The sequence below is a fragment of the Natrononativus sp. DTA114 genome, assembly GCF_059736515.1.
In genome coordinates this window covers 1-56,504 of sequence record NZ_JCASSN010000004.1, presented here as the reverse complement: position 1 = coordinate 56,504, position 56,504 = coordinate 1, and the positions used below count along the sequence as shown (strand labels likewise).

The window sequence follows — 56,504 nt, the reverse complement described above, 5'->3', positions numbered from 1 at the left end:
TCGGTGACGGACTGCGCGACGCGCTCGATCCACACGAAAACGCTGAACGGAGGTTCTAACGATGGCTGATGATCCACTACTCACGGTCGAAAATCTGACGACAGAGTTCGCAACGAGTGATGGCGGTATCCGAGCGATCGAAGACGTGAACTTCACGCTCGAGCGCGGGGAAACGTTCGGCATCGTCGGTGAAAGCGGGTCGGGAAAGAGCGTCACCGCCCACTCGATCATGCAGTTGCTCGATGACAATGGACGAATCGCCTCCGGATCGGTACGGCTCAATGGCACCGAACTCACGACGATGTCCGACACGGAATTGCAGTCGGTCCGCGGCTCGGATATCGCAATGGTGTTCCAGGACCCGATGACCTCGCTGACCCCGGTGTTGACCGTCGGGACCCAACTCATCGAAACGCTTCGCCATCATCGAGACCTGAGCAAATCCGAGGCGAAAAAAACCGGGATCTCGCTCCTCGAGCAGGTCCGCTTGCCGGACCCCGAAGCAGCGTTCGACGCCTATCCACACGAACTCTCCGGCGGCCAACGCCAGCGGGTCCTAATCGCGATCGCCATCTCCTGTGAACCCGATGTGTTGATCGCTGACGAACCGACGACGGCCCTCGACGTCACGATCGAAGCACAGATCCTCGACTTACTGGAGGAGCTACGGGAGACGCACGATCTGAGCGTCGTCCTGATCACCCACGACCTCGGCGTCGTCGCCGAATCCGCTGACAGAGTGGGTGTGATGTACGCCGGCCGAATCGTCGAGTTCGGCCCGACCGACCGACTATTCACGCAGCCTCGTCATCCGTATACCGCCGGCCTCCTCCAGTCGATGCCACGACTCTCCGAGCGAACCCCGACAATTCTCGAGGGAAGCGTCCCCCAGCCGGGTTCGCGACCGAACGGCTGTAACTTCGCCCCTCGCTGTGCGTACGCCACTGATGCCTGTTACGACGGCGATCCACCACTCGAGCCCACTGACGAATCAGCTACGCAGTACAGCGCGTGCGTTCGAACCGACGAAATCGGCATACTCGATCCACTCCCGGAGCCGGGAACGACGGACGGTTCCACCGCCGAAACCGGAAACACCCTGCTCGAAATCGACGACGTTAGAAAGGAGTTCGACACGTCATCGTCGTTTCTCGATCGCGTCCTGCCGAAGGGAACGCCGCCCGTTCAGGCCGTCGACGGCGTCAGTCTCTCGCTTCACGAGGGTGAAACCGTCGGTCTCGTCGGCGAAAGCGGCTCCGGAAAAACCACCCTCGGGCGACTCTGTATCACTCTCGAGGAGTTAACCGACGGCGAAATCTACGTCGATGACGTTCCGCTGTCGGAAACGCCGGATCAGGAACTGCGCCAGCGAATTCAGTTCGTCTTCCAAGACCCCAGTTCGTCACTCAACCCACGCCAACGGATCGGCCGTATCCTCGAGTACGCCGTTCGGAAACACGCGATGCTCGAGGGCGATGAAACCGTCACGGATCGAGTCATCTCGCTGCTCGAGGAAGTCGGTCTCGACAATGACACCCGCCACAGCTATCCACACGAACTGTCCGGCGGCCAAAAACAGCGAGTGGGAATCGCCCGCGCGTTGGCCGTCGATCCGGACGTTTTGATCGCGGACGAGCCGACCAGCGCCCTCGACGTGAGCGTGCAGGGTCAGATTCTCGCCCTGCTCGAGCGCATCAAAGCCCGTCGCGGACTCTCGATGCTGTTCATCAGCCACGATCTATCCGTGATCAGACAAGTGTCCGATCGGGTTGCGGTACTGTACCTCGGGCGGATCGTCGAAACCGGCGATGCCGAAGCGTTGTTCGAAGACCCCAAACATCCCTACACGGAAGCGCTCTTGAGTGCGATACCGGACCCTGATCCACGACGCTCGAGCAGCCGGATCATTCTCGAAGGCGAGATTCCCGATCCGAAATATCCACCGAAGGGGTGTAACTTCGTCACCCGGTGTCCCGAAGCAATGCCAGAGTGCCACGAGCGCGATCCCAAACTCGCTGCAGTTGAGGAAAACGCAACTGAATCTGACGCCGTCCGACAGGCAGCCTGCCTTCTCCACTCGGATCGGACCCGAAACGAGGTCGGGCAACTCACATCCAATTGACGCTGGTGCGAGATTTTCCACTTCGAGCACCCCTCGTTTCCGCTCTAGACTCCGACTATGCCGCATTTCTACGCTGAGTTCGGAAGACCGTATTTTCAAAGCGATATAGAAACGGTGGAAAGATCAGATCAATAATAAGGGATAGACACCGTAGTCGTTTACAGGGATAACAGGAGAAAGCCCACGGCTTCAGCCGTGTGGAGGATGTCAAGCCGCCTCAGGTCCGGCCCACTCCTCGATGAAGAGATCGACCGTAATCTTGGCCGCCCCGAGGATCACGGGGCCGATGAACAGGCCGATGGCACCGAAGACGGCGACGCCACCGAAGATGCCGACGACGATGACGGCGGCGCTGAGGGCTCCGCTCTTTCCGATGATCGCCGGTCGAAGGTACATATCCGAGGCGCTGACGAGTGAGCCGTAGCCCACCAACAGAAGCGCCGCCAGCGGCCGGCCGACGGCGACGAGATAGATCGACACCGGGAGCCAGACGCCGAAGGCACCGATCAGCGGGAGCAACGCGAGCACGAACGTTGCCACCGTCAGAAAGACGACGCCCGGCACGCCGAGCACCCACAGCCCGAGTCCGAGCAACACCGCCTGGATGGCCGAGACGAGGACGTTCCCGACGACCGACGCCCACATCAGCCGGTCGAGTTCGGCGACCAGCTCGCCCGTGGCGTCGTCGCTGATGGGAACGACGGTCCGGAGCCAACCGACGAGGCGCTCGCCGTCACGAAGCAGCCCAAAGAGGACGAACAGCGTCACCGTGAGCCCGAACGCGATCGCGGGGATGCCGCCGACGATCTCGAGCGTGCCGGTCACGAGCCCGTGCAGTCCGTCGTCGATCCGCGCCTGGTTCGCCTCGTAGACGGCGATCGCGTCGGCGAACTCGAGGTCGTAACCGAAGCCAGCAAGCTGTTGCTGGAACGCGATCGGATTCAACCCCTGTTGCTGGACGGTCGTCGCGAGCTCTGCGGCCTGCCTGATCGCGATGATAACGATGTAGAGCACCGGCAAAATGACGACGAGCAGTGACGCACTCACGAGCGACAGCGCAGACGCCGTCGGGCTTAGCACCCGCTCGAGTGACAGTTGCAGCGGCGCAAGGACGTACGCAAGGACGATTGCGAGCAAGATGTACTGCAGGTACGGGAGGATGAGAAGCACCGCGAGGAGGGTACTTGCCAGTGCGAGGACGGCGAGTGCAGACTGTTCGGTGAGCCCCTGAGTCGATCCGGCCATGCCGTACCTGTTTCGCGCCATCGGCAAAGAGCGTATCCCGTTGCCGGCTACCCAGGAGTTAACTCGTGGGCTTGCCCGTGGACTTCTGCCTCGAATCCGTACCGACAACCAACACATTCCTCCCAAGATCACGATATGTTCCATCGAACGACGACCCCCTACTCTCTTTCCTAACAGCACAACAGCCGTGAATGCCTCCGATTCCAGAAGTTATAAGCAGTGGATATGCATATGTCCAGATATGACGGAATGTTGGTGAATATGACGACTCCGTCGGAACACGGTTTGCAGGGAACACACATGGACGACTCACCGAACGACGATACGAAGCAGTCGAATAGTAACAAAACGCAGTCGCGTCGCTCCCTTCTGTTGGGGCTGTCGGGTGCCCTGACAGGCGGCCTCCTCGTCGGCGGGCGGCCCGCGACGGCAGACGAAGCGGTGTGTCCAACCGGGACTACACGTGACTCGTTTCAGATTCAGCGCGATACGGCATACGAGACGACAGTTTTCGTCAACGAAGCGGCGCTCGTCGGCCCGACGGTCGTCGTCATCGGTGGGATCCACGGCAACGAACCGGCCGGCGCGATCGGCGCTCACCACGTGAACGAGTGGGAGTTCAACTGTGGTAGACTGATCGTGATTCCGGAGGCCAACGCCGTCGCCCTCGAGCAGGGTACCCGGAACAGTCCAGCGGGAGACCTCAACCGCCAGTTCCCCCCGGGCGAGACCCCACACACCGCGCTCGCACGCGAGCTGTGGGACGTGATCGTCGGTTTCGATCCCGACGTCGTGATCGATCTCCACACCTCGCGTGGGATCTGGCAATCAGACGAAGAACCCGGTGGCTACGGCCAGGCGATTTTCACCACCCAGGTCGAACCCGCCCCCGACGCCGCCCGACAGACGACCGACTACCTGAACGATCAGTACGTCGATGCGTCCTACCCCGACAGCTATCAGTTCAGGTCCACCGCGTCGATCTCCGGCGACCGGCCGCTGTTGGTCCACAAAGTCGCCGCGGAACTCGAGATTCCGGGCTACATCACGGAAGCAACGCGCTACAACACACCACTCGAAACGCGAGTTACGTGGACGAAAGCCATGGCGGCGAGGCTGCTGGCTGAACACGGGATCGACGCCCAGTACGAGCGTTGACATGAACTGCTATGAATACCGTGAGATGCCGTCCCCGAACCAGAAGGGGAAGTGAACCAGCGGTGGTTCGCACGGCGATGATATGGTATTCGATGGGGCCTCATTGACCGGGCCACAGCCCTATACGAGGAGTTCCCCCGGTGTGTCGCCGGTTCCCTCTGAGTGCGGGTTGGAACCTCGAACGCCACACCCAGCGGAAATCCGATGGTCGGATTCCACGTCCTTCAGGGCGTGAACCGCCTCGGGGTCAAGCCCCGAGGCTTCTTCCCGTGGTTTAATCAGATACTCCCACCTGACCACCGTCAAGAGCATCACAGCACGGGAGATGTGGGAACAGCACGAATCGTTCTTGGAGAGCTACTTGTGGGGTGGTGGGTTCTGGGAAAAGTCGTACTACGTTGGGACGGCAGGTACAGTGTCGAGCGAGACGATTGAACAGTATATTGAGCGAACGGAACACGTTTAGCGGGACTTACGGCCTTCACCCTCGGGGCTTGACCCCGAGGCACTCGGCCTGCTTTTTCTGTAGAGGAGGTCAATACACAGCAGTCGCTTCGTCTTCGAGTTCGGTTTCCGCCGAGTTCCGATGACTGGACACCCAGGTGCTCAGGGTCACCGACACCCCAGTCAGGAGGCCGATCCGCATCCCGAGTTGCTTCCCGCCAACCACACTGGCGACGGCAGTCGCAACGATAAACGCAACGAGACCACTCAGGAGACTGTCTTTCAGAGCCATAATTTCACTATTTCAGGTAGGAGCAAAGGACTATCGGCTGAGAACCAGCCATATACCTTGCAAACGGTGGTCGTGATTTCTCGGGAGTGACGGGTCTAGATGACTCTCCCCTCAGAGTCGGTCACGTCGTTGCTGACAATAGTCGGGTAGTCGTGGAGTCTCTGCAAGATACAGAGCGCGAATGCACCACGAGATTTCGCTCGGTTTGTGAAGCCTGTAGTCGTTCAGTACGGCTGAAATTTTGGTGATGAAGTCGTGGTGTATACCAAGTGAACTACTCCGCCCTACCGCGCTCGGGCCTACCCGACCCTCGCTTGTTGAGGACAGAGCTTCCTGTTTCTGTGTCGGAACTTGCAGGAACAAGTCCCACAGCGTCCACGAGAGCGCCGCTCTCGTGCGGCCCGGCAGAACCTCCGGTTCTGCGGACGGTTCCAGACTCCACAGGCGATTTCCCTTTACAGGTGGTTCGGAGTGTCCCACTCCTACCGAATCGACACCCGATCACAACCGACGATGCACGCTTTTTGTTGCGTTTGAACAACGCCAGAAGCGTGGTGAGCATCTACTATCCTCTTCAACCGCCGGGGCAGTAAGGATGCCGATTCACACGAAAACACGACGTGCAGGCTCTGTATCCCCTCCCTGCTCGAGTCTCTCGGTGGTTGGCAACCACTATATAAACTGTTTGCAGTTGAACAACTGGATTCACTGACGAAGATTCCCTCTATTCGCCATATAATTCCACCGTCGTGTACTAAGTAATTTGCCGTGGTGAGTAATCAGTGCGCTTGATCGCAGGCGGCCTCAGGCGTCGGTCAACGGCGGAACAAAAGTGAGACATAATGGCATCAGAACTCGAAGGAACCAACAGAGCGGCAACGCAGCGCATTTGGGAAATTATCGAAAATGACGACCTCGATACGCTCGACGAAGTGCTGGCCGAGGACGTCGTCCTGCGCCAGCCCGGTGAAGAGGAGATTCGCGGGATCGACGGGTACAAAGAATCCATCCAGAGGTACAAAAAGGCGTTTCCCGATATGACCGTCGATGTGCACGATATGTTCGTCGACGATGACGTCGTCATCACCCACTTTACCTTGAGCGGCACGCACGAGGGAGATCTCAAAGAGATCGAAGCGACCGGCAACACCGTTGAGAGCTCCGGGATGACCATCAACCGGTTCGAGGACGGGAAGGCGGTCGAGGACATCAACTACTGGGATAATCTCGACTTCTTACAGCAGCTCGGCGTGATGGAGCAGCCGACTGGCTGAAAGCTCACTCTCTCCACTTCAACCCACTCGTCCAATCCCGTGCGATTATCCATCACTCGAGCCACCTCGAAGCCCAGTTCCGGACACCACGGTCGAACTCTTCGAGCAGAGCGATCACTGTCTACCATTCGAACCGCGTGAGCGATTCAATAGGTGGTGAGCCAGTTCATCAACTCACTGTGAGCGATACGCAACTCTACTGACCATCTGATTCAGCACCAACCGCTTGAAAAACGAGGACGGTTTGTTGCATCAATCCTCTGTATTCAGCAGCAGATCTTGGCAGAAACTCGGTAGTTCGAACAGGTTCTGCTGAATAGAAGGCGCGAATGTTGCACGAGCCGGCTCGAAACGGATCACGTCTATCAACAACAGCAACGATAAATACTGGATAGGTGTCCTATCAGTCACTGTGGGAGAATCAGAGCAGGTAACGGACTCACCAACGACGATCGACAGCGGAAGGGCAAAGATCCGAGCTATCAGTGTCGCCATCGGACTCACTATCCTGGCGCTGGTCCTCTCGGCCGTCGTTGGCGTCCTCTTTGCCGTTCCGCTATTTGCGATGGGGTTCGATATCGAAAGCACGGTCGTCCTCGTCACCCTCCTCCTTGGGGGGCAGATTGGTTTCTTCGCCGCTGGGTATCTGTACGTCCGCCGCTACGGACTCGCGGTTCGTATTGCCCGAATCGACCGACGTGACCTTTCATATGCCGCTAGCGGAACGATTGTGGCACTCATATTCGCAACCGTTGCGAGCGTCGTGCTGGACTCACTCGGTTTCACACCCGAGTCCACCCTTGAAGGGTTCGTTACGGCCGATCCACTGGTTCTCATTTGGCTCGCTCTTTTGTCGATCATCGTGGTGGCGCCGGCCGAGGAGTACCTGTTTCGTGGCGTGATCCAAGGCCGGCTCAAAAATACATTCGAGCCAGCGAGTGCAATCCTCGTTGCGAGTTTGCTGTTCGGATCGATGCACTTCGGGAATTGGGTTGGGTCGCTTGGTACCGTCGTCGGTTGGGCGATGCTCATCACTGGTGTTGGTGTCATCATGGGTATCCTCTACGAACGAACGAACAACCTCACTGTTCCGATCATCGCCCACGCGGTGTACAATTTCTTCCTCTTCACTGTTGGCTACTTGCTACTGTAAGTGACTCTGTCGCATGTATTGAAATCCTATTATTCAGAATGGAGTCACAACAGGACTGCTTGGGCTAATCCGAGGAAGACGAAAAAGCCCAGCACATCAGTCGCCGTAGTGATGAAGATCGTCGCAGACGTGGCCGGATCGTATCCCACCCGGTCGAGCAACAGCGGCGTAATGGCACCGAAAAAGCCCGCGATCACGAGATTTGCGACCATCGAAATGCCAATGACGGCCCCGAGTAAGAGGCCGAACTCACCGAACGAAAAGGCGATAGCGATCACGGCGACGAGCACACCGGTAATCGTTCCATTGACGGCACCGGCAACGACTTCGTTGAAGATGACACGCTTGCCGGTGTTGAGTGACACCTCACCGAGTGAAATCCCACGAACCGTGACCGCCATCGCCTGTGTGCCAGCATTTCCACCCATCCCGGCGACGACCGGCATGTATGCTGCCAAGATGGCGACGGCAGCGATGGTTGCCTCGAACAGCCCAACGACCGCTGCAGCCATAAACGCCGTTCCGAGGTTGAGGATCAACCACTTATACCGTCGCCGTACCTTCGTTCCCGGACCGTCGAGAACACTCTCTTCTTCAGCGACGCCAGTGAACTCGTAGAGCGTTTCACCTCGCGCCTCTTCGAGCAGCCGCAACAAGTCCTCGGCGTGGATCACTCCGAGGATGTCTTCCTCTTCATCGAGTACGGCAACGGAACGCTCGCGGTTTTGCTTGAATACCTCAAGAACCTCCTCGTCATCGCGATCGTACCGAACATGCGGTGTCTCCTGGATGTAGTCGCTGATCGTCTCGGTTTCAGGATCGGCCACGGACAGCGCTGCTCCAGGGAGTTCGCCTTGTAATTCTCCATCTTCAGTAACGAAAATCGTCGGAACCTGTCCCGTTCTCTGTTCGAACCGACGAACGCGTTCGATCACTTGCGGGAAGTCCCGCGTTTCATCGACAGTGACGTAATCGAGGCTCATCACCCCGGCTGCACTTTCAGGGTCAAACGAGAGTAAGAAGTCGATTTTCTCGCGACGCTGGCTATCGAGCGTTGCGAGCAGCGCCGCACGTGTCTCTTCGTCAGTGTACCCGAGAACGTCCGTCACCTCGTCCGGATCAAGCCGGTCGATAAACCTCTCCATCTCCGACCGACTCATGTTAGTTACGAGGTGTTCTTTCACGTCTTCGGTAAGTGAGAAGAACACGTTCCGCCACTCGTTCCGTGGTAAATCGGTAAACGGATCCGATGGCTCCGGATCCATCGCAATTGCTTCCTGTATTTCCGTAGAATTCTGAGTCATATACGGAGTATATAAGTCGAGCATTAAATCATGACCGATTGCGCTACCGTGAAAAGACGCTATCGGCAGGGTTGCTGTGAACTACCCCACCCTACTCGCTCACGGCTGACGCCGTTCGCCCCTTGAGGGTAGGGCTTCCTGCTTCCACGACGCGCTTTGCAGACACAGGTGTATCCACAGGGAGCGCAGTCTCCACAGGCGTTCGAAAATCGCGCAGCGATTTTCGCAGCCCATCAGAACCGGACGGTTCTGAGGACGTTGATTCGGAGTATCCCACTCCTACATCTTCGAGGCCGCGAGAAAGAATGTTCCACGCCGCATTCGCGTCCCTGTCCGCCTCAAACCCGCAGGCAGGACAGGAGTGTTCACGGACCCACAACGGTTTTTCCGTCGAGACACCACATGATGCGCACTCCTTGGTCGTCCCTCTCGGGTTAACCGCCACGAACTGCGTCCCCTCTCGCTTGCACTTGTATTCAAGCAACGAGAGGAACGTCTGCCACGCGGCAGAGGCGGTGTTGCGGCTGTTCGACGGGGATTCCATCATCCCCTTCATGTTCAGGTCTTCGACCGCCACGAGGTCGCACTCCCGGGCGTAATGACATCCTCCCCGTCGTGAACGACGGGGTTTCCTCCGCGGGAGTCTCGGCTATGCCGATTCCTCGGAGGCAACATTCCCGTCGCGGTGGACGGTACTCGGGTCTGTGCGCTGTTCTTTGGGACTTTCGTGAGGGTGTGGTCTCCCCGACCATTCGTGGTCGTCCCACTCGAACCGCACGGGCCGTGCCATCGGCCTGACTGCTTTCTCTGTGTGCCGCTTCAGGAACGTTTCTGACGCTGTAAGGTCGGCGTGACCTTCGAACCCACACGGACAGGTGAGTGTGTCTTGATGCCGTGTCGTTCGGTCTGTCGAACCGCACTGTGGACACTCCTGACTCGTCCACGCTTCCGACCGTACCTCTACCGAGATACCGTATTCCTCGGCAGTACAGGCGAGTCGTTTGGTGAACTGTTTGAACGCCCAGAAGTTGTGCGTCTTGGCGTTGGTTTCGACCGACCAGTGGGTTTCCAGAACGTCGGTCAAGCCACCGATATACACTGTGTCCACGCCCTCGTCGTACAGTCGTTCGAGCAGGTCACGACACAGTGTTTCTTGAGCGTGGTCGCGGCGACGAGTTCGTTTGCGGTACAGACGCCGAATACGCTCGCTACTGTATCGGCCTTCTTCGAGTTTCGACTGGAGCCAGGCGATTTCTCGCGTCGTCTCGCGGAACCGCTGGAACAACTCGCGGCCTTCGTACAGATATTGCTCGCCGGTCGTGGTGGTACAGGCAACGAGATTGTTTGTACCAATATCCAGAGCGGCCTTCTCTGAGGCCAGTGGAGTGTCCCGTGTATCGGCAGAAACAGTCACGGGTTGCGAAGCCCTGAACGTGCAATCAGTCTCGTCGTACCACAAGTCCAACCGGCCCTGTTTCTCGTACTCGGGCCAGTTCGGGTTGCCAGTGAGTTCGAGTCGGAGACGCCCGGTGTGGTCGTATCGGTCTTTCAGTTCGCTCCCGATCAGTATTTCGAGTCGGGAACGGTCGCCCCATTCGATGGTGTATGACGTGTTGCGAATGACGATATGCAGCTTGCGTCCATCGTCTTTATTACCCCAAAACCCGGGTGTTTCGGGGTGTTCAGTGACTGATGTGTCCGACTCGTCGTGATGCTTCTTCTTGTTCTCGAAGAAGCCGCGCCACGCTTCGCTGTTCTTGCGAATCACTTGCTGGGCGGTGGATGCACCAAGTACGCCTTTGTACTTGCCTTCGAGTTGGCCTGTATCGGCGTCCCAAACATCACCACCGAAGCCGTCCTCGTCGTTGTATCGCATGAGACGTTCGTAATTGACTTCGTTCCAGAGAGCGGCGGAAGCGTCCAACAGGTCCCGTAGCAGTTTCTCTCCACTATCGGAGAGCGGTCGCACGGCGAACGTATTGGTCCGCTTCATCGCTCATTCCAACAGACGCACTCAACTGTTGTAAAGACGACCAATCCGAGGTGAAAGTGAAAGTGAAAGTGGTGATATGGGTGCGAGACTCGGGCTGGCAGTAACGTGATGGGACGGCAACGGAGTGTACGCGATTCACGCCCGCTGAGCAAACCGAAGGTTTGCGATGCCCATCAGAACGCGTTGCGTTCTGAGGACGCCGTGAACGGCGGGACTCTCTCGCTGTTAAAAGGTAGGTCTCACGATTCGCCTCGATCGTCGTCTCGACTGCGTCCGTCATACGAGTGTCTTCAGAGCGAGGGCTATCGGTGTTCTGGTACCGTCCGTTTTGTGCCGGGTTCGGCGGGGACCGGCGGGCGAGCGCCGGGCCCGACCGCCGGGGTTCCCCCTCGAGGCACGCGGAGGCGATGCCGGTTGCGATCACGGGCAACGAGGGCGCGTGGGGCGCACGTGGGCCGACAGTGACGACGACTACGAGTATGACCAGTCGTTCGTTCTGTCCACGATGCATGTGAGTCGATGTTCCTGAACCATCGCTCAGAAAACCTCTTCGGCGACGAGATGCGGTGAGGCCCGCGTGTGAACCCAACAAGCGCCACAACCTCGATTTCTTCGAGCGTCACGGGCTCAACGCCAACCGAACGCCGAAGAGATGGGCGCCACCGAGTGCAACGCCCCCAGAAAACGCCAGAAGTTTTACCACAGTTACCCCCGATTAGTAGTTAAAATCTTGCACAATATTAATCAGAGCCGGGCCCTGTTCTGATCGATCAGACTCTAACTGAATGAAGCCCAGATACAGTCCAATAATCGTTCCAATAGTCGGAGGATACAGTTCGATCCCGGCCGCCCCCACGCCCCTGCACAATCTTACAAATAACCACATTCACCTAATGATTATCGCATAAACTTATCCAAGCAACCTGTTTCACAATATCATAGCACAATTCACCCCCTGTTGGACTAATAAATCAATATTTTAACCGTAGGACGGTAGTGTATGAAATTTACATTTCTATTCACTTCTGCGATTGAACCTATAGGTATGATTATTATTTACACAGCGTGGTCCCAGACGTCCATGATGGCGAGAAACACCCGTCTGCAGCCCCCGTCACCGCTGCGGTCTCGTTTTAACGATCGTGAATGGTTGTCAAGGTCGAACCGGACAAGTTCGGCATTACAATAATATGCCCGTAATAGCCAGGGGAGCTACCGAAGTGAAGATTGCGAAAGCGGGAGTAAATCGGGGTGACGCCGACGATCTCTATACAGTCAAACAAGGTCGCCCACCCACCTGTGACTGGTGATGGACCGGAACGCGGTACCCGCGGGGAGAGGGTGCGTACCGTTGATCCTCGTGAATTCGGCTTGTTCACCCACGTTACGCTCGACACCCGGGTTCTGCATCATCTTTCGTCCACCGATTTAATACGGTCGAAAGCTGGCACTGAGCCATCTCCCCAACGAATCGAGCCCTGATGGTGTTCGAAACACCGGGAAGTTGGAGTAGGGGCCTGAGAAACCAATATCACTCGAGTGGGGCCCCCATCGCTGATCGCGGGATCGAGGTCCGGGACGTGAACACGAAGAGCCAAGCTCCGGGAGTTTTCGGTCGCTAGTTTCGCCGGCAGCTACCCGACGGCGCCGGTCGTTTAAGCGACGGCTCGTTCGTAGCCAACTCGGCTACTGGTGGCTTGGAGCTGCCTGTGTCACGAACACCGCCCGGCCGTGGTACACCACTTCTTCCGCCACACGATCACTTGGTCGGGAAGGACAGTCCGATCATCGCGAGCGATCTCCCGAAATCATCGGCGAGATTTTCAACAGAGTTGAATAGGAACTCGAAAATCGACCCGATTCTTCACCACTATCGGTTCACGGACAGATTTCGATACCATGACGGAAGGAATATTTAATATGGTCGAATCGGATGGTAGCATATGACACTCAGCGACGGGGGCCAGACCACGACGAAGACGATCAATTCCGTGGAGACCTCGTTCCGGCTTGTCGAGGCGCTTCGGCGCCTCGACGATGCCGGGGTATCGGAGCTCGCAGACGAACTGGAGTTGCCACCGAGTACAACCTACATCCACCTGAACACCCTGATGAAACTGGGGTATGTCATCAAGGACGATCACAGGTACCGCCTCTCCTTTCAGTTCTTGCACCTCGGTGGCTCGGTACGCAAACGGTTCGATATGTATCAGCGTGCCCAGGAGGCGGTCGACCTCATCGCCCGGTACACCGGTGAGACCGCGGGCTTTGGGACGACAGAAAACGGCATGCGAGTAATACTCTACCGGGCAAAGGGACAACATGCGGTCGCGGACAACAAACCCCTTGGCGACTACAGCTACATGCACCACACCTCCATCGGCAAAGCGATGCTCGCCTACCTTCCGGAGGCGGAGATCGACGAAATTATCGATCGATACGGCCTCCCGGCGGCAACCCCGAACACGATCACCGACCGTGAACACCTCGAGACGGAACTCGACCGGGTTCGAACGCGCGAGTACGCCATCGACGACGAAGAACACATCGTTGGGATCCGTGGGATCGCGGTTCCTGTCCGAAACGAAGCACAGGAAGTTCACGGCGCAATCGGCGTCGCAGGCCCCAAACGCCGGTTCCGGCCGATCTATCTCACCCGGTTACTCGAGGTGTTGAACTACAATCGGAACGTGATCGAGTTGAAACACTCCTACTATGGCTAATCGGGTCGTCACCGAGGTGATTCAGATCTCCAGACGGTCGAACGAGTTGTGTTTGTGCTGATTCCGATGGCGTCTCGAAACAGGAGATGCGGCCGATATTCTGCGCCCTCACCCCACTCACGCAGGCGAATCGGGCAACGCTTGACCGGATATCACATGACACCATTGCTGAGCTAATCGGAGAAATTATATGCTATTCGGTCACACATCGAGAGTATGGGCGATCGTTACGAGCCAGTAGAGTCACCGGATGAGACGACGATTTTCGCGTATCACGACCTCACGCCACCAACGCTGGGGGACGTATACGAGGCACGAGACGTCGTTCGCCAGCACTTGCCGCGGACACCGCTCGTTCGAAGCGAGTTTCTGTCCCACGAACTCGATGCCGACGTGTATCTCAAGCGTGAGGATACACTCCCGACGGGCGCATTCAAGGTGCGCGGAGGGATCAACCTCTGTTCGCAACTGGACGATGAGTTCACCGACCGCGGACTGATCGCCGCGAGTACCGGCAACCACGGCCAATCGGTTGCGTATGCGGGCCGCGCGTTCGACGTGCCCGTCACGATTGCCGTCCCAGAGGACCCGAATCAGGACAAAGTCGCGGCGATGGAACAACTCGGGGCGACGGTTCGATCGGGAGGGCGAGACTACGACGAAGCTCGCGAGTGGGCCGAAGCCCAGGCCGCGGAGCACGGGTATCGATACGTCCACTCCGCAAACGAACCCGCCCTCATCGCTGGCGTCGGCACCGCGGGACTCGAGGTCCTCGAGGACCTCCCGACGGTCGATACCGTCGTCTGTCCCGTCGGTGGTGGCTCGAGTGCGGCCGGCTACTGTCTGACCGTCGGCGCGACCGGCTGTGACGTCGTCGGCATTCAATCGACCGAGGCCGATGCCATGACCCAGGCGTGGCGAACCGGCTCCCTGGAGCCGAAACCGAGCGCCGACACGTATGCTGAGGGGCTCCAGTCCCGTGTCCCGTTTGCACTCACGATCGACATCCTCAGAGAGCGGTTGACCGAAATGCGAACCGTCGAGGACGAGGCCATCCGGGAGGCGATCCGCCGAACTCTCGCCGAGGAACACATCCTCCTCGAGGGCGCGGGTGCGGCAGCGATTGCAGGCGCACTGCAAATGAAGGAGGCGGTTGCGGGTGACACAATCGTCATCCAGCTGTCCGGGCGCAACCTTGCACAGGAGAAGTTACAGCAGTTACTCACCGTCCCGTCGGGGGCGACCTCAGCAGAATGACGCCACCGCTCTCTCGGGACGAGCTGATCGAGCTCAGACGCGACCTTCACCGCTATCCCGAACCGGCGTGGTGTGAGTACTATACGACGAGTCGACTCGTCGATGCGATCGAGGAGATCGGTGTCGACGAACTCCATCTCGGTCGGGACGTCCACGCCGACGGGCAACGCATGGCACTCCCACCGAAACGCGAGCGCGAGCGGTGGTACGACCGCGCCGTCGACCAAGACGCGAGATCGGACGTGTTGGAGCAGGCGAGAGGGGGGTTCACCGGCGGGGTTGCAGTACTCAGACAGGGGCCCGGTCCCGTGGTCGCGCTTCGCGTCGACATGGATGCACTGTACCAGTCGGAAGCGACCACACCGGCCCACCGGCCGCAGACGGCTGCGTTTCGCTCGACGAACGACGGTGTGATGCACGCCTGTGGCCACGATGGGCATATGGCGATCGGGGTCGGGGTGTTGCAGGCGATCAAGGACAGCGAGTTCGACGGCGTCTTCAAACTGCTCTTCCAGCCGGCAGAGGAGACCGCCGGCGGCGCGAAGTCGATGGCGGCCAGTGGCCGCGTCGACGACGTCGACTATTTCTTCGGGCTGCATCTGGGGCTCGGTCGGCCCACCGGGTCGCTCGTGGCAGGAATCGTCAAACCGCTCGCGGTCAGTAACTTCGACGTCGAATTCACCGGGCAGGCGGCCCACGCGGGCAACGAACCCCAGGTCGGCAAAAACTGCATGCAAGCCGCCGCGACCGCCGTCCAGGAACTGTACGCGATCCCGCGCCACTCCGAGGGAGTAACCCGCGTCAATATCGGCCAGCTCGAGTCGGGAACCTCGCCGAACGCGATCGCCGCGTCCGCCTCGCTTCGGGGTGAAGTCCGCGGCGAGACGAACGCGATTCACGACTACATGGAACGGCGGTTCCGGCGAATCATTCGCGCGACGGGAGAGATGCACGAGTGCGACGCTGACATCGAGATTACGAGCGACGTTCCGCGGGTCGATAGTGATCGAACGCTCAGCGAACACGTCGCTGACGTCGCAGCCCAGCACGACGCCATCACAGACATCGACCTGACCGCCGAGTTCGGGGCCAGCGAGGACGCGACGCACCTGATGCAGGCAGTCGAGGAGGCCGGCGGCTCGGCGGTGTACTCGATCATCGGGACGGACCATCCGGGCGGTCACCACTCGCCGACGTTCGACATCGACGAACAGAGCATCGGGGTCGGAATCGAGGTTCTCACAGACGCGATCAGTCGCATCGACGCACTCGAACCGGCCGCACGGTGAATCATCGGGTCCCCGGCACCGTCTCAGAACGTGCCGTAGCGTTCATACGCCGTGACCGGGTCGACCCCCTCACGAACCGCCGCTCGAACGTCGTCTTCGGTCTCGACGAGAGCTTCGGCTCGCTCGAGCACCTCCACTCGGCGGTCTGCAGGGACACAGACGACACCGTCGATATCCCCTACCAGCACGTCTCCGGGGGTGATCTGGATGTCGCCGACTTCGATCGACACGTTCCACTCGTCGAGTCGCCAGCGCGGTGGCGCGTCAGCCGGTGTTCGGTACCGGCTGAACACGGGAAACCCTTGCTCGAGAATGTACCCCAGGTCCCGAGCACCGCCGTCGACGATCGCGCCCCGACACCCGCGTTCCTGGAGGGCGGTCGTGGATAACTCCCCGATGTGTGCGGCGTCGTCGTCGTGGGTTTCGTATACGATAACGCTGTTTTCGGGGGCGTCGCTGAGCATTTCGAGGAAGCGCCGGATGTTCTCATCGTAGTCGGCGTCATCGTCGGGGCGCCCGCGGACCGGATAGGCAAACCCCGCCGTTACAAACTCGTCGTCGATTGGATTGATCTCGCTCGGAAGCGTCTGGTTCTCGTAGCCGAGTTCGTCGAGGCTGTCAGTCACCGCTCCCGTATAGAGCCCGGCGTATCGGTCACAGAGCTCCGTGTCTTCGATAGATATTCTGTCCCACACTCTTACCTCCATGCTCGTTAGCGTATCGAATGAACAGGGAGTGACTGTGGTAGGGCGGAGGTCGATATCTCCTCGGCGGGAGCGCGGTCAGAACCCGGCTGATCGAGGAACCCGCGACACGCGAGTCGTTACAGCAACGACCCCGCAGCCGGCCACCGGCAGCCACAAATACGGGCGATAAGTATATTACGTCGATCTCCGATGATGGCTGTATGCGGCCAATAGAACCAACCGATGGTGCATCGACCTCGTACCCGTACTCCTCCGGCATCGTGGAGGGACCGGCAGTCTACGTGTCCGGACACATCGGCACCGATCCCGAGACGGGCGAGATCGTGGACGGCGGGATCGAGGCCGAAACGAAACAGGCACTCGCAAACATCGCAGCAGTGCTCGAAGCAGCAGACGCCTCGCTCGAGGACGTCGTCAAGACGACCGTGTACCTGACCGATGCCGATGATTTTGAGTCGTTCAACGCGGCCTACGAATCCCAACTGTCCGAACCGTACCCTGCGCGGACGACGGTCGTCTCCGACTTGGTCGTTGACGCAGCAATCGAGATTGACGTCGTGGCGACGGTGTCGTAGCTCGACTCACGACCATCCGGGGCATCGCCGCCGATGACGCGGCATCTGTCGCTTGCGGCGAGGCGCCCACACGACGACTCAATCCGCTGAAGTCTACCCGAACGGCTTTATACTATTAGCTATATGGTGTATGATAACGCCATGCATAATCGTAGACGCTTTCTTAAAGCGACAGCGGTGGCGGGGACTGCTGTTGGACTGTCAGGGTGTCTTGGGGAGGACGACGACGATGACCACGACCTGCCGGCACCGGAGGACGACGAAGAGTACGAGGAACTCGATACGATCGAGTGGGTCGGCATCTCGCGTGACGCGGCGCCCCTTCGGAACGAAGCCCAGGGGATGATCGCCGACCAGTGGGCGGAACTCGGCATCGACGTGAACGTCGATATCCGGGATCTGAGCGGACTGTTCGATCGCTGGTACGATCGGGATTTCGATGTCCTGACCCTCTGGGTCGTTGCGCGGCCGGACCGACTCGATCCGTTCTTCATGTTGGTACACAACTTCCACTCCGATTACGCGGACGAAGGGGAGAACGCGATCCAGTTCCGAAGCGACGAGTACGACGAACTTGCGGATCGAATTCGAAGCGAAATGGACGAAGACGCCCGCCAGGAGGCAGTCATGGAGGCCCAGGAGATTCTGGCCGAGGAACAGCCCGTCATCCCGATTTACCATCAGGATGCGCTCTCCGCAGCGAACGAATCGTCTTTCGGCGGGTGGACTGAGCAGATCGGTGCGTATCCGTACTGGAGCGTTGCGGTTCTCGACAACCTCGAGCCGGTCGATGGCCAGGAGCAATTTACATTGGCGTCGCTCGAGGAGCCGACGACGATCCACCCGATGGCGATCCAGGGGAACGCAGCGGCCGAGGCGACGAAGATGATCTTCTCGCGGCTGGTTCGCTACACAACCGACGGCGAACCGGAACCAGCCGCCGCGAGCGAAATCGAGGTCGTGGACGATACAACGGTCGAAGTGGAGTTGCGCGAGGATATCACGTTCCACGATGGTGAATCGCTGACGGCCGACGACGTGCAGTTCACGATGGACTACTATCAGGAGTACGAGGTCCCGTACATGGCCGGCTACTACGACGTCATCGAAAGCGTCGACGTCGTCGACGACGAGACGGTCCATTTCAACCTCGAGGAACCCGACGCCTCGTTTACGACGGTCTCGCTCTCCCAGCTCAACATCCTCCCCCAGCACATCTGGGAGGACGTCGTCGACGACGAAGGGATCTCACATCCCAACGAGTACACCAACGACGAGGTGTACGTCGGCAGCGGCCCGTTCGAGTTCGTGACCTACGATCCACAGGATCAGATCGTCTACGAAACGTACGACGACTACCCCCTCGCGGAGATCGACTTCGAGACGCTCGTCTGGTCGCTCTACGGGTCCGAGTCGACTGCCTTCGGGGCCGTCGAGCAGGGAGAAGCCGACTGCATCCAAGAGATCCAGGTCACCCACTTCGAAGAAGCAGAGGCGAACGAAGACCTCAAAGCGACCGCCTCAGAATCCCACGGCGTGACGGCCGCCTGGTTACAGAACGAACGTGATCCGTTCACCGACCCGGCGTTCCGTCAGGCGCTCGCCCACGTGACCGACAAACAGCGTGTCGTCCAGGTTATCTTAGAGGGGCGCGGGCAGGAAGCGACGTCGCAGATCGCCCCCGCGAACGAAGCGTGGCACAACCCCGATCTGCCGGCGTACGACGGTGGTCTCGAGGAGGCCATCAACGTCCTCTCCGACGCGGGCTATCGATGGGATGATGGAACCCTCCTCGCGCCAGCGGATCGATTCACAGAATGAGGCTACAGTATGTCCTCAAGCGGGCGGGGTTCGCTGTGGGGTCGATCTTCGTCGTCGCAAACCTCCTGTTCTTCCTGTTTCGGTTGACCCCCGGCGATCCGAGTACGGTCGTCGCCGACCCGACGATGCCCGCGGAGGCCAGACAGGAGATCCTCGAACAGCACGGTCTCACTGAACCACTGTACGTGCAGTACGTAACGTACATGCAGAACCTCCTGACGGGCGATCTCGGAACCTCGTTCCAGCGAAACGAGCCAGTGCTTTCGATCCTGCTCGATACCACGCTGAATACGATCGTGCTGATGCTCACCTCGGTGTTGCTCGCGTTCGGGATCGGAATCACGATCGGTGCGTTTCTGTCCTGGCGGCGAAACACTCTGATCGACACGATCGGTATCGGGACGATCATCCTGTTCTACGCCGCTCCCGTGTTCTGGACCGGGATGGTCGGGATCATGATCTTCTCGTTTCATCTCGGGTGGGTGCCATCGGGCGGGATGCGAAGCGCAGGCTACTCCTCGGATATGCTACTCGACCGATACCTCTCGATGGACTTCCTGCGACACCTCGCGTTACCGCTTCTCGTGACGACGCTGTACTGGCTCACCGCGCCAACGTTCATCATGCGAAACAACATGATCGACGTCCTCGGCGAGGACTTCATCAAGATGGGGCGCGCCCAGGGGCTGTCCGAACGGAGTTTGATCTACAGACACGCGGCCAGAAACTCCCTGCTGCCCGTCGTGCACTACGGGGCAATCGCGGTCGGCTTCGCGTTCGGCGGCTCCGTCGTCATCGAGACGGTGTTTTCCTGGCCGGGCGTCGGCCGGTTGATGTGGCAGGCGGTGCTTCAGGAGGACTATCCGCTTGCACAGGGGGCGTTCCTGATGCTCGCGACGGTCATCATCACATTGAACTTCCTCGTCGACATGATCAGCGTTATCATCGATCCACGGACTGAAACGGAGACGGTGACATAGATGGCTGGACGCTCAGATACCACGACGTTTCTCGATTCGCATCTCTCGGAGAATCGGCGAATCGTGCTCGAGAAATTCTGGGAGCAACTCATCGGCGTCGCGGGGGACATCCGACGAAACCGAACGGCGTTCGCCGCGCTCATCGTTCTCACGACGTTCGTAGTCGTCGCCGTCTTTGCTCCATACATCGCGCCGTACGAGCCAACGGCCTATCACGACAGCCCCGATGGGACCGCGATGGGGATGGAACCGCCGAGCAGTACCCACATCTTCGGAACGACGAGCCTCGGCCAGGACGTCTTCAGCCAGTGGGTGTTCGCCGCTCGCGCCTCCCTGCTCGTCGGGTTCCTCTCTGGTCTGTCAGTGACCGTTATCGGCGTCACCGTCGGGCTTGTCGCCGGCTACTACAAGGGGACAGTCGACCTCGTCCTCATGCGTGTCGTCGACGTCCTTTACGGGATTCCGGCAACACCGCTCATCCTCATCGTCGCGATGTTCTTCGGCAGTTCACTGTGGACGGTGATTATCGCGATGGTCCTGATTCTCTGGCGAACGATGGCGCGGGTGATTCGGTCACAGACGCTGTCGCTCGCTGAACGCCCGTTCGTGAAAGCCGCGCGGGCGAGCGGTGCGAGTGACTTCCGGATCATCTTCATCCATATCGCCCCGAACCTACTTCCGCTCATCTTCATCCAGGGTACCCTCGCCGTCGGGACGGCGATCCTGCTCGAGGCAGGGGTGTCGTTCCTGGGAATCGGTGCGGAGCTCAGTTGGGGATCGATGCTGCAGATGACGTTCGCGACGGGTGCGATCCGCTATGCGCCGTGGTGGGTCTTCCCGCCGGGAATCGCACTCACGTTGCTCATCATGTCGCTGTTCTACCTCTCGCGAGCGATCGAAGATATCGCCCAACCGGAGATGAGGTCCGTCAAATGATTCGCCACCCTAGCCCAGAATCCAGAACGAGTACACGATGACATTACTAGACGTAAACGAGCTGTCGATCGAATATCGAACCGACGAGCAGACGATCCACGCCGTCAACGACGTGAGTTTCACCCTTCAGGAGGGGGAGATCCTGTGTATCGTCGGCGAGAGTGGCTGCGGGAAGACGACACTCGCCGAAGCGCTCGTTGGATTGCTACCCTCCAACGGCGTCGTCTCCGGTGGCAACATCATGCTAGACGAGACGGATCTCGCCCAACTGTCCGAATCCGAGTACAAGAACTTTCGCGCAACGGAGATTTCGTACGTGATCCAGAGCGCGATGAATGCTCTCGATCCGGTATATTCGATTAAAAAACAGTTCATAGAAGTCATCAGAACTCATACAGACCTGTCGAAGGGGGAGGCGCTCGAGCGCAGCGAGGAAATGCTCGAGAGCGTCGGCATCGATGCAAACCGGATCAACGATTACCCCCACGAGCTCTCCGGTGGCCAGCGACAGCGGGTGGTGATCGCGTTCTCGTTGCTCTTAGATCCCTCGATCGTGGTGGCCGACGAGCCGACGACGGGCCTCGATGTCGTCGTCCAGGACGACGTGCTCGAGATGATCCTCGACCTCCAACGCTCGCTGAACAACTCCATGATCATCATCACCCACGATATGAGCGTTGTCGCGGAGATTGCAGATCGCGTCATCGTGATGTATGGGGGTGAGATCGCCGAAATTGGCCCGGTAAGCGAGATCTTCAACCACAGTGCACACCCGTATACGATGGGGTTGAACAACGCGTTTCCGACGCTCGAGGTCGATGTGGATCAACTCATCAGCATCCCGGGGTCGCCACCCGAGCTTCTGTCAGAACCAAGCGAGTGTCAGTTTGTAGATCGTTGTCCGTTCTCAACAGACGAGTGTTATACCCGGCCAGCGCTCGAGACCGTGAACGGAACGGCGGACCATCGAGCGAAGTGTCACTATGTGGAGGACCGGCGCGAGTTCAGAGACCGGGCTGCACACGCTGAAACCTGGGAGGCAGAGCAATGACAGCGCCCACGCTTTTCGAGATCCGAAATCTCCGGAAGCTGTACCAGGCCCGCAGCCAGGGGTTCCTCTCTCAACTGTTCGGCGAGTCCTCGCACCTCAAAGCCGTCGACGACGTCAGCTTTGATATCCATGAAGGCGAGATACTCGGGCTCGCCGGCCAGAGTGGGTGTGGAAAATCGACGCTTGGAGAACTGCTGGTCGGGCTCCAGCCACCCACGGACGGCGAGATTCGCTTTCGCGGAGAGAACATCCTCGAGTACGACACCGACCAGATGAAGACGTTCCGAGAGAAGTGTCAGGTCATCTTCCAGGATCCGTACGAGGCGTTGAACCCACGGTTTCCCGTCACTCGTCTGGTGTCGGAGCCGCTGACGATTCACGGCATCCGGGATCGAGAGACGCGCCAAGCTCGCATCATGGAAGCGTTGGAGGACGCCGGCCTTCGTGATCCGGGAAAGTATCTCGACAAACTCCCGTCTGAACTCTCCGGCGGGCAGCGCCAGCGCGTCTGTATCGCTCGCGCGCTGGTCCTGGATCCGGATTTCATCGTCGCAGACGAACCCGTATCGATGTTAGACGTCAGCGTCCAGACCGCGATCCTGAATCTCTTCCACGAACTCCAGGAAAAGCGAGATCTCGCGATGCTGTACGTCTCACACGATCTCTCGACGATCAATTACCTCGCTGATCGAACGATGATCATGTACCTGGGGGACGCCGTCGAAATCGGCCCGACGAAAGACGTCATCCACGAGCCGTCGCACCCGTATACGGAGTCCCTCCTCGACGCAGTTCCACAGCCCGATCCGGACCGTCGACGAGCCGGGAGCCAGATCCAAGGTGAGATCCCGGACCCGATCAACCTACCGAGCGGCTGTCGGTTCCACCCACAATGTCCGTACAAGTCCGAGACGTGTGTTACTGTCGAGCCGCCCCTCGAACACAAACCCCTGCCACAGTCCGGAAACGGCCCGGAATCGCACACGACCAAACGTGTCGCCTGCCACCACCCCGTCGGCGAGGAACTCGGAATCGACGAGGCACCCCGCTCTGGTGATGGTGAGCAGTTGGAGATCAACGAAGAGGATTCAGCGACCTAAGGTGAACACCGTGACCCGCTAGATCACAACCACATCGGTGACGAGCGCTGGGACTTCAACAACTCTCACGACGGGACCAACGGCGTTATTTATTCTTGATGGCGAGACAGGTACCGCATGGTAGCAACCCGAATCACAGTCACCGACCCTGATGATCACTGATGACACACTTGCCAGCTCTCCCCTCGAGTCAGTCCCCCTCGGTGCTGGTCGCAGTGGGTGCCGGCATCGGCTATCTCCTGGTCCTGTACGCCCTCGCCCGGCACGGTAGCTACGAGTTCGCCGCGGACGCGGCCGGCGAAATCGTGCTGTACACCCTCTGGATCGGCGGGGGCCACTTTCTGCTGGCGAGCCTTTCGGTCTATCTTCTCGTCGAGTACGGCTACGTCGCGCCGATCGTCGCGTTTCTCAGTATCGCCGGCTACGCCGTAGGTGTCGAACTCGGCGGGACCGCCGACAGCCCGCTCGCGATCTTCGGGATGTTCTGGCTCGGTCCGCTGGCGGTGGTTCTCGTCGCTGCCGGCCTCGAGTATGTTGTCAGACTGACAGCGCAGTCGTAAAACCTGATGTCTTCGCCGCGACGAAAGCGGTACTTGGGCGATTTGATACCCGATGTTTCACGAGGAGCGCTCCTGAGGCAATCTCGTCCGTTCGGAAGCAACACAGCAAACGCACCCGCGTGCTCGAGGTTGTCCCCAATATGTGAACTACCCCTCCCTACTGCGCTTCTCGGTCGCTCCGCTCCCTGCGTTGTTCCTTGAGGAAGGGGACTTAGCGCCTAATTCCAGTTAAAAAACGGAGTTCTCAGCGGATCCTAATCTGACATTGACAACCTCCCCGCCCTGAAGGGCGAGGATTCCCGACCGCCGTTGGGATATAATATCGATTTGCATGGTGACCGAGGGCTCGGTAATATATTTTCCCCAGAGAAAAAAATATGTGTTCTGACTCCGTGAATGGGAGTATGACAGACGGGACTCGCCGCGATGGCCCGCCCCCGTTCGACCGGCCGTTCGAAGCCGAAGACACGAAGCAGCGAGTGTACGGGGCGGTGTTGCACGCCCGAGAGCCGATGACGGCCGCCGAAATCGCTGACCGGGCGGACTGCTCGGAAGCGTCGGCACGGACACACCTATCCTTCTACGCCGACCTCGGCATCGTTATCCGGCACGAGGGCCGCCCGGTTAGATACGAGCGCAATGATGACTACTTCGAATGGCGACGGGTGAACGAACTGACTCGAGAGCACACCGTCGATGAGTTGCAGGCCCGCGTGTCAGAACTGACCGAGCGGATCGAAGAGTATCGCTGCGAATACGGCGTCGACTCACCCGCCGAGGTCGATGTCCTCGAGTTCGACGCCGAGCAGGTCGACGACGTGTACGTGGAACTCGGTGCGTGGGCCACAATCCTCGAGGAGCGTCGCCTACACGAACGGGCTCGAAGAAAGGTCGCCGGCTCGACGGCCCCGTCGCACAGCTGAATGGTGCCGATAGATGATGGTGCGAGTCCCGCACCGATCGACCGGTCGATGTTGGAGCGGATGCGATCCGGATTCGTCGGGCGTCGCATGTTCGAATCGGCGGCTCTCATCGAGGACGGGAACCTGCACCTTCGTGTCGAGTTGTCCAGTGACTACTTCCCAGCGGAGGTGTCCGCTCGCTTCGAGATTCGCTGGTACCGCAACGACGATTTTAATTTCCACTACCAGGAGGAGTGGCAGGACAGCCCGTGGAAGTGCCGGTGGGATCGGCACCCAAACGCACACAACTCGCGAGATCACTTCCACCCGCCGCCAACCGCGAGCCGCACCGACGCGGAGAACGCTCACTGGCCGGACCATCATCGTGGCGTATGCCGCCTCGTTCTTGATCACATCGAAGAGCGCATCGAAACGCTCTGGAAGCAACAGTAGGCGGAGACACCACTGTTCACAGCCAGTAGCGTCGAGGGAAGCCTCCAATCAGTGCCGATCGGACCGGAACGTGCTCCGGGTTTTTCATCGTTTCAAAGCGGTGATGCGCAGCGTGACCGTATCGTCGGGTATGCTCTCACCCTCGGGCACGTTTCCCGACTCGCTCACCGCCGATCGCCTCTCGCGGCTCGTGGCGACCCTCCCTGCCGACGCCGACACCCCTGAAGTCGGGAACGTCGTCCCGCGAGACTTCGTGGTGGATGCCATCGACCACCTGAGTTCCCGCGAGGACGCCCGCGGCGGGGTGTATCAGCTCTGCGATCCGAATCCGCCGACGGTCGCCGAGATGATCCGGGCGTTCGGTGACGCGCTCGACAAGCGGGTAGTCACGGTCCCGACGTCGCTGCGCGTTTCACGATGCGCGCTGGAATCGTCCCCCGACTCGAGCGTGCGCTGGGCGTCGAACCTGCGGCGTTCGACTACTTCGTCCACCCGACGAGCGACACCTGCGAGAACGCGGTTCGAGGCCTTCGAGGAAGCGGTATCCGGTGTCCACCCTTCCGAATCTACGTCGACGAACTCGTCGAGTTCTTCCGGGACCACCCCGAGATCTCGTCCGCTGGGCTCGCCTGAGTAGCGTCTGAACTCGCTCCATCGGCGGGGTGTGAGTATTCGTTCGAAGCGCACCCGATCAGGACCGAGATCAGCGATCCGCTAGCTCAGGCCGCGCTACCAATGGAGCGACTCATCCGCTGATCCAACGTATTTCGATGACGTATAGCAAGCGGAAACCTCGCCTTTCAGGGCGGGAAGATATCAATGAACGACCCCCACAGACGTTCCCCTACGCTCACAAACACGTTCTCACTCGCCGAGTCATAGCTCGAGTACGAACCGTGCCCCACCCTGTTCGGAATCGTCGACCGAGATGGTCCACCCGTGGGCCTCCGCGATTCCGGCAACGATCCCGAGGCCGTACCCGGTACCGCCCTCGGTCGTCGAGTAGCCGTGGTCGAACACCGCAGACCGGATCGCCGGCGGCACTCCGGGCCCGTCGTCCGCGACGTACAGCTCTCCGTCGACTCGCCCGATCCGAACCGTGACGCCCGGACTCCCCTGTTCGACGACGCCCACCCGAGCGTCCGAGGGTGGACTTGTCGAACCGTGTTCGTCGGCGTCGCCAGCAGCTTGCTGCTGGCTGCTTGTGGAACCGTGTTCCACGGCGTTCCGAAAGAGGTTCTCGAGGAGTTCCCGGAACCGGCTGCGGTCGGCATCGACCGTTCCGAGGTCGGACTCGACTCGCAGCGTCGCACACCGGGTGTCGACGGTGTCCCATGCGGCGCGGACGGCCTCTTCGACGGCGACGGATTCGGTCTCCCCGATAGTTCGACCTTCCTTCGAGAGTGCCAACACGTCGTCGATGAGGGCGTCGATTCGGGCGAGTGCATCCTCGACGTCCGCCAGTTCGGATATGTCGTGGTCTTCGCGGGCGAGTTCGGTGTAACCCTGCGCGACAGCGAGCGGATTACGGATATCGTGGGTGAGGACGCCTGCAAACTGGGCCAGGTGTTCAGCCTGGGCCTGAAGCTGAGTTTCCCGGCGGCGTCGCTCGGTGATGTCCCGGATCACGCCCGTAAAGTATCGCGTTCCGTCGTGTTCGTGCTCGCGGAGGCTGATCAACACAGGTACCTCGTGGCCGTCTTTGTGCTGGGCGGGTAACTCCATCCCATCCCAGTCGACGGTTCGGTCGCCCGTCCGCACGTACGACTCGATCGCAGCGTCGTAGACGGGGCGCAGTCGTTCGGGAATGATCCGCATCTTCGAACTGCCGATGAGTTCCTCCGGCGTGTAGCCGAGGATCTCTTCGATCGCCCGATTGGCGTAGACGATCGTGCTGGTCTTGTCGATGGTGAGCAGCCCTTCGGCTGCGCTCTCGACGAGCGTCCGATAAAAGTCCTCGTTCGTACCGGGGTGAGGCTGTGACTCCATCGGGTAGTAGTGCTACCTCTAAAGCGCGAGCAGTAAGATCTTTTTAATAGATTCGTTATGTAAGATAGGATGAATATCCCACATAGAAATGTTTTCGTATAAGCCATTAGGAATGGAAAAGTGGTGAATTACGCCACCACTACACATTTCCATTAGATACTGTCTCAAGGAACCCCACTCTGATTCACCAACAGTGGTATGGAAATAATAGAAATTTCCAGTATGATTTTGCACGGATTTATCTTGTGGTCGTCGAGATACTACGAACCGGGCAGAATTGATATCCGCTCCGCACTGACCCACGAGGAGTATCCTTGGAATTTTCAGTTTCGTTGACCCTCTCGGTTGGTGAACGACCCCACCCTACCGCTCGCCTTTTGGCTCGCGCTTGAGGGTGGCGTGAGACCGAAGGTCTCACGGACCATGCGAACGGCGGCTTCACCGCCGTGAGCAGATGGGGCTTCCTGCTTCCAGGACGCGCTTTGCAGGAACCGAAGTGGTTCCCGTAGGGAGCGCAGTCTCCACAGGCGCTCGAGAGCGAGGGCGGGATGGGCCGGTACGCAGGACGTCGCCGCTCACGCCGCGTGTTCGTATGAGACCGCCTACAAGACGCTCAGAGCTCTCGAAGACGGCGGCGTGGGACGGGGCCGGAAGATCGCGAACACTCACCTCTGGCTGTCCAGCGGCGCTACGGCCGAGACGTCCAACCCCTAATCGAGCACTGGGTACGATACCGGAATCACGCTGATGACAACACGCCGTGTGGTGATGGGGACGGTAACACGCCGCAAATCATAACTATCTGCCCCTAATATTGCGGAGCCAATGAGCGGTGTCACGGGTTTCGTTGCAGATGACCGCGGGAGGTACACCATCATTGCTCTTGGGGGACTGTACCTCGTGGTCGCACTCAGCCGTGCGCTCATGAAAACCGTTGGTGTGGATCCAGTGGGGAATGCGGTGATTCACTTTCTCTTGGTTGGCGTCCCCGGTGCCATCCTGTTGTATGGCGGGTATCGACTCCGGAGGACTGAGATCCACCCAGACCTATATCCACGTATCGCCGACTGGTGTTTTGCTGGGCTTGGCGTGATGTTGGCGCTTCTCCTCCTCTATGATCTTCAGCCCGGTGGTGGGATGACATCTCCGGCTGATTCGATCCCTATCCTGACGGCGCTTGCCACCGTTGCCGGCTTCGGTGTCGGCCATAGTGATGCACGGGCCAGAACGCGGGCACGTATCGCTGAAGAACGAAGCCGCGAACTCGAACAATATAGCCACGAACTCGAGCGCCAAAACGAGCGGTTAGAAAGCTTCGCGGGGATGCTCGCCCATGAGTTGCGAAACCCGTTAGACATCGCCCAGATCTACCACCAGCAAGAACGACCACGAAACGAAGACGCCGCTGAAGAGGTCGACATCGCGCTCGAGCGGATCGAGGAGATGATCGACATCTTGCTGGTCACCGTTCGCGGCTCTCAGGCAAATATCGGCTACGAACCGATTCGACTCTCCGAGCTGGCCTCGAACGTCTGGGCAGACGTCGTGGCGGATGCAGAGCAAGCCGAACTCGTCGTCGAGACCGAACACACGATTTCGGCGAACCCGGTGCACGTATGTCACCTGCTCGTGAACCTGTTTCGCAACAGTATCGAACACAGCGACGACCCGGTGACCGTCCGCATTGGCGATCTCGAGACGGGTTTTTACGTTGCCGATGACGGGACCGGTATTCCCGAAACTGTTCGAAACAAGGTGGCTGGTGCAGGCTTCTCGACGAAGCCGAATGGAACTGGGCTGGGACTCACGTATGCCGCCCAGTTGGCCGAGACGTACGAGTGGGACTGGACGCTCACCACCGGGCCCACTGGGGGAACCCGGATCGAATTTACGAACGTTGATCTGGCGTCAGTCGACGAGACGGTAAACCATCACTGAACCGCGCCTCACACCGCTCTCCACACGTCGTGGTCTTGAGTGCCGGCAGGGGACTCAATCGGCACCATCGAGGGATTATATACGAAGACGGGGCGAAGTCCGGTGATGTCCACGCGACACTCACAGGACGACCTGCTGCTTGTCAACGCGCTCGTCAACTACGCCTTACTGTTCGAAGAGGGTGATCCAGCCGCGCTGATCGCACCCTCGCACTCGCAGACGAGTTCGCCGCCCGTCATGGCCTCGCCACGACCGAGGCGATCCTCCAGATCGACGACGAACACTATCGGTAAGGAGTCCGAATCAACGGGTGGGCCCACTCGAGATCACCCGAAACGAACGGTGCCAATTTGCTATGTACGCCTACGAACCTGACGCCGTTACTTCTATCAGCAATTGGTAGTATTGAGAGAGCCGTGCTGTAATACAGTGCGCGAATGTCGGACGAAACCTGACCCGATTTGCGAAGATGGTGCTTACTCAGCGCAGAGAAACAAGAATACGCATGTTTCAGACAACCCCTGTGCGAATTAACGCTCTGCGCTTATACCAGAAGGGGGAGTACAGAACCTATGCAGAATAGTGATGAAATTGAGTACACCATGTTGGACTATGAGACCCCTACGACCGCAGTGATTTCTGTCCTTACAGAGGCCAAAGATGCGGATATTGAAGATCTGGACCCGTTGTACTATTCGATTAACCCCGAGGCACTCAACGAACTCTTCAAACCGGAGACCGAAGGAGCGAAAATCGCATTTCAATATGAAGGATACTGGGTTGAGGTTCGGGCGGACGGAACGCTAACCGTCACTCCTCTGGCTGAGGACTGAGAAACAGATCGAGCAGGAAACGGAGAGAACGACTCTGAGGGAGGGTCCTCTGGCTACCAGAGAGTCGATTGACTTGCAAAGTCTGGCTGCGAACGGAGCCTGGCCACTCGTTTCAGGCCGTCAGAAACCTGTTCGGGGAGTTCGTTCCCCTCCAGCGTCTGTGTGGATCGTTCAGAATACGTAGTGAGCGGTCTCCTCCCATCCACAGTTCGGACACTCGGCAACATCTTCTGTGAACTTTTCACCACAGTTTCGGCACTCGTACAGCTCTATACCACTGGTTCTCCGCAACCCTTCAATCAGTCCCATCTTTGCACCCCATCAGATATTTCGAGTGCATCACTATCAATCCTATAAGGCTTTTGAGTGAAACTCACGATAGATTGTCAGTCTGTACTGAACGTTCGCTACCTTCGCGTTAAACGGACTTTGTGTCGTGCCACATTTGCGCTCTGTATTCAGCACAGCCCCTCAACAATCTATATTAGATGATAGAAACAACCTCATTAGGTTCGCACTCTCTCTGCATTGGCTTATCCCAGGACTCCTGAAACGAACAACGAAACTAGTTCCACTTCCATATGCATTGAGCGCAGCGGTCGCAACTTCTGCCAGAAGCAACCGTCGAGACAAATGGAGAAATCGTAGCTTCCTGTCCAGTCGAGTAAGGCTTTTAACTGTTACCGGATTATTGGTAACCACCAGATGTATGAGATGCTTGACGACACAGCGGCGCAGACTATCCTCGCCATCAACAGTGGTGACTCCATCCGCCGTGTCGCCCAACACCTCCACAGGCCGTACGAGACGGTGAGACAGGCCGTCAATCGGCTCGAAGACGCAGGCTACGTCACCTATGACGACGGCCTCACTGTCGTCGACGAGCGCGTACGCGTCGCTGCCCGCGAGCTTGTCGCTGCCAGCGCCGGCGTCAGTCCCCCCTCCATCGAGGAGGCCTACGTCATCCCACAGTTCGGTGACTGGCCGTTCGCGTTCACGCGGATCGACGCCGTCTACGTGTGGACCCAAGGCGGCTACCAGGTCGGTCGGGATCCGAACGACTATCCGCTGTTCTTGGCCGTCCGTGAGCAGGACGTCGACACCTGGGAGGTGTTTTTCGAGTCGTTCGACCTCCCCACTGCATTCGAGCGACAGCCCCGAGACGAGTTGGACGGAGCGCTGCAGATCGTCCTCGAGCCACGCCCCTCGCTCGACATTGAGCACATCGAGGGACACCCGGTGATCCCGAGAGCCGAGACGATCGAGTATATGCGCGAGAACTACGCTCAGTTCCAGTCGGCGCTGGCGATGCTCGACCGAATGTACGAGGACCTCGACCTCGGCGTCACGTATCGAGAGACGGAACGGGCACAGTGAGTTTCCTGCCGTACTCGGTCACACGGGCGCGGATCGTGTCTTTGGAGGGCGTCTTTTCGAGGTCTTGGGAATGAGCGGCTGCGTCGCGGTAGGAGAGATCCGTTGCAAGATCGACTGTGCGTGCAGCGACATCCTGTTGATATCGCTTCTTGCCGTCGAAATCGACGAGTTGTTCAATGGGACGGAAGTATGCGCATTCGTCATCACGAGCAGCAGTGTCTTTGACGTACCCCAGCGAAAACTCGTGCTCGCCGGCGGTGGTAACCGCCGTGCGAGTCTTTGTTGTCGAACGTTGGAAACGGTTGCCACCGTTGCCGTCTGCGTGTTTTTCGCCACAGTACGCCTCGACGAGCACGTCGTCGAGGCTTTCGATAACCGCTTCCAGTAGCGTCGATTCGAGATGCTGGTTGGTGAGGAACTCTGCGAAGGCAGCAAGCGGATACTGTTCAGACGGATCAATGGACAGAGACAAGTGAATCGTGAGTGTAATCTCAATTGGGGACAGTTTCACGCTTACCACATTGTCCCCATTCCTACGAGCTATCAGCTACGGCTTTGTTTCAGCAACAGCTCCGCTGGTTCTGAACGGTTTTCCGACGCGACCAATAGATCGAACTCTACTCCGTGCGACATTCGCGGCATATCAGCAGCAGGTCGTCGGTCCAAACTATCCCCTCATCTAACTCAGAGGACGAGGCGTACCCAACTGCCCTCGAACGGTCGCTTCGGATCCATGAGTTCCTCTGCTGTCGTTTTTCGGGCGTTGGCTTGCCAGTGCACCCAGCATGCTGAAGCGAACTCTCGCTCTACTCTCAGATGGAGATCACAATGACACAGACACGCCAACGACCCGATTCCTCGAGTCTCGCGGAAGTGCTGGACCGCGTCCTCGACAAGGGCGTCGTCATCGACGTCTGGGCGCGAGTCTCCGTCGTCGGTATCGAACTCCTGACCGTCGAGGCGCGCGTCGTCGTCGCCTCCGTCGACACCTTCCTGCACTACGCAGAGGAGATCGCGAAGATCGAGCAGGCCACCGCCGAGGGCGACCTCGACGAACTCGAGGAACTCGAAGTCGAGACGCGGCCGGAGTCGTCACCAGAGTCGGCGACTGAGTAACGCTTGGCATCCACAAAGTCGTCCTCGCGAAAATAGATGGGCCACGACAGGAAGAGCGTGGGCGCTCGAAGGGCTGATCAGGAAGACAGGTGACATCCTCCCCATCGTAAACGACGGGGCTTCCCGTTCCGCGTTGGGATATTTACGGTTTGCAGGTGCTCGCTCGTTCAGCGAACTGTACGATCTGAATGCGCTCGAGGAGAGCCAGCTGCCGTGCAAACTCGGCGAACGTCCCGAAGAAGAGTATCGGCGTTGGAAGAAAGAGCTTGAGAAAAAGATCGAGATCGCTCGCGAGGTTCACGGGCAGTCTTCGAGCGGCCGCGTAGAGGTGAAACGATAATGAGTAACGATAACAACGATCAATGGGACGGACCGGAGTACGAACACTGGCTCTCGACGCTGCTGTCGGCGCTCGAGCGACTCGAGCGTAACGACGGACAGCTATCGGGACGTCGGCGCGGTGATCGCGCGACGGTCGATTACAATATCTCCGTCAACACTGGCCTCGATCGTTCGATTACCGAGGAATTCGATTCGATCCGGCCCAGCGGTGAGATCGACGGCGTCGCCGACCGGCCGCGGAACCGACGTCACCGCCGGGCGCCGTCGGATTCGTACCACTCGGCGACGTACGTCTACGATGGCGAACTAGTAGTTACGGCTGACGTCGGCGGGGCCGACCCGGAAGACGTCACCGTCGGGTTCGACGGCTCGACGCTCGTCATCGCCGTCTCCGGGAGCGAGGTCGAGCGGGTTGACATTCCCTGGCGCGACAGGACGGTCGACACAACGATCAAGAACGGTGTGCTCACCGTGACGATTGAACCCGAGAGCGAACCGAACTCGACTTCGGAAGGTGATGGCGGATGATCGATAAGACGACAATGAAGGGGGGCCGGGGCTGTTTTCGGAGGCGGAGACCGCTCTCGAGAGCGTCGAGAAGCGCCCCAGCGACGTTGATGAATCGAGTCGCTGTTGGGCGACGTTGGTTCGAGAAGTTGTACGAGGCAAACCACGAAAAGATGTGCCACCAGGACACGACTCCATCCTCCCGGAACCCGACGGCAGTGTCGACGAGAGCGACGAACAGACACGATCCTGGCGGCGAGCATCATTCGACCGTCCCAAAGCAGGTAACACGTCCCAAAGCAGGTAACACTCTCGACGGCGCGCGCTCTCGAGCGCGTATACGGCCAGCGGTTCGAGATCGAACGCAAACGACGAAGGGAAGAATAATGAACGCTTTCACGCACAATCGGCGACAGAATCTGGTAACGACTGCCTCAAGAACAATCGGGCCCACTCAAGCGGCGACCGCGAGCGTCCTGGGATCGACTCGGATGGAGCAAGAAAACGGCGTAACGAGCCGAGGTGGGTGCCGTGGCGCATGATTTCCAGCCCAGTCGACAGAAGGCCGACCTCGCGGACGTCGTCGAGATGCTGCTCGACAAGGGCGTCGTTATCAACGCGGACATCGCCGTCTCCATCGGCGACACGCAGCTGCTCGGCATCCAGATCCGAGCCGCCATCGCTTCGTTCGAGACGGCCGCAAAGTACGGCCTCGAGTTCCCCGAGGGAACGGACATGCGTCGGCTCGCCAAGGCCGTCGGAGACCCCGAAATTGCAGAAATTGATCGGCCGAATCCGGTGATCGACTCGACGCGGGGGGTTAACGTCACGCCAGACCCCGAGGCGGAGGACGACGAGACCGACGAGGACGAAGCCGACGAAGAAGAAAAAGAGACGGCCAAAGCCAAAGCAGAGGAGGGCTGATCGTGACGGCGATCGACATCGGCTCCGGTAACGACGCACGAGACGGGCTCATGACCCTCATCGTCAGCATCGTCGAAATCCTCGTCGATACGCTCGAGCGCGAGGCCGTCCGTCGGATGGAGTCGGGTAACCTCACGGACGAGGAGATCGATCGCCTCGGTCGCCAGCTGGCAACCATCGAGGCGGAGATCGACCAGATCAAGCGCGATGAGGGGATCGAAGACAGCGTTGACGACCTCCGAGGGGACCTGGACGGGCTCGTTACCGACGCGATCGAACGGATGGATGCGGATCCGGCCAAACACCGAAAACCCGGTTACTCCGTGTTCGGAGGTGAGGACGAATGACCGCCGACTTCGGCAATCCCGGTTCCACCCTCAAGGATTTCGACGTGCCCGATGAGCCGGACGAGGCCATGTTACCGGATATCGGCGAGGGACGGTACCTCTACTGCGTCGTCCGGGTCGGGGACGATCCCGACTTCGAGACGAGCGGCGTCGGCGACGGTCCCGTCTCGGTCGTCGATACCGACGGTATCGGCGCGGTCGCCCACGCTTGCGATAGAATCTACGACTCGGCCGATCTCACCGAGGTCAGGCGGTGGTTCGTTCGACACCAGACCGTCGTCGACGAAGCCGGCGACACCTTCGGCACGCCAATCCCCTTCCAATTCGACACGATTCTTCGCGGCAACGACGACGGTGAAACGCTCAGCCGGCTAACGCTGCTCGCTCATGAGGACGACGAGACGGCGGTCGGCTCGGTGCTGGACGACGTCGCGGCGGCACCCGGACTCGAGGTTCGGTTCAGCGGGCCAGAACTAGGAAACGGAGATACGTAACATGAAACCGGAAAAAAACGAGGATACGTTCGTCGACGTTCTCGACGTCCTGCTCCGCGACGGAGCGATCGTCCGCGTGGATGTAATCGTTTCCGTCGCGGAGATTCCGCTCATCGGGATCAAACTCTCCGCGGCGATCGCGGGCATGGAGACGATGACCGACTACGGCCTCCTCGAGGAGTGGGACACCGACCGGCGGGCCCGGGCGGTCGAACGGCGGCAGTACGGTGAAGTACCTCGGGGACAAGCCCCGAGGCTTCACCGTTTTGACCGCACGTCCCAAAACGGGTCGTGCCGTCGCAGGTGAATTTAATTCCCCTCGGCCTTCCGCTTACGCGGTCGGCTGGAATTAACACCCGAACACTTGTTGTGTCCGTGAGGGTCGGCGGCTCTACCCCGCCCGACAGCACCCGTCTCACCACGCCAACGGCGCGAGTTTTGAGAGGTGCCGCATTCCCATCAGCCAAACGACCGCTTCATATTGAGGTCTTCAATATTCTTCGCAGTCGTTACCTACATAATACGAAGTATTGTTTGTAAACATTCGGGTCGGATTCACCCTCGGGGTCAAGCCCCGAGGCACTCGCCTCGATTATCTGTAGATGATTTGAAGCTCAGAGTTCTATCGTCTCGACCCGAACTGTGTCAGTATCTAATTTTATCATCTCAAATTGTATGATGGCTCATTTATATATAATATGTATTATGCGCGTATTGTGGGATCCACAGGATTCGAAACACCAGTATTCAGCGGCCGAAGGGCACAGATGGAAGAGATGGCCAGATTGCGGACTGGGGGGTTAAAATCACCATGATCACTGACGTTGTACACGACAGAGCATACTGGAATGCCGCGAAAGATGCACTGAAAACCACAACAGGGGATTTCTGGAACCAACTATTAAACTTGATTAAAGAATGTAATCGAGTTGACCCTCTTCCGATTAGTTGCATCTACTGAACAACTGATTCACTGGATTCGGCGCGAACTGGATGAAGCTATCGTGCTGAACTTATGCTCTGTATACAGCAGGAAACTCTTGGCAGTTGTAGAGTGTTTCAACAGAGCCAAATTTCCGTGATGTGACGGCATCGACCGCTGACGCCCCTACAGCCGTGCCACATCGACGGCGGGGACAAACTCACCTGTCTCACGGTACACCCCCGCCAGGAGAATCATCGCGCCCACGAGCGGCAACACCGCACAGACGAGATACACCGGGCGAAAGCCGACGATTTCGACCAGCGGCAGCGAGACGATGGGGCCGACCCCGCCGCCGACGTCGCCGAGAACGTTGTTCGTTCCCACCGCTCGACCCATCCGCTCGTCGGGGGTCAGATCACCCAGCAGCGCCATCAACGGCCCGCTCGTCCCGCCCTGACCGGCGCCGATGAACAGGCAGGCAACCGCCAGCGCGAGCAGCGAGTCGGCGAACGCGAGCAGGACGAAGCCGACAACAGTGATCCCGAGAAAACAGACGAGCATCGGCACCCGCGAGCGCAGGTTGTCGCTCGCGTAGCCGCCCAGGAACATGAACACCCCCGCGGTGATAACGGTGATCGCCATGAACAGTCCGGAGGTGCCCTGGGCGTCGAAGCCGAGCATCCCGAGGTCGTGTTCGGCGAGAAACACCACGAGCGTCGCGAACAGCACGCCGAAGTAGACGAACAGTACGGCGAAGTTGATCAGTCCGACGGTCACCGCGGGCACACTCGTATCGACGTCCCACGGCGAGACCGACCGTCGCTGGTCGCCCTCGACGTGGGTTTCCGGGATCGTCGCGTACGCGATGGCGGTGGCGATGAACGCGAAGGCAGCGGCGAGGACGAACGCCGCGATCGTGCCGGCGACCTCGCTGACGATCCCGCCAACGACCAGCCCCGTCGGTGCGCCGAACAACACACCACCCCGGATGAGACCCATGCTGGTCCCCCGCGAGCCGCCGTCGCTCACATCGGCGGCGATCGTGTACGCCGTTGCGAATACGAGCGCACTGCCGGCACCCCACAGCAGGCGGGCACCCAGAAACCACGCCTCCGGAGCGGGGGCGATGACCGCGATCACGTAGCCAGTCGTGGCGACTCCCTGGACGAACATCCCGACGACGAACGGTGTTCGGGTACCGATGCGGTCGACGAGGATGCCCGCGGGAGCGTTGGCGACCAGCCGCGAGAACCGATTCGCACTGAGGATCACGCCGACCATCACCGGCGAGATGCCGAGGATCGTACCCAGATTCGGGATAATCGGGAAGATGACGCCGCCGCCGAAGCCGATGAAGAAGGTGCTGACGATCACCGCGCCGATGATGAGATACTGGCCGGTGACGGCCCCGGCAAGCCGGCCGCGCAGCCCCGTCATCCGCGTTCTACCTCGAGATCGTCGAGGACGTGGGCGTACAGTTCCTCTCGAACGCTTGCCGCGTACGATTCCTCGCCAATCGTGAGCCCGCGCATCCGCCCGCCATCCATCGCGGCAACGACGAGTCGTGCCACTCCCTCCGGGTCGGCGTCGGCGCGAAACACGCCCTGCTCGACGCCGTCGCGGACGATCTCCGCAACGGCCTCGCGGACAACCGCGTCGCTCCGGGCGAGCTGATCGCGGTAGCGATCGGTGTACGGCGCCTGCGCCCGCAACTCGAGTAACGCCAGATGCAGCGCCTCGCGGTCGTCGCCGGCGTCGTCGACGACGAACCGATCGACGAACGCCTCGAGACGATCAGCCGGCGGCCCCTCGAGGGCGCCAACCTCCCGTTCGAACCGGGCGAGCAGGTACTCGATGAACGCCGCCAGCAGTGCGTCCTTCGACTCGAAGTGGTAGTGAAGCAGCGATTTCGACTTCTCGAGTTCGTCCGCAATGTCTTGCATCGTTAGCGACGCATACCCTTGCCGGCATAGAGCGCGGTACGTCGCCGCCATGATCTCCGCTCGCGTCGAGCCTTCGTCAACATCGCCCATACTGACTGGCTAGTCAGTTAGTGGGAAAGGGGTTGTGCTTCCGGCCGATCGTGCACCCAGGGAAGAACGGGTGCCAATGGCTTCTACCGGTCGACCAGCGGGCGCTACGATGATCAGGGCGAGGTACTGGTGCCGTCTGGTGACCGATTGCCCACGTCGTACGTACCCGTGCGACGATCTGACTCAGCGCGACGACGTCTTCTGAGGAAGGGGACAGCCGAGTCCGCTATCCGGTTTCCGTCCTCAGTCATCGAATCCGTCGTCGTATCGTTCGTAGGTGATCACCAACGTCCCCGGCATCGGTGTTTCCACCGCATCTCGAAGCGTCTCGAACTCGTGAAGTAACGCGCTCGCGTCTTCCGATCCGTCTCGGACGCTCTGTGACTCCTCTCGGATCGCGTTGTATGCTTGCTCGAGGATGCGTCTGGCGGCGTACGAATCGGTTTTCGAATCGATCTCAAAGGAAGCCTCGTATCGGTCCATACGTGTACGTCGTTCTATACCGGGATAAGATCGCCTCCGGGGGCGACGGGTCGGTTCGTTCGGCGGTGACCAGTTTCGCGCTTCCACGCGTCGAACGGCGGGCCGGACGTGACTGTCGTGGGGACGAGCCATCTCGCCGGTCCGTCGGGCGAGCGGTCACAACACACCACGCTACATGAGATCTCGAAGTCCGCCCCCGCCGTCCGGAGAGACCCCCGCATCAACCACAGGACTATCCGATTGGAGACGCTATCTTCAGAGATGGCAGACGACAAGCGCGGCCGAGAGAAGCAAGCACGCGACGCCGACAGACGCCAGCGAGAGCGCGACGTTGCCACGGAACTGGAGCGAGGGGACGAAACAGAGCCGCCGGTCGACTCGGAAGCGTTCGCCGACCTCGAGTCGGAACTCGAATCGCTGGAGTTCCCGGCGACGGGGTCCGAGGTCGTCGCGGTGATCGGCGACCGCGAAGTCGACTCAGGGAACGGGAGCAACGCCGTCGAGGAACTGGTTCCGGAGACAGACGCGGAGACGTTCGACTCCCCGTCTGCCGTCCGAGTGCGGCTACAGCGACCGACAGTCGCCGCGGCCATGAAACGAGTCGTGGAAGCCACCGAGACGCGCTCGAACATGGCTCTCCGTGGGTCACAGCGCACCGCCTACGAGAAGACGTTTCGGGAACTCAGCGCAATCGACCCCGATGACGACGATGAGGGCGTTCAAGCCATCAGCGACTGGATCGTTGAACGAATCCGTGACACAGAAACCCTCCCGGACTCCCGGGCGGTCCGCCGACAAGCCGCGAAATTCTGCCGGGCGAACGGGTACGAAGTCCGAAACGACGAGTGGCTTGGCAGGTGAACAACCCCGACCACAACGGGGTTCTCGTCCTGCTCCGCCTACAAACTGACGGCCAGCTAGCGGCCGTGAGCGTCGATAGCGACGAGTGCGCGAGACCCGCCTGTGCTGACTGATCACCGTGTTCCCAACTCGAACGGAATCTCGTGTTGCGTTCGCCCGTTGTACTCAGCGCGGTTGCCACCCCGTCGTGGCGTTCCGGAGCCCGGCGGCGAGAACGCCTTCCTCGACCGGGCCCAACACGCCTGCTCGGACTCACTCGAGTGCCTCGAGGTCGCCGAACTGTTCGCGGTTCATCGTCGTCACGACGAACCGTTGCACCGTGTCGACCAGCTCGGCTTCTGTCTCGTAGGTTTCGATGCGGAGGTCCCAGCGGGTGCGCGCCGACCGGATCATCTCGCTGGTGACCGCGGCCTCGTGGACGAAGACGATGCGCTCGCCGTGGGTGTCGGCGATCGTCTCGAGGACGCTCCCGGCCTCCTCGCCGACGCCGAAATTGTGGCCGAGAAACGGGACGACGAACACGGTCGCGTTCGCTCGGCGGGCGTACTCGATGCTCTGAGTGACCGCATCCACCTCGTCGGTGTCGAGGTCGACGTCGACCGCCAGAAACGCGTTCACGCCGGGATCGGTCCGGAGCGCTCCCTGCACACGCCGAAGTAGCGCCTTCGCCTCGTCGATCTCCTCTCGGTGCTGGAAGAGTGCCCGGAGTGGGCCCGGAAGGTCGTCGACGTCGATCTGGCGGCGTTCCTCCTCGCTCAGCACGTAGTTGAGATTGAACGATTTGTACGGCCCCATCAAATAGAGCAGAAACCGGTCGTACTGGACGTCGCCAAGCCGTCCCGCGATCTCATCGCGCGTGATCGCCCTCGTCATGACCCGTCTGACTCACCGCGAATATATAAAAGAGGGTGTTTTCAGAAAATCCTGGCTTGACAACGACTAAGGGTGACGACCGCCTATCCCCCAACAGGATGGGGACGAAACACACGCGGATCGACACCGATGCACCGGAGGATCCGACGGATCTCCTCCCCGACTCGAGCGTGCTCTCGCTCGAGGAGTACCTCGAGATGCAGGCGGCGATCGGCAACCGAACCCGCTTCGAGATTGTCTACCGCCTCGCACACGCCGAGGAGTTGACGCCGACCGAACTCGAGGCGGCGATGGAGGTAGACGACAGCACCCTCCACTACCACCTCAACAAGTTGCGTGACGTCGGCCTCATCGAGAAACGCGCCCGGACGGAACGGGACAGCGACGGCCTCTACACCTACTACCGGGCGACCGTTCTCGGCGACGTCATCCTCGAACACGGCCTCGAGGAGCTCCTGCGCCGAGAGTGGGCGTTCGAGGAGGCCTACGATAGCGACCGAACGACCGAGTGATGCCGCCATCCAGTTATGGGGTGAACAGGTGCAAAACCTCGCCGTTCACGGCGGAATTCTCTCGCTGACCGAAGATAGTTTGCGATTTTCTACTACCGAGCGATCGCCCTCGGCACCGTCATCCTCGAGCAACTCCCGTGCTCCAAGTGGACGTTGTCGAGGCCAACGATAGCGACGATCCCAAGCAGCGACTCGCCCGCCGTAGCCCTCGATCCCGGACGACCGCCCCAACCAAGACAGTACATCAATCCATCACACTATCCCCATATGTTTAAATAACCTGTATAGGAAGACTCAATTGAAATACAGGAGAAGGACTAGATATGAAACAACATGGGAGAGCAACTCGACCACCGCGAAGGTGGAAAGTGGGAGACAGGGGGCCGCGTCGACGAACATCTCGAGCAGGCGCTCGATGAAAGTGACGACAAAACCGTGAATTACCACATTCGCGAAGCGCTGGGCTTGCTCCGCCTCTGAGGGTGGTCGACCCGCCACAGTCTGTGGCGACGAGTGGGAGGCGGTCGCCGACCCGCGCCCCCATTACGGTCGTTTTGCGGTCGTTCACAGAAAACACAGCGCGGATGCCCCGAGGCTTGACCTTGGGGAGGAAGCGCGTCGACACTCGGTACAATCCTCGATTTCAGACAGGCTTACTCACGAACATTTAAGTAACACATCACATTATGTGAAGTGTTGTGGAATACCGTCGTACCGCCGTCATCAAGCTCGACGTGCCTCAGGACGCCGATGCGTCCCTCCGTGAGACAGTCGAGCAGTTCAAACACTGCGCGAACACTGCAAGCGAATGGTGTTGGCACGGAGACGACGGGTTCCACGTTACCTCGAAGGCCAAAGCAGAACGTGCCTTGTACGACCAACTTCGAGACGAAACCGACCTTACCGCGAACCTCGTGCAGAAGGGGGTTCGGCGAGCAGTCGAAGCCGTCAAGAGTGGTGTGACGAGACTGAAACGCGGTGAACGAACGTCGCAACCCTACTTCTCAGCCGATAGCGCGGTCTACGACAAACGAAGTGCGACGTTCCACCGCGACTACGTCTCCCTTTCGACCGTCAACGGGCGCGTCGAGTGCGACTACATCCTTCCCGACGACCCTGAGCGTCATCCACGGACCTACCTCGAAGACGAGGACTACGAGTTCCGCATGGCGAACCTACAGCGTCGAGACGGCGAGTGGTTCATTCATGCGTCCATGCGGAAGGTCGAAGCCGACGACCCCGAACCCAATACCGAGCACAGAACAGTCCTCGGTGTGGATCTCGGGGTGAATAATATCGCCGTTTCGTCCACTGGTACGTTTTGGTCCGCCGATGAGTTCAACCACTGGCGACGGGAGTACGAGAAACGCCGTGGCTCGCTTCAACGGCGAGGAACGCGAGCCGCGTACGAAGCTATCGAAGGCGTCGGGCGAAAGGAGTACGGACGCTTTGAGATATACCTTCATGGCGTAGCGAACGAACTCATCGAGGAAGCAGTCGAATACGGTTGTTCGCACATCGTCTTCGAGGACCTAACGCATATCCGCGAGAACATCCCACAGGCGACGTGGCAACACATCTGGGCGTTTCGGCGGTTGTTCCACTACGTCGAGTACAAGGCGGCAGAGCACGGCGTCGAAGCCGTACAAGTCCCGCCGAACCACACGTCTCAGCGGTGTTCGACGTGCGGCTGCACTCATGAGGACAACCGGGACGGCGAGCACTTCGAGTGCCTGAAATGCGGGTATCAGAACCACGCGGATTACAACGCGGCGAAGAACATTGGGTTTCGGTATCTCCGCCGGAGGCAAAATGCAGCCGACGGAGGCGCACCCGTAGACGTGCGTTTGAATCGCGGGACGTTGAACGTGAGCGGGGAGTACGTTCCCCCTGCCTCTACGGCATAGAACGGGAGTCCACGCGAAAGCCTCGGGGCTTGACCCCGAGGCAGTTTACACGTCCCTGAAGCGATGGCTCTGCGTACCGACGCTCTGGACGGGCCGAGCGCCACCGCGTGCCGGAGAACCTAGGTTTATTGCTGCGTGGGTCAGGAACGTGCCATGAGCAAGTCGGATCTGTTCGACCGCATCGACGAACGGGAACCACAGTTGAGAAACATCGCCCGAGAGCTCTGGGACAACCCCGAACTCGGCCTCCACGAAGACCGGTCCGCCGAGACGCTGATCGAACCGCTCGAGGCCGCCGGCTTCGACGTCGAAACCGGTATCGGCGGGCTCCCGACTGCGTTCGTCGCCAGCTACGGCACCGAGGGCCCACGGATCGGCATCCTCGGCGAGTACGACGCCCTGCCGGGGCTCTCACAGGCCGTAAGCGCCGAGCGCGACCCGCTCGAGGAGGGCGGGCCGGGCCACGGCTGCGGACACAACCTCTTCGGCACGGCGGGCGTCGGTGCCGCCCTCGCGCTCGCGGAGGCAATCGACGCCGGCGAGGTGGCGGGAACGATCGTCTTCTACGGCTGTCCCGCCGAGGAGACGCTCATCGGCAAGACGTACATGGCGCGGGCGGGCGTCTTCGACGACCTCGACGCGGCGCTCACCTGGCATCCCGGCGACCTGAACACGCCCACGCTGGGCTCTTCGAACGCGCTCAACTCGCTCATGTTCACCTTCGAGGGCGTCTCGGCCCACGCCGCCGGCTCGCCCGAATCCGGCCGCAGCGCCCTCGACGGCGTCGAACTGTTGAACACCGGCGTCGAGTACATGCGCGAGCACATCTCCGACGACGCACGATTGCACTACGCGATCACCGACGGCGGGGACGCCCCGAACGTGGTACCGGCGGAGGCCACAGTGTGGTACTTCGTTCGGGCCCCCGAACGCGAGGAGGTCGAACGGAACACGGACTGGCTGCGCGACATCGCCGACGCCGCCGCACAGATGAGCCAGACCGACGTCTCCGAGCGGTTTCTCACCGGCTGTTACGACTATCGCGCGAACGACGGCGTCTCGGACGTGATCTGGGAGAACATGCAGGCCGTCGGCCCCATCGAGTACGACGACGCCGACCACGCGTTCGCCCGCGAGTTACAGGACACCGTTCCCGACGAGCGCCTCGAGGCCAACCTCGCTGATATCCCCGATGACCGCTACGAGGAGATCCGTGCCGAAGCGTTGTTCCCCGAACCTGTCCCTGCCTTCGACGAGGACCAGCACACCCACGGCTCGACGGAGGTCGGCGACGTTAGCTGGATCGTTCCCACGGGACAGTTCCGGGCGGCGACGTGGCCGGTCGGTGCCCCCGGTCACTCCTGGCAGGTCGTCGCGGCCAACGGCGACTTCGGGCTGAAGGGCGTCGCCTTCGCGGCGAAAGTACTCGCAGGCGCGAGCTACGACTTACTCGCCGACGAGGAGACGCTCGCCGCCGCCCGCGAGGAGTTCGACGCGGAGATCGGTGCCGACGCCTACGAGACGCCGTTGCCCGAGGAGGCCGAACCCCCCTTCGACGTCACCGCGATGACGTCGGACTGACAAACCGACTGGCTGGGCGACGAGCGCACCGTCTCGCCGCTGACCGCTCGATTCTCCCTTCGGATCGCGTAGTTTGTGCGTACCCGCGAGTACTAACGACTGGCGGGGGAAGTGTCCGTATGAGCACGGACGAGGAGTATATCGAGGAGGCGATCGAGTTGGCGCGCAAGTCGGTTTCCAACGGGAACAACCCGTTCGGATCGCTGCTCGTCGTCGCTGACGAGGTCATCAAGCGCTCGGAGAACACTACGGTAACCGAGAACGACATCACTGGCCATCCCGAACTCAAACTCGCGCGCTGGGCGGCCGCCGAACTCGACGCCGACGAACTCGCCGACTGTACGATGTACACTAGCACCGAACCCTGTGAGATGTGTGCGACTGCGATCTACTACGCCGGACTGGACCGGGTCGTCTACAGCGTCCCGAACGAGTCGCTGGCGAACGTACAGGGAAAAACGAAAAGCGGCATCGCCTGTGAGGCCCTGATCGAGCGCAAGGGCGGATCCACGGACGTTGACGGCCCGGTCCTCGAGAACGAAGGGATACGCGTCCACGAGACATTCTACTGAGAGGGGCCACCCATTCCAGCCAGGTCGTGCGTTCTGGTTTGATTGGAGAAGGGGTAGTCCTCGATGCGAAACGTGGATTCCTGTGGCGAGGGAGTACTGTTGTCCGGACATCGTGAGTCAACAGAGCCACCGGAGCTGACCGAGACTGGACTCGAGTGAACCTGAGATGAGAGCTCGAGGAGACTCACACGAGTCTCGAGTTACTGCCCAGCAACGCCGTAGTCGACGTGGACACTCGGCGTGTTCGGTGAGTCTGGCGCTGGAACGCCGTCCCAATCGACGAGGTGGACGTTCGCCATCTGTCCGGAGAAGCGAAAGCGCCGCACGCCGGTTTCGATCGCCCCTTCCGCCGTTCCGCCCGAGACGACGACGGTTGGATCCGCCTCTACCATCTCGATTTCGCCGTTGGCGCTGATTTCGTAGTTCGACGGGACACCGCGACCGATGATCGTCACGAGGTTCGGGAGACGTGATGACATACCTCGATGAGCCGAGTAGGCCGGTATAAGCTTTCTCGTCGGGCCTGCGGGTGTCCGGGCGCTACCGGTCGACGTGTCCACAGAGAACAGCAGTGCAACGAGTTCATCCGTAATAGCCGACGACGAACCCGCGGACAGATCAACCGCTAAGCTGTTGGCCAGCCAACAACCACCATGACAGCCGACCGTGAGACGATCGAGACGGTTCCCAGCCAGCGACGCGGAACGATCGACGCGATGCGGATGGCGGGGCGGCGAAGCGTCGTCCACGGTCTCGTCGAAATCGACGTCACCGAAGCCAGACGCCGCATCCACGAGCGCGAAGTGAACACCGGAGAACAGCTCTCGTTCACCGGTTTTCTGGTCTACTGTCTGGCCCGGACACTCGAGGAGCACCCACACGTCAACGCCTATCGCGACTGGCGCGGCCGCCTCGTCCAGTTCGAGGACGTCGACGTGATGGTGATCGTCGAAACCGACCTCGGGGGAACGCCCGTCGGTGTCCCGCACGTTCTCAGAGCGGCGAACCGACGCTCACTCGAGTCGTTGCACGACGAAATCCGGCAGCTTCAGTCAGCCCCACCTGCCCGCCAGCAGTCGCGGGCCACCGCACTGGCGTTCCGACTACCCGGCCCCCTCCGGCGGCAGTTCTTTCGGCTCCCGCAGTGGTTTCCCCGGCGCTGGAAACGGCTTGCTGGTACCGTCGCGGTGACCGCCGTCGGGATGTTCGGGAGCGGTGGCGGGTGGGGGATCACGCCAACGAACTACACGCTCCAGCTTACTGTCGGTGGAATCGCCCGGAAGCCAGGGTTCGTCGACGGCGAACTCGAGCCCCGCGAATACCTCTGTCTGACAGTGACGGTCGATCACGACGTCGTCGACGGTGCGCCGGCAGCACGGTTCGTACAGCGATTAACGGAGCGCATCGAGCAACCGGCAGGGCTGTGAACGGCAACTGCAGCGACGCGGGAGAGCCCAGCGGTACGAGTCCCGGCCCGAAACCTGGGCGGACGATCACACCCTCGAGACTCGCTTGCGAGGGGACTATTAGCAAGCACCCTGTAGCCACCGTGGTCGAAACGATGCGAGACAACCAGACGCGCAGGCGCTTTCTCGCCGTCGTCGGAACTGCGAGCGTGGGCATCGCTGGGTGTTTCGACGAACTGGACGATGACGAGACGCCATCCGACGAGTTCTCGACGCTATTCCCGACGTGGCGCGGGACCGATCCGACGAGTTCGGTTACCCTGCAGTGGCTCGAGGATGCAGACAACGGCGTCGACGCCGTCCCCGTCGAGGTCGTCTCGGAGAGCGACGATTCCGCCTCGAGCGGCGAAACCGAGGTCACGTCGTTCGGAGACTCAGAGCTGTCCCGCCATCGAATCGACGTGACCGACCTGGAGTCGGAGACGCTGTATTGGATTTCGATCGCAGGGTCCGAGACCGGCCTCTCCGTGCGGACGGTGCCGGAAGAGATCACGGACTCGCTAACCTTCGCCGAGGGCGGAGATATCGGCACGGGAGTCGTCGTCCCGCGTCTGCACGAACAAGCGGCGTCGTGGGATCCGGTGTTCGGCTTCGTCGGTGGCGATCTCGCGTACGCGGACGGCTACGACGTCGGCAAGTGGGTAACGTTTCTCGAGCACTGGAACGAACATATGCGGTCCGGCGACCGTCTGATCCCGCTCGTCGCTGCGATCGGCGACCACGAACTTCGAGACAGAGAGTTTCACGGGGCGCCCGAGGACGCACCGTTTTTCTACTCGCTGTTCGACAACACGCGGCGAGAGCGGGCGTACTGGGCCTTCGACGTGGGTGAGGATTTCTCACTCCTGATCCTCGACTCGAATCACACGACGGCGGTCGAAGGAGAACAGACGGCGTGGCTCGCGGACGCGCTCGATGACCGAACAGACCGGGATCACCTCTTCGTCGCATACCACACCCCGGCCTATCCCTCGGCCAAACCGCTCGACAGCGAAAGGCGCGAGGACGTTCGTGACCACTGGGTGCCGGCGTTCGAGGAGTACGACATCGACGGCGCGTTTGAACACGACGACCACGCCTACAAACGAACGCATCCGCTCGAGAGCGATGACGTCGATTCCGACGACGGAATTCTCTATCTGGGGGACGGAGCCTGGGGGCGAGGTCCCAGGGAGGTTCACTCACCGGACGAACAGCCGTATCTGGCTGTGAGCAAAAGCGAGTTACACGTGATTCGGGCGGAGCTGGCCGCCGATGGAACGCAGCAGTTTCGCGCCGTCAACCCCGACGGCGATCTGGTCGATCGGTTTGCGAGGACGAGCACCCCTCGGCACGGTCAACTCGAGACGTCGGCTGCTTTCGGCTGGCCGGACCGGTCGTAGTTCGAGCCGCTACGACCGAAAACACCACTACACCGTTCCTATTTTCGGCAGTAAACAGCAGTCTGCTTAACGAAGCGAGACGAGGTCATTCTCTGCGAACTCCCGGACACCATAAAATCGATAGGTAGTCGGACACGAACATAGCTTGGAGCTCCGATCGAGACCGTCAGTGCGACGCCTAGAAGGAGCCCGACAACGCTCGAGGTGTCAGTGTCTCGAGATTCTTGCGCCACATTCGTGCTACGTTTTCGCTTTGCACTCAGCAGCGAGGGTGGAGCAGCCGGAAAGCCGCATAGAAGTCCGGACGAGCGAAAGGGGCTGTGCTATGAGACGGGGTATCCATCAACCGGTACAGAACAACACTCACCCGCTGCAAGAGGAGGAGGCACGAAAAGTGCCCGACCTCTCATAACAACGCAGGCAACGGGGGTTGAGATGCGTGTGAGACAGTCTCGGTTTCCTCCCCCCGTCATCAAACTCTATGCCCTCCAAGAACTTAATTATAATTGGCCTTTTAAAGTTATATCTTGCTTAGAAACTCGTGGAGATTACCAAGGAATATAAAATTTCAGTATCAAACTACACATATGGCAAGAACGGTTAGGTCCTTCTCGAGGAGTTCTGTTGAAACTTCAGCAATCGATACAGACAGCCCATCAAATACGGCGAGAAGCCGAGAAAACCCACGACTGAAGTCGTGAGGATGTCAATGCGATTGGTTCGAGTCTTTCCACGTCCACACCAAGGAAAGTAACAGCGTAAGCACCAATGCTATCACGATGTACTCGATCGCGTCGGCGGGGGTTCGAACAGCGACGATCCATACTGGGAACAGAGTCTCAATGGCGCGGGCGAGAACCCAAACCACGAGAATGCCAGCGTTGAACAGAACTCCCAATCTGAACGTCCACCGACCGGGATCGAACAACAGGTTGACAGCCAACAAACCCTGTCCAACAGCAAGCGCCGCAAAGAACGCCCCGTGTACTGGCCAGAACAATAGCGCCTCCGCCGCTACCCAGAGATAGAGCAATTCTACCACGAACGCAAGACTGGCTGTGAGATATTGTAGTCGAGTAACCGACTCACCGATGAGAGCGCCAAACAGTGATCTCTCTGACTTCGATTGGGGATCCAGACTCACGTCAGACCACCTCGAAGTTCGCCATCATCATCATATCCTCGTGCTCGAGATTGTGACAGTGGAAGACGTACTTCCCACGGTACGGTCCAAACCGAGCGACGATCTCAACGGTATCCCCGTCTAAAAACACCGTATCTTTCCACCCCGCATCGTACGGCCCTGGTGGATCTCCGTTTCGGGAGAGGACTTTGAAGTGAACCAGATGTAGGTGAGCCGGATGGGCAGGGTCGCTATCGAGCTCCCAGATTTCTACCGTATCGAGTTTCGGGGTAGCGTCGATCCGTTCCGGGTCGAACGATTGGAGGTTGATCGTCGACATTCCCCCTTCCATTCCCGCAAGGAAGTTGAACCGTCGAGTTTCGACAGCATCGTTGGGATCAGGGAACTCTAATGGAGGAGCAAGCGTCGATGGGACTTCACTTTCATCGGACTCTTCGTGGGTCACCTCAAACTGCATGACGTCGGCCGTCTTTCCCGATCCACGCCGGTTCGTGAGGGTTACTTCCGTCCCGATCGAATAGTTCGAGAAATCGACGACAACGTCGAACCGCTCCGCCGGTGAAATACGAAGTCGGTCGTGTGAGAGTGGCGTCTCGAGCAACCCACCGTCGCTTCCGATCTGTATGAACGCATCGCCGTCGGATGGTTCCGGGTCGAGTTCGAGATCGTACACCCGCGCGTTCGACCCGTTGAGCATTCGAAAGCGGTACTTCGTGTTCGAGACGTCCAACTTCGGCCACGGCGCACCGTTTACGAGTATCGTATCGCCGTACCAGCCGTCGCTCGCAGTCGGGAGGACTCCGTGCTCGCCGAGAAGCGACGGGTCGAGCGAGGGGTAATACAGTTCGCCGTCCTCTCGAAACGTTCGATCACAGATCAAGAGTGGAATCTCTTTTTCGCCCGATGGGAGCGGAAGGTCGTCTTCGATTTCGTCTCGGACGATGTAGAAGCCCGCCAATCCCTTGTAGACCTGTGGCCCGGTGAAGTCCATCCGGTGATCGTGGTACCAGAGCGTTGCCGCCCGCTGTTCATTCGGGTACGTGTACGATTTAGTGCCGTGAGAAACCCCATCAACTGTTCCAGCAGTGTGGTGACCGGGGATCGCATCGTGGTCGAGATCCGGCGGAAAGAGGAGATCCGTGGGATATCCATCGCTCTCCGGAGGTGTGACGCCACCGTGGAGGTGTACGGCGACCGGAACGGGTAGCTCGTTTTGCTGTTGGATTACGACTTCCCGTCCGCTTCGTGCTTCGATTGTCGGACCGGGAAAGAGCCCGTCGTACCCCCAGATCGTCGTTTCGTACCCGGGGAGGATTTCGACCGTCTCCTCCCGCTGCGTGATTTCGTAATAGTCGGTCGTTTCATCGGTACGAACCGGTTCCGCCGTCGGTGGCACGGGGAGTGGCGCCTCGAATCGTTCGACTTCGGGACTCGTAACCCGACTCGCCTCGAGGAGGCGCGCGACGGGACGCGAAAGCGTACCGACCGGGAGGGCGACTCCCGCCCCAGCCGTCAATCCGAGCTTCGTCAGTCGTCTGCGGGTGAATTCCATGCGATACTCGAACCTGGATTCGGATTCCGTTCAAAATGCTGGTGAACATGTTGCTCTCACCGGGAGAGCTGAGCTGTACAAGTGCGTTTATCGAACGTGGCGCTCTCAGCTGTGAGGCGGCGTTAAAACAAATCTTGATCGGAAAACACGATCCAAAAGAGGAGCCCGATAGAGACACCATAGACATTCCAACCGGTCCCAAAAAAAGGACTCATCAAGTAGATTGCCGATCAGAAATCCGAAACTACCACCAACTCCGGCACTAAATGCCATGCACACTCCCAGTAACACCTCAGTACTCAACTCCTCCTCTGATCCGGTTATACTACCGATCTATCCATAGATGTGATAGATATATCGTGAAAGTCATGAAGTGGTGGAGCGACGCTACGTACCGGTCGGTCCGAACTACAAGTCACCTATCGGCTTCATCGTCTCTGTAGCCGAACGTTCGAGGTACGTATAGTAATTGAACATATCTGTGTAGGATGGGCGATCGATTTCGACGAGTGCGTTTTCGTACGTCCGTTCGAGTGCGTTCTTCGCGTCATCGAACGAGGTTCCCTTCGGGAGGAACCCACGAACTTCGTCGCCGCGGTGAAACGCACGCCCACCAACGAGTAACTCTTCGGGTGGCACGCCGCCGCGAACCCGAAGTACGGCTGGAAGTGTTTCGAGGAGCGCGTCCGGTGCGCTACTTTTGACGATGCGTCCGTTTTGAATGAAAGCGATACGATCGGCGATCTGCGCATCGAGTGGCGTGTGGCTGGTGATGAGGAACGTAGCTCCGGCCTCCCGACGTTCGAGGATCATGTCGTGTAGCACCCGAATCATCGACAGATCGAGTTCGGCGACGGGTTCGTCGAGGAGATACAGCGGGACGTCCACCGACAGCGCGATCGCGACTTCGATCTTCCGTTTCATCCCGCCGGAGTACGTCCGGACGAGGCGATCGGCGTCGTCTTCCATCTCGAGTCGCTCGAGTATACGTTCGACGTCACCGGCCCCTTGTGGATGAAGGCGACGGTAGAACTCGACGTTCTCTCGACCGGTGAGATCCGGGTCGGTCATCTCACCTTGTTTCATGACGCTCATCATCGATCGTGCTTCGACGGGATCGTACGAGTCGAACAGCGAGATCCGTCCATCGGTTATCCGCGAACTTCCTGCGAGACAAGACATGAACACCGATTTTCCGACGCCGTTCGGCCCCATCAGGAGGATGATTTCTCCCTCTTCGACGAGCATGTCGATGCCCCGGAGAACCTGTTCGTCACCGAATCGCTTGTGGACGTTCGTGGCTTCAAGTACAGTCATATTCACTCCCTCCGATAGGCGACCCGCTGGATCACAACGACGGACGCGACGAGCAGCACGAGACCGTATCCGACGAGCAGTCCCAGGTGTTCGACTCCATCAGGCATCGCCGGCGGCGTCAACCCCCAGTGAGCGAAGTCAGCGTCGGTCAGATAGAAAATCTGGACGCGGGCCGCGAGCGCGTTCGGGACGTAGTTGACGAGCGCTTGATTTTCAGACAGCATCGCTGGCTGGACGCCGTTGAATCCCGTGAGGAAAAAGGACATGATGACGATAACGACCGCGAGCGTCGTGATGTACTCCGGTTTCGTGATCAGCAATGCAAGTCCCATCGAAAGTGCCATTGCAATGAGGCAGAACACGAGAAGCGTCAGGAACGCGACCGGAACCGAAAGGATTCCGCGCGGGCTGTAAGTTGCGCCGTGGACGTACCCCGCGCCGATCGTCACGAGAAACGACGGGACCGCGATCGCCAGCCCGGCGAGAAATCGACCCGTCAGATCCGCGGTCGGCGAGATAGGAAGCGACCGAAACATGCGGAAGCGACCGGATTCGAGATCTCCCGCGAACGCCCCCGCAAAGACCGCGACGGTAACGGTAAACGCGCCGAAGAGACCGAACGAAATGGCGTTGTTTGCCTTGATTTCCCCCACCTGTTCTTCCGGCGGAATGAAAAACTCCATCGTAAGGAGGTACCACGCGACTGGCCAGGCAAGTGCGAGAGCGAGTATGAGTTTGCTTCGAGAGAGGCTCCGAAGATACCGTTGCGTGAACGCACCAACCTGGTGCGTCCAACGTACAGTGGTTGGTTTGGGATACACGAGAAGACGTCACCCATCAACAAATCTCACTGTTGTGGTGAACATGTAGCCGTGAACTACGCCAGCTTCCGATTCGAGCCGCTCGAATCGTTCAGTGGAGAACCCTCGTGTGCCACAAGATGTGTGGCCGGTACCAGACGTGCTTCAGCTGTCCTGCCGATCGGTTCGAAGCGGTGGATGTGACACTTCCGTGGCGTTCGACAGGGTGCTGGGGCCCCAGATCACCGCGAGAAGCACCGCCAGCAGCACCCAGTTCGGGTAATAGAATATCTCCGCGACCTCGATCGTTTCAGCGGTGAAATTAATCCACCCGTGCAACAGGATAATGCCCAGAATGCTGCGCGCCGTGTGGTTGTACACCCACGTGAACACCACCGAGAGTGCGACGATCCCAATCATAAATAGCCAGAACCCCGCTGTTCCGAATCCAATCGACTCGGCCTGAAATGACCCTTCGACAAAGAACAGCGGGAGGTGCCAAATCGCCCAAACAACCCCTAAAATTAAACTGGCATTCAATGCAGACCAGTTCAGCTGTAACCGATCCAGCGCATAGCCTCGCCAGCCCAGCTCCTCGAGGAGGGGTGGGAGCGTTGCAAAGAAAAGCGCCGGAAGGATCGCAAGCGGAGTAACGCCGAACTCCCGCACCCCTTCGCCCCACATCGCACCCGGACCACCCAACAGCAGATCTACGGCTGCTGCTGTGACGGTCACGACCAGCGGAAGCAGGAGAATAACGAGAAACCACCGAGCACCGATTTGATGAATCCCTTTGACGCGATCCCAGAAATCCGCTCGACCGCGGTCGTCATAAACGAGGTATACGAACCCAATCCCGGCAACCCCCGGGCCGAGAAGCCCCAGCAATAGCAACACGACTCCCGCACCGCTATCAAAACTGAGTTCGAGAGCGATAGTCGATAGCCAGAACGACCAGGTGAGAGCGAACGTCACGGCAAAGAACAGCCATGGATTCCCGACGGTGAGAGATATTTTCCCGATCGCGTGGTCCGACGTTTCGCTCATACCACCCGTAGCAGTGGCACACGGTTAACGCTTAGTGGCATTTTCGTTCGCGTGTATTTCATACTGTCGTATAAAAGCGGTTAGGCGCTTGTCCCGCAATTTCAGCATCTGCGGACTGTCTTTGATTAACCTCTACAAATGGGAAGTGAACATGTAGCCGTCAACGCTCAACCATCTGTGCGACCATCACCCATCTGATGACAGAGTTAACAGATTTACAATGGAAACGGATCATCGCCGGTGGAATCGCTCCCCACGCACTCTCGATCGGCCTGCTAATAGTCGCGATCGTCGCCTATACGTTCCTCCTCGCGTTCGGAACTGGTGGCGAACCCGATCAGGGATCACTGGACCAATTCAACACGGTAGTTGGGACGCAGCTGTTTCCCATCGTGACGATTCTGCTCACAATCCCGGCCGCAGCATGGGTCGTTAACAAGGCCGGTTCGAAGGAGGCTACGATGCACGGATTCGCTGTCGGATTTCTCGTCGCTGTAATTGGACTCGCCTTCGGTGTACTCGATCTATTGATGGGAGTTCAGTTCGTGATCACCATCATCGCCGGGATTCTCGGTGCGAGATTGGAACCGGCGATTTTCAGCCGGTAGCAGGGCCAAGAGTTGAAGATCGTGATATTTCATTTTCCGTTTGATGCGCCGTTACGGATAGGGGACTGTCTCGGAGTCGCGTGGATCTCCGATAGCATCTTTGATGATCTCCCCTTCTGCTCGATGGAGGACGCCGCTGATGACCGATTTATTGACCTCGAGTTCGTCGGCAAGATCGGTGAGCGAGCACTTCCGCGGATTATCGTAGTACCCTCGTTCGATAGCAACAGTCAGTATTTCGCGCTGGCGAGCGGTGAGTGAATCGATGACATCGTACCCTTCCGTGATCGACAACACGTCATAGTCGACGTCTCGCTCATCCAGAGACTGCCACAAGTCACCCATCTTCGATTCTGGCATAACGAACTCAATGAACAGGTAGCCGTCACGGGCGACAACGGGAGACGTCGGATGGTATCCGATGTCTTCAGAGACAAAATACCCCTCGGGCGGTTCCCCTTCTAACATAACGACCACCGTCTCGTCGTCACTGTGCAATATCTCTACAGTCTCCGTATCCCAGTACTCCATCGTCTCTTTGAACCGCTCTGTTTCAGTCGTTCGGACTTCCAGGACGCTACAAACGTCCTCATCTTTCGGATAGTTTGCTAAAAACCGGAGAGAGATATCTGGAAACTCCTCCGCTAATGTCATCATATCCGGCATAGGCCCGACTTTTAGACGAACTCGAGGCATATACACCCTTAGCCGAGCAACCTATTGGGAACGCGGGTGAACATGTTGGCATCCTCGTGCCGGAGCGTCTCAATCTGCTGCCGCTGCTTCAATCGGTTCGTCCCACTCAACTCGATACGAGTAGATCTGTTCGAAGCGTTCGACTCCTCGTTTGAGGAAAAACGGAAGGACGAGATCTCGGAATTTTCGAGTGAGGACGTTCGAAGGTGCCTTCTGATTTCCTGTCTCCCGAGACAGCTTGACGATCGTTTCAACACGTTCTCTCCGAAGTTCTTCGAACGCTGCGAAGGCATCAGAGACACCCTGAACGTCTCGGAGACACTTTACCAGTACGATCGCATCTTCCATCGCTAACGATGCTCCTTGACCGACGTGTGGCGACGTCGCGTGAGCAGCGTCGCCGATCAGACAGACCGTGTCTCGGTGCCACGTCGGAAGCGACGGGAGGTCGTATACTGGCCACTTCCCGATGTCTCCATCAGTCGAGCGAATGATTTCAGTAATCGGCTCGTGATCTCGCTCGTGTAACTCGAGTAGTTTGTCTTTCCACTGATGTCTCGGGATTGCATCCAGCTCCCCACGCCCAGGTGTCTGCGAGCGTTCGTGGTTCTCGAACCAGTAAATCTCCCCCGTCGGGGCTTTCTGGTAGCCGAAAAATCCGTTCACGCCGAACGTCATTCGCATGACTCCGTCGGACGGCGGAACTGACTCGTTTCGCGTGAATGCGCCGGAGTCAATTATCCCAGTGTACGCCGGTTCGGGTGCGTCCGGCAAGATTGACTGCCGAGTTCGTGAGTGGATGCCGTCACAACCAACGAGGAAATCTCCGTGGGCTTCCGTTCCATCGTCGAAGTACGCAATGGCCATGTCCTCGTGTGGGATTTTGACGTCAGTGAGTCGCTTTCCAAACTCGATTGTGATTCCACGCTCGAGCGCTTCTTGGCGGAGTATCTTCGTGAGGTGCCCGCGCTTGATGAGGACAGTTTCCTGTTGATTTTCACCGAGCTGTTTTTCCACGTGATTCTGGAAAGCGAGCTTTTCAGACCGGTGCCCGTGTTCGAGAACTCGATCTTCTAGTCCGAGAGTGTCGAGAACGTCGGTTCCGTTCGCTGCCAAGTTGAGAAAGAAACCCGCGTCGTCTCGCGGTTCGGGTCGTCCCTCATAGATAACCGGTGTGACTCCAATCCGCTGAAGAAACATTGCAAGAACCGGCCCTGCAACCCCACAGCCGATGAGCAATGCTGTCCGATCTGAGGCCCCTCGTGGCTTGTCAGTCGTCTGTTTTGTACTGTGACCGTCGTGTCGGTTCATCAATTCGATTGAGCACCTACTCCCGATTCAAAATTCAGATGAACATGTGAACGCACCCCGCGGTCAAGCCGCGGGGCTTCCTGCTTCCACGACGCGCTTTGCATTCACCCGCCCCGAATGACGAACAAACGCAGGGAGCACAGTCTGCACAGGCGTTGATTCGGACCGTCCCGGCCCTACATGAAGAGATAGTTCGGTGAGTCCTCTGTTGAGGACGTTCTTTGCGGC

General features: G+C 59.3%; 55 protein-coding genes and 5 pseudogenes (1 of these 60 running past the window's edge). 38 read left to right on the top strand and 22 right to left on the bottom strand.

The annotated features are described in order from the left end of the window. Positions 1-59: the end of an ABC transporter permease gene (locus tag AC6I6S_RS16025; RefSeq protein ID WP_497951580.1), read on the top strand. Its footprint begins 862 nt before the window's first position; the window shows 59 of its 921 coding nt (coding positions 863-921); its start codon lies beyond the left edge, outside the window; the stop codon is at positions 57-59. Positions 60-61: 2 nt separating this feature from the next. Further along, positions 62-2,122: a dipeptide ABC transporter ATP-binding protein gene (locus tag AC6I6S_RS16020; protein WP_497951578.1), complete on the top strand. Its 2,061-nt coding sequence runs from the start codon at positions 62-64 to the stop codon at positions 2,120-2,122. Positions 2,123-2,329: 207 nt separating this feature from the next. On the opposite strand, the gene AC6I6S_RS16015 is transcribed toward AC6I6S_RS16020, so the two are convergent. Beyond that, positions 2,330-3,367 carry an AI-2E family transporter gene (locus AC6I6S_RS16015; protein ID WP_497951576.1) on the bottom strand — a complete coding sequence of 346 codons (1,038 nt, stop codon included), beginning with the start codon at positions 3,365-3,367 and terminating at the stop codon, positions 2,330-2,332. 261 nt (positions 3,368-3,628) lie between these two features. Between AC6I6S_RS16015 and AC6I6S_RS16010 the strand changes: the two genes are divergently transcribed. Together AC6I6S_RS16010 and tnpA are read left to right on the top strand one after the other, a co-directional pair. After that, on the top strand, positions 3,629-4,525 hold the full coding sequence (locus AC6I6S_RS16010) for a hypothetical protein (RefSeq protein ID WP_497951574.1): 897 nt from the start codon (positions 3,629-3,631) through the stop codon (positions 4,523-4,525). 298 nt (positions 4,526-4,823) lie between these two features. Beyond that, positions 4,824-4,991, top strand: a pseudogene (tnpA, locus tag AC6I6S_RS16005) (IS200/IS605 family transposase); the annotation flags it as partial. A 69-nt stretch (positions 4,992-5,060) separates the two neighbouring features. Here tnpA and AC6I6S_RS16000 read toward each other — a convergent pair. Beyond that, positions 5,061-5,261: a hypothetical protein gene (locus AC6I6S_RS16000; protein ID WP_497951572.1), complete on the bottom strand. Its 201-nt coding sequence runs from the start codon at positions 5,259-5,261 to the stop codon at positions 5,061-5,063. 842 nt (positions 5,262-6,103) lie between these two features. On the opposite strand from AC6I6S_RS16000, the gene AC6I6S_RS15995 reads away from it, so the two are divergent. Further along, complete coding sequence (locus AC6I6S_RS15995; RefSeq protein WP_497951571.1) at positions 6,104-6,535, top strand: ester cyclase; 432 nt, start codon at positions 6,104-6,106, stop codon at positions 6,533-6,535. A 412-nt stretch (positions 6,536-6,947) separates the two neighbouring features. Then, entirely contained in the window at positions 6,948-7,688 is a 741-nt protein-coding gene (locus AC6I6S_RS15990) for a CPBP family intramembrane glutamic endopeptidase (protein ID WP_497951570.1), read from the top strand. A 44-nt stretch (positions 7,689-7,732) separates the two neighbouring features. On the opposite strand, the gene AC6I6S_RS15985 is transcribed toward AC6I6S_RS15990, so the two are convergent. The 3 genes and pseudogenes from AC6I6S_RS15985 to AC6I6S_RS15975 all read right to left on the bottom strand — a co-directional run bounded on the left by AC6I6S_RS15985 (position 7,733) and on the right by AC6I6S_RS15975 (position 10,985). Beyond that, complete coding sequence (locus tag AC6I6S_RS15985) at positions 7,733-9,016, bottom strand: magnesium transporter (protein WP_497951569.1); 1,284 nt, start codon at positions 9,014-9,016, stop codon at positions 7,733-7,735. Positions 9,017-9,083: 67 nt separating this feature from the next. Beyond that, a pseudogene (locus AC6I6S_RS15980) lies at positions 9,084-9,617 on the bottom strand (RNA-guided endonuclease InsQ/TnpB family protein); the annotation flags it as partial. Between the two features lie 24 nt (positions 9,618-9,641). Then, positions 9,642-10,985: an RNA-guided endonuclease InsQ/TnpB family protein gene (locus tag AC6I6S_RS15975; RefSeq protein WP_497951567.1), complete on the bottom strand. Its 1,344-nt coding sequence runs from the start codon at positions 10,983-10,985 to the stop codon at positions 9,642-9,644. Positions 10,986-12,928: 1,943 nt separating this feature from the next. Between AC6I6S_RS15975 and AC6I6S_RS15970 the strand changes: the two genes are divergently transcribed. From AC6I6S_RS15970 to AC6I6S_RS15960, 3 genes are all read left to right on the top strand, one after another. Continuing rightward, positions 12,929-13,708 (top strand): IclR family transcriptional regulator, encoded by a 780-nt coding sequence (locus AC6I6S_RS15970; protein ID WP_497951566.1) that lies wholly within the window; start codon positions 12,929-12,931, stop codon positions 13,706-13,708. A 216-nt stretch (positions 13,709-13,924) separates the two neighbouring features. Next, positions 13,925-14,965, top strand: coding sequence for a threonine ammonia-lyase (locus tag AC6I6S_RS15965; RefSeq protein WP_497951564.1), 1,041 nt, complete (start codon positions 13,925-13,927; stop codon positions 14,963-14,965). Further along, positions 14,962-16,254: an amidohydrolase gene (locus AC6I6S_RS15960; RefSeq protein ID WP_497951563.1), complete on the top strand. Its 1,293-nt coding sequence runs from the start codon at positions 14,962-14,964 to the stop codon at positions 16,252-16,254. The genes AC6I6S_RS15965 and AC6I6S_RS15960 overlap by 4 nt, the downstream gene beginning before the upstream one ends. A gap of 23 nt (positions 16,255-16,277) precedes the next feature. Here AC6I6S_RS15960 and AC6I6S_RS15955 read toward each other — a convergent pair whose 3' ends face one another. Next, positions 16,278-16,961: an RraA family protein gene (locus tag AC6I6S_RS15955; protein ID WP_497951561.1), complete on the bottom strand. Its 684-nt coding sequence runs from the start codon at positions 16,959-16,961 to the stop codon at positions 16,278-16,280. A gap of 200 nt (positions 16,962-17,161) precedes the next feature. On the opposite strand from AC6I6S_RS15955, the gene AC6I6S_RS15950 reads away from it, so the two are divergent. The 10 genes from AC6I6S_RS15950 to AC6I6S_RS15905 all read left to right on the top strand — a co-directional run bounded on the left by AC6I6S_RS15950 (position 17,162) and on the right by AC6I6S_RS15905 (position 25,972). Next, a complete protein-coding gene (locus tag AC6I6S_RS15950; RefSeq protein ID WP_497951560.1) occupies positions 17,162-17,536 on the top strand; it encodes a RidA family protein in 375 nt (124 codons plus the stop codon). A gap of 141 nt (positions 17,537-17,677) precedes the next feature. Continuing rightward, the gene (locus AC6I6S_RS15945) at positions 17,678-19,357 is read left to right on the top strand and encodes an ABC transporter substrate-binding protein (protein ID WP_497951559.1); all 1,680 of its coding nucleotides are present in this window, start codon (positions 17,678-17,680) and stop codon (positions 19,355-19,357) included. After that, a complete protein-coding gene (locus AC6I6S_RS15940) occupies positions 19,354-20,337 on the top strand; it encodes an ABC transporter permease (RefSeq protein WP_255171309.1) in 984 nt (327 codons plus the stop codon). The genes AC6I6S_RS15945 and AC6I6S_RS15940 overlap by 4 nt, the downstream gene beginning before the upstream one ends. Beyond that, positions 20,338-21,273, top strand: a complete 936-nt coding sequence (locus tag AC6I6S_RS15935) for an ABC transporter permease (protein ID WP_497951557.1) — start codon at positions 20,338-20,340, stop codon at positions 21,271-21,273. It begins immediately after the preceding gene. Positions 21,274-21,310: 37 nt separating this feature from the next. Then, positions 21,311-22,324, top strand: coding sequence for an ABC transporter ATP-binding protein (locus AC6I6S_RS15930; protein ID WP_497951556.1), 1,014 nt, complete (start codon positions 21,311-21,313; stop codon positions 22,322-22,324). Continuing rightward, positions 22,321-23,424 (top strand): ABC transporter ATP-binding protein, encoded by a 1,104-nt coding sequence (locus AC6I6S_RS15925; protein ID WP_497951555.1) that lies wholly within the window; start codon positions 22,321-22,323, stop codon positions 23,422-23,424. Before AC6I6S_RS15930 ends, AC6I6S_RS15925 begins: the two co-directional genes overlap by 4 nt. Before the next feature lie 161 nt (positions 23,425-23,585). Beyond that, a complete protein-coding gene (locus AC6I6S_RS15920; RefSeq protein ID WP_497951553.1) occupies positions 23,586-23,984 on the top strand; it encodes a hypothetical protein in 399 nt (132 codons plus the stop codon). A 404-nt stretch (positions 23,985-24,388) separates the two neighbouring features. Next, positions 24,389-24,907: a DUF7342 family protein gene (locus AC6I6S_RS15915; RefSeq protein WP_497951552.1), complete on the top strand. Its 519-nt coding sequence runs from the start codon at positions 24,389-24,391 to the stop codon at positions 24,905-24,907. Between the two features lie 87 nt (positions 24,908-24,994). Beyond that, complete coding sequence (locus AC6I6S_RS15910; RefSeq protein WP_497951550.1) at positions 24,995-25,339, top strand: toxin-antitoxin system TumE family protein; 345 nt, start codon at positions 24,995-24,997, stop codon at positions 25,337-25,339. Between the two features lie 417 nt (positions 25,340-25,756). Continuing rightward, complete coding sequence (locus AC6I6S_RS15905) at positions 25,757-25,972, top strand: hypothetical protein (protein WP_497951548.1); 216 nt, start codon at positions 25,757-25,759, stop codon at positions 25,970-25,972. 243 nt (positions 25,973-26,215) lie between these two features. Here AC6I6S_RS15905 and AC6I6S_RS15900 read toward each other — a convergent pair whose 3' ends face one another. After that, positions 26,216-27,328, bottom strand: a complete 1,113-nt coding sequence (locus AC6I6S_RS15900; RefSeq protein WP_497951546.1) for a two-component system sensor histidine kinase NtrB — start codon at positions 27,326-27,328, stop codon at positions 26,216-26,218. An 825-nt stretch (positions 27,329-28,153) separates the two neighbouring features. Between AC6I6S_RS15900 and AC6I6S_RS15895 the strand changes: the two genes are divergently transcribed. After that, complete coding sequence (locus AC6I6S_RS15895; RefSeq protein ID WP_497951544.1) at positions 28,154-29,266, top strand: sensor histidine kinase; 1,113 nt, start codon at positions 28,154-28,156, stop codon at positions 29,264-29,266. 572 nt (positions 29,267-29,838) lie between these two features. Further along, positions 29,839-30,099, top strand: a complete 261-nt coding sequence (locus AC6I6S_RS15890) for a HalOD1 output domain-containing protein (RefSeq protein ID WP_497951542.1) — start codon at positions 29,839-29,841, stop codon at positions 30,097-30,099. A gap of 171 nt (positions 30,100-30,270) precedes the next feature. On the opposite strand, the gene AC6I6S_RS15885 is transcribed toward AC6I6S_RS15890, so the two are convergent. Further along, positions 30,271-30,408 carry a hypothetical protein gene (locus tag AC6I6S_RS15885; protein WP_497951540.1) on the bottom strand — a complete coding sequence of 46 codons (138 nt, stop codon included), beginning with the start codon at positions 30,406-30,408 and terminating at the stop codon, positions 30,271-30,273. Positions 30,409-30,804: 396 nt separating this feature from the next. Here AC6I6S_RS15885 and AC6I6S_RS15880 point away from each other — a divergent pair, with 396 nt between their 5' ends. After that, the gene (locus tag AC6I6S_RS15880) at positions 30,805-31,476 is read left to right on the top strand and encodes a helix-turn-helix domain-containing protein (protein ID WP_497951538.1); all 672 of its coding nucleotides are present in this window, start codon (positions 30,805-30,807) and stop codon (positions 31,474-31,476) included. Here AC6I6S_RS15880 and AC6I6S_RS15875 read toward each other — a convergent pair. Further along, positions 31,472-31,987: pseudogene (locus AC6I6S_RS15875) on the bottom strand (UPF0236 family transposase-like protein); the annotation flags it as partial. The gene AC6I6S_RS15880 and the pseudogene AC6I6S_RS15875 overlap by 5 nt on opposite strands. A gap of 317 nt (positions 31,988-32,304) precedes the next feature. Between AC6I6S_RS15875 and gvpA the strand changes: the two are divergent. From gvpA to gvpM, 7 genes and pseudogenes are all read left to right on the top strand, one after another. Further along, a complete protein-coding gene (gene gvpA / locus AC6I6S_RS15870; protein ID WP_497951536.1) occupies positions 32,305-32,592 on the top strand; it encodes a gas vesicle protein GvpA in 288 nt (95 codons plus the stop codon). 133 nt (positions 32,593-32,725) lie between these two features. Further along, positions 32,726-32,932 carry a hypothetical protein gene (locus AC6I6S_RS15865; protein ID WP_497951535.1) on the top strand — a complete coding sequence of 69 codons (207 nt, stop codon included), beginning with the start codon at positions 32,726-32,728 and terminating at the stop codon, positions 32,930-32,932. After that, entirely contained in the window at positions 32,932-33,462 is a 531-nt protein-coding gene (locus AC6I6S_RS15860) for a DUF7127 family protein (protein ID WP_497951534.1), read from the top strand. The genes AC6I6S_RS15865 and AC6I6S_RS15860 overlap by 1 nt, the downstream gene beginning before the upstream one ends. 501 nt (positions 33,463-33,963) lie before the next feature. Beyond that, a pseudogene (gvpJ, locus tag AC6I6S_RS15855) lies at positions 33,964-34,279 on the top strand (gas vesicle protein GvpJ); the annotation flags it as partial. Between the two features lie 88 nt (positions 34,280-34,367). Continuing rightward, positions 34,368-34,712 (top strand): gas vesicle protein K, encoded by a 345-nt coding sequence (locus AC6I6S_RS15850; protein WP_497951533.1) that lies wholly within the window; start codon positions 34,368-34,370, stop codon positions 34,710-34,712. After that, on the top strand, positions 34,709-35,206 hold the full coding sequence (locus tag AC6I6S_RS15845) for a GvpL/GvpF family gas vesicle protein (protein WP_497951531.1): 498 nt from the start codon (positions 34,709-34,711) through the stop codon (positions 35,204-35,206). Before AC6I6S_RS15850 ends, AC6I6S_RS15845 begins: the two co-directional genes overlap by 4 nt. A 1-nt stretch (position 35,207) precedes the next feature. Further along, the gene (gene gvpM / locus AC6I6S_RS15840) at positions 35,208-35,513 is read left to right on the top strand and encodes a gas vesicle protein GvpM (protein ID WP_497951529.1); all 306 of its coding nucleotides are present in this window, start codon (positions 35,208-35,210) and stop codon (positions 35,511-35,513) included. 801 nt (positions 35,514-36,314) lie between these two features. Here the strand turns inward: gvpM and AC6I6S_RS15835 are convergent. The 3 genes from AC6I6S_RS15835 to AC6I6S_RS15825 all read right to left on the bottom strand — a co-directional run bounded on the left by AC6I6S_RS15835 (position 36,315) and on the right by AC6I6S_RS15825 (position 38,647). Continuing rightward, positions 36,315-37,568: an MFS transporter gene (locus AC6I6S_RS15835; protein ID WP_497951527.1), complete on the bottom strand. Its 1,254-nt coding sequence runs from the start codon at positions 37,566-37,568 to the stop codon at positions 36,315-36,317. After that, complete coding sequence (locus tag AC6I6S_RS15830; protein WP_497951526.1) at positions 37,565-38,164, bottom strand: TetR/AcrR family transcriptional regulator; 600 nt, start codon at positions 38,162-38,164, stop codon at positions 37,565-37,567. The genes AC6I6S_RS15835 and AC6I6S_RS15830 overlap by 4 nt, the downstream gene beginning before the upstream one ends. Before the next feature lie 243 nt (positions 38,165-38,407). Then, a complete protein-coding gene (locus AC6I6S_RS15825; protein ID WP_497951524.1) occupies positions 38,408-38,647 on the bottom strand; it encodes a hypothetical protein in 240 nt (79 codons plus the stop codon). 261 nt (positions 38,648-38,908) lie between these two features. Here AC6I6S_RS15825 and AC6I6S_RS15820 point away from each other — a divergent pair, with 261 nt between their 5' ends. Continuing rightward, positions 38,909-39,508 (top strand): DUF5789 family protein, encoded by a 600-nt coding sequence (locus tag AC6I6S_RS15820; protein WP_497951522.1) that lies wholly within the window; start codon positions 38,909-38,911, stop codon positions 39,506-39,508. Between the two features lie 252 nt (positions 39,509-39,760). Here the strand turns inward: AC6I6S_RS15820 and AC6I6S_RS15815 are convergent, their stop codons facing one another. After that, positions 39,761-40,381, bottom strand: coding sequence for a DUF7509 family protein (locus AC6I6S_RS15815; protein WP_497951520.1), 621 nt, complete (start codon positions 40,379-40,381; stop codon positions 39,761-39,763). A 98-nt stretch (positions 40,382-40,479) separates the two neighbouring features. Here AC6I6S_RS15815 and AC6I6S_RS15810 point away from each other — a divergent pair, with 98 nt between their 5' ends. The 5 genes from AC6I6S_RS15810 (at position 40,480) to AC6I6S_RS15790 (ending at position 44,953) form a co-directional block, all read left to right on the top strand. Further along, positions 40,480-40,893, top strand: coding sequence for a helix-turn-helix domain-containing protein (locus AC6I6S_RS15810; protein WP_497951518.1), 414 nt, complete (start codon positions 40,480-40,482; stop codon positions 40,891-40,893). 333 nt (positions 40,894-41,226) lie between these two features. Further along, on the top strand, positions 41,227-41,373 hold the full coding sequence (locus AC6I6S_RS15805) for a hypothetical protein (RefSeq protein ID WP_497951516.1): 147 nt from the start codon (positions 41,227-41,229) through the stop codon (positions 41,371-41,373). A 218-nt stretch (positions 41,374-41,591) separates the two neighbouring features. After that, positions 41,592-42,800 (top strand): RNA-guided endonuclease InsQ/TnpB family protein, encoded by a 1,209-nt coding sequence (locus AC6I6S_RS15800; protein WP_497951515.1) that lies wholly within the window; start codon positions 41,592-41,594, stop codon positions 42,798-42,800. 153 nt (positions 42,801-42,953) lie between these two features. Next, positions 42,954-44,381: an amidohydrolase gene (locus AC6I6S_RS15795; RefSeq protein ID WP_497951514.1), complete on the top strand. Its 1,428-nt coding sequence runs from the start codon at positions 42,954-42,956 to the stop codon at positions 44,379-44,381. Between the two features lie 119 nt (positions 44,382-44,500). Continuing rightward, the gene (locus AC6I6S_RS15790; protein WP_497951512.1) at positions 44,501-44,953 is read left to right on the top strand and encodes a nucleoside deaminase; all 453 of its coding nucleotides are present in this window, start codon (positions 44,501-44,503) and stop codon (positions 44,951-44,953) included. Positions 44,954-45,153: 200 nt separating this feature from the next. On the opposite strand, the gene AC6I6S_RS15785 is transcribed toward AC6I6S_RS15790, so the two are convergent. Further along, a complete protein-coding gene (locus AC6I6S_RS15785; RefSeq protein ID WP_497951511.1) occupies positions 45,154-45,432 on the bottom strand; it encodes a hypothetical protein in 279 nt (92 codons plus the stop codon). A 174-nt stretch (positions 45,433-45,606) separates the two neighbouring features. Between AC6I6S_RS15785 and AC6I6S_RS15780 the strand changes: the two genes are divergently transcribed. Continuing rightward, a complete protein-coding gene (locus tag AC6I6S_RS15780; protein WP_497951510.1) occupies positions 45,607-46,380 on the top strand; it encodes a 2-oxo acid dehydrogenase subunit E2 in 774 nt (257 codons plus the stop codon). Positions 46,381-46,514: 134 nt separating this feature from the next. Next, entirely contained in the window at positions 46,515-47,801 is a 1,287-nt protein-coding gene (locus AC6I6S_RS15775) for a metallophosphoesterase family protein (RefSeq protein ID WP_497951508.1), read from the top strand. Positions 47,802-48,507: 706 nt separating this feature from the next. Here the strand turns inward: AC6I6S_RS15775 and AC6I6S_RS15770 are convergent. From AC6I6S_RS15770 to AC6I6S_RS15750, 5 genes are all read right to left on the bottom strand, one after another. Continuing rightward, positions 48,508-48,945: a hypothetical protein gene (locus AC6I6S_RS15770; protein WP_497951507.1), complete on the bottom strand. Its 438-nt coding sequence runs from the start codon at positions 48,943-48,945 to the stop codon at positions 48,508-48,510. 1 nt (position 48,946) lies between these two features. Then, positions 48,947-50,497, bottom strand: a complete 1,551-nt coding sequence (locus AC6I6S_RS15765; protein WP_497951505.1) for a multicopper oxidase family protein — start codon at positions 50,495-50,497, stop codon at positions 48,947-48,949. Between the two features lie 408 nt (positions 50,498-50,905). After that, complete coding sequence (locus AC6I6S_RS15760) at positions 50,906-51,814, bottom strand: ABC transporter ATP-binding protein (RefSeq protein ID WP_497951503.1); 909 nt, start codon at positions 51,812-51,814, stop codon at positions 50,906-50,908. A 2-nt stretch (positions 51,815-51,816) separates the two neighbouring features. Continuing rightward, on the bottom strand, positions 51,817-52,635 hold the full coding sequence (locus AC6I6S_RS15755; protein WP_497951502.1) for an ABC transporter permease: 819 nt from the start codon (positions 52,633-52,635) through the stop codon (positions 51,817-51,819). A 144-nt stretch (positions 52,636-52,779) separates the two neighbouring features. After that, positions 52,780-53,661, bottom strand: a complete 882-nt coding sequence (locus tag AC6I6S_RS15750; protein ID WP_497951501.1) for a CPBP family intramembrane glutamic endopeptidase — start codon at positions 53,659-53,661, stop codon at positions 52,780-52,782. Between the two features lie 197 nt (positions 53,662-53,858). On the opposite strand from AC6I6S_RS15750, the gene AC6I6S_RS15745 reads away from it, so the two are divergent. Then, entirely contained in the window at positions 53,859-54,269 is a 411-nt protein-coding gene (locus AC6I6S_RS15745; protein ID WP_497951500.1) for a hypothetical protein, read from the top strand. 51 nt (positions 54,270-54,320) lie between these two features. Here the strand turns inward: AC6I6S_RS15745 and AC6I6S_RS15740 are convergent, their stop codons facing one another. The 3 genes and pseudogenes from AC6I6S_RS15740 to AC6I6S_RS15730 all read right to left on the bottom strand — a co-directional run. Continuing rightward, positions 54,321-54,935, bottom strand: coding sequence for a helix-turn-helix domain-containing protein (locus AC6I6S_RS15740; RefSeq protein WP_497951499.1), 615 nt, complete (start codon positions 54,933-54,935; stop codon positions 54,321-54,323). 99 nt (positions 54,936-55,034) lie between these two features. Beyond that, on the bottom strand, positions 55,035-56,276 hold the full coding sequence (locus AC6I6S_RS15735) for an FAD-dependent oxidoreductase (protein WP_497951497.1): 1,242 nt from the start codon (positions 56,274-56,276) through the stop codon (positions 55,035-55,037). Between the two features lie 63 nt (positions 56,277-56,339). Further along, positions 56,340-56,504 (bottom strand): annotated as a pseudogene (locus AC6I6S_RS15730) (RNA-guided endonuclease InsQ/TnpB family protein); the annotation flags it as partial.

Bases quoted from the DNA above. Each gene is read 5' to 3' on its own strand.
- AC6I6S_RS16020 (WP_497951578.1), top strand. From the start codon at position 62: ATGGCTGATGATCCACTACTCACGGTCGAAAATCTGACGACAGAGTTC.
- AC6I6S_RS16015 (WP_497951576.1), bottom strand. From the start codon at position 3,367: ATGGCCGGATCGACTCAGGGGCTCACCGAACAGTCTGCACTCGCCGTC.
- AC6I6S_RS16010 (WP_497951574.1), top strand. From the start codon at position 3,629: ATGACGACTCCGTCGGAACACGGTTTGCAGGGAACACACATGGACGAC.
- AC6I6S_RS16000 (WP_497951572.1), bottom strand. From the start codon at position 5,261: ATGGCTCTGAAAGACAGTCTCCTGAGTGGTCTCGTTGCGTTTATCGTT.
- AC6I6S_RS15995 (WP_497951571.1), top strand. From the start codon at position 6,104: ATGGCATCAGAACTCGAAGGAACCAACAGAGCGGCAACGCAGCGCATT.
- AC6I6S_RS15985 (WP_497951569.1), bottom strand. From the start codon at position 9,016: ATGCTCGACTTATATACTCCGTATATGACTCAGAATTCTACGGAAATA.
- AC6I6S_RS15975 (WP_497951567.1), bottom strand. From the start codon at position 10,985: ATGAAGCGGACCAATACGTTCGCCGTGCGACCGCTCTCCGATAGTGGA.
- AC6I6S_RS15970 (WP_497951566.1), top strand. From the start codon at position 12,929: ATGACACTCAGCGACGGGGGCCAGACCACGACGAAGACGATCAATTCC.
- AC6I6S_RS15965 (WP_497951564.1), top strand. From the start codon at position 13,925: ATGGGCGATCGTTACGAGCCAGTAGAGTCACCGGATGAGACGACGATT.
- AC6I6S_RS15960 (WP_497951563.1), top strand. From the start codon at position 14,962: ATGACGCCACCGCTCTCTCGGGACGAGCTGATCGAGCTCAGACGCGAC.
- AC6I6S_RS15955 (WP_497951561.1), bottom strand. From the start codon at position 16,961: ATGGAGGTAAGAGTGTGGGACAGAATATCTATCGAAGACACGGAGCTC.
- AC6I6S_RS15950 (WP_497951560.1), top strand. From the start codon at position 17,162: ATGCGGCCAATAGAACCAACCGATGGTGCATCGACCTCGTACCCGTAC.
- AC6I6S_RS15945 (WP_497951559.1), top strand. From the start codon at position 17,678: ATGCATAATCGTAGACGCTTTCTTAAAGCGACAGCGGTGGCGGGGACT.
- AC6I6S_RS15940 (WP_255171309.1), top strand. From the start codon at position 19,354: ATGAGGCTACAGTATGTCCTCAAGCGGGCGGGGTTCGCTGTGGGGTCG.
- AC6I6S_RS15935 (WP_497951557.1), top strand. From the start codon at position 20,338: ATGGCTGGACGCTCAGATACCACGACGTTTCTCGATTCGCATCTCTCG.
- AC6I6S_RS15930 (WP_497951556.1), top strand. From the start codon at position 21,311: ATGACATTACTAGACGTAAACGAGCTGTCGATCGAATATCGAACCGAC.
- AC6I6S_RS15925 (WP_497951555.1), top strand. From the start codon at position 22,321: ATGACAGCGCCCACGCTTTTCGAGATCCGAAATCTCCGGAAGCTGTAC.
- AC6I6S_RS15920 (WP_497951553.1), top strand. From the start codon at position 23,586: ATGACACACTTGCCAGCTCTCCCCTCGAGTCAGTCCCCCTCGGTGCTG.
- AC6I6S_RS15915 (WP_497951552.1), top strand. From the start codon at position 24,389: ATGACAGACGGGACTCGCCGCGATGGCCCGCCCCCGTTCGACCGGCCG.
- AC6I6S_RS15910 (WP_497951550.1), top strand. From the start codon at position 24,995: ATGTTCGAATCGGCGGCTCTCATCGAGGACGGGAACCTGCACCTTCGT.
- AC6I6S_RS15905 (WP_497951548.1), top strand. From the start codon at position 25,757: ATGCGCGCTGGAATCGTCCCCCGACTCGAGCGTGCGCTGGGCGTCGAA.
- AC6I6S_RS15900 (WP_497951546.1), bottom strand. From the start codon at position 27,328: ATGGAGTCACAGCCTCACCCCGGTACGAACGAGGACTTTTATCGGACG.
- AC6I6S_RS15895 (WP_497951544.1), top strand. From the start codon at position 28,154: ATGAGCGGTGTCACGGGTTTCGTTGCAGATGACCGCGGGAGGTACACC.
- AC6I6S_RS15890 (WP_497951542.1), top strand. From the start codon at position 29,839: ATGCAGAATAGTGATGAAATTGAGTACACCATGTTGGACTATGAGACC.
- AC6I6S_RS15885 (WP_497951540.1), bottom strand. From the start codon at position 30,408: ATGGGACTGATTGAAGGGTTGCGGAGAACCAGTGGTATAGAGCTGTAC.
- AC6I6S_RS15880 (WP_497951538.1), top strand. From the start codon at position 30,805: ATGTATGAGATGCTTGACGACACAGCGGCGCAGACTATCCTCGCCATC.
- gvpA (WP_497951536.1), top strand. From the start codon at position 32,305: ATGACACAGACACGCCAACGACCCGATTCCTCGAGTCTCGCGGAAGTG.
- AC6I6S_RS15860 (WP_497951534.1), top strand. From the start codon at position 32,932: ATGAGTAACGATAACAACGATCAATGGGACGGACCGGAGTACGAACAC.
- AC6I6S_RS15845 (WP_497951531.1), top strand. From the start codon at position 34,709: ATGACCGCCGACTTCGGCAATCCCGGTTCCACCCTCAAGGATTTCGAC.
- gvpM (WP_497951529.1), top strand. From the start codon at position 35,208: ATGAAACCGGAAAAAAACGAGGATACGTTCGTCGACGTTCTCGACGTC.
- AC6I6S_RS15835 (WP_497951527.1), bottom strand. From the start codon at position 37,568: ATGACGGGGCTGCGCGGCCGGCTTGCCGGGGCCGTCACCGGCCAGTAT.
- AC6I6S_RS15830 (WP_497951526.1), bottom strand. From the start codon at position 38,164: ATGGGCGATGTTGACGAAGGCTCGACGCGAGCGGAGATCATGGCGGCG.
- AC6I6S_RS15825 (WP_497951524.1), bottom strand. From the start codon at position 38,647: ATGGACCGATACGAGGCTTCCTTTGAGATCGATTCGAAAACCGATTCG.
- AC6I6S_RS15820 (WP_497951522.1), top strand. From the start codon at position 38,909: ATGGCAGACGACAAGCGCGGCCGAGAGAAGCAAGCACGCGACGCCGAC.
- AC6I6S_RS15815 (WP_497951520.1), bottom strand. From the start codon at position 40,381: ATGACGAGGGCGATCACGCGCGATGAGATCGCGGGACGGCTTGGCGAC.
- AC6I6S_RS15810 (WP_497951518.1), top strand. From the start codon at position 40,480: ATGGGGACGAAACACACGCGGATCGACACCGATGCACCGGAGGATCCG.
- AC6I6S_RS15805 (WP_497951516.1), top strand. From the start codon at position 41,227: ATGGGAGAGCAACTCGACCACCGCGAAGGTGGAAAGTGGGAGACAGGG.
- AC6I6S_RS15795 (WP_497951514.1), top strand. From the start codon at position 42,954: ATGAGCAAGTCGGATCTGTTCGACCGCATCGACGAACGGGAACCACAG.
- AC6I6S_RS15790 (WP_497951512.1), top strand. From the start codon at position 44,501: ATGAGCACGGACGAGGAGTATATCGAGGAGGCGATCGAGTTGGCGCGC.
- AC6I6S_RS15785 (WP_497951511.1), bottom strand. From the start codon at position 45,432: ATGTCATCACGTCTCCCGAACCTCGTGACGATCATCGGTCGCGGTGTC.
- AC6I6S_RS15780 (WP_497951510.1), top strand. From the start codon at position 45,607: ATGACAGCCGACCGTGAGACGATCGAGACGGTTCCCAGCCAGCGACGC.
- AC6I6S_RS15775 (WP_497951508.1), top strand. From the start codon at position 46,515: ATGCGAGACAACCAGACGCGCAGGCGCTTTCTCGCCGTCGTCGGAACT.
- AC6I6S_RS15765 (WP_497951505.1), bottom strand. From the start codon at position 50,497: ATGGAATTCACCCGCAGACGACTGACGAAGCTCGGATTGACGGCTGGG.
- AC6I6S_RS15760 (WP_497951503.1), bottom strand. From the start codon at position 51,814: ATGACTGTACTTGAAGCCACGAACGTCCACAAGCGATTCGGTGACGAA.
- AC6I6S_RS15750 (WP_497951501.1), bottom strand. From the start codon at position 53,661: ATGAGCGAAACGTCGGACCACGCGATCGGGAAAATATCTCTCACCGTC.
- AC6I6S_RS15745 (WP_497951500.1), top strand. From the start codon at position 53,859: ATGACAGAGTTAACAGATTTACAATGGAAACGGATCATCGCCGGTGGA.
- AC6I6S_RS15740 (WP_497951499.1), bottom strand. From the start codon at position 54,935: ATGCCGGATATGATGACATTAGCGGAGGAGTTTCCAGATATCTCTCTC.
- AC6I6S_RS15735 (WP_497951497.1), bottom strand. From the start codon at position 56,276: ATGAACCGACACGACGGTCACAGTACAAAACAGACGACTGACAAGCCA.